Consider the following 41,051-nt stretch of genomic DNA (forward strand, 5'->3'; position numbering starts at 1 on the left):
ACCGGCTGCCAGCGTCCGACTGCAGCGGGAAGGGCGTCAACGGTGAGAGCGTGCGTGGCGCCGAATCCCGCGTCGAACAGGGTGACGTTCGCGGGCTGATCAATGGACTTGCTCATGCTTGCCGTCCTGGTCGAAGAGAGCGTCGTCGGTCAGGGGTAGCTCGCCGCGGCGGTCGGGGGTAGCGACGCGCACCCGCCAGTGGCCGTGTGCGCCGGTGGTGGTCCAGGCGGGCGGCCGGTCGCTGGTTCGGATGAGGATCCCGGCGGCGACGAGGCTTGCGAGGGCTTCCTGGGTCAGAGTCTGGAGCGCGGCGTTCGATCGGAAGGACTTGGCCCACTCGGGCTGGTCTGCCTTGGCCTCGGCGATGACTGCCTGGCAGGCATCCTCGGTCAGCGGCTGCGGCGCCCCGCCGGTGTTCAGCCACTGCACGATAAGCAGGGCGGCTTGGCCCGGGATGGAGTGGGGTTGAGGGAAGTCGAGGTCCGTGCTGCGGCGGCCGGAATCGGCGGTCAGCCACAGATCTCGGCGCACCACGCAGGTCAGCCCGGCGACCATCGCGGCTTGAACAGCCTGGCGGCGGCCACCCGGCGAGGCGAGATAGGTGGCCTCGATGCCGTCGCCCCCGAGAGGCACTACGGCATCGTCTATCACCGCGCGGAGCGCGCGGTGCCGCCGCTGCAGGTCACGCTGGTTCTCCGAGGCGTGGTCGGGAAGGGCGGCCTGGTCCTCGCACAGCTTGGCGACGTGTGTGTGCGGCTGGCTCAGGTCGATCTGCAGTTGGGAGATGGCTGGCGCTGCCAGTAAATCGTTGAGTCGTTCAGGGTTACAGGTGATCACGATGTCGTTGCCGGCATCTGTGCCGGCGGCCGTCAACGGGCCGTCGCTGGTGATGAAGCCCCACTCGCGCAGCAGCTCACACGCGTCGACGAACGCTCGCCGGTGTTGCTCGGCCTTGGCACGCGGCTCTCCGGCCTGTGTGACGACCTGGAACGCCGGTAGCCTGCCGGCGCCGGATTCTGCCGCGCACGTGCGGATCACTTCTCGCTGCAGATCGCCGAAGGTGATCTCGGGACGCCGCCAGAGCTGTTCAGCGATCAGGCACAGCAGAGTGAGGACCAGCACGGATATCTTGCCTGCGCCTTCGCGCGGCAGGCAGCTGCGGTCCTGCGGCGGTTGGTGACGCCGTTTGAAGAGCCGCACGTACCGCCCGAGGTTGGAAATCCTTACCCGCCATCCCAGGGTCGCGTGGAACCACTGCCGCAGGTCGTCCTCGCGGGCCCGGGCTGCTCGGAACAATTCCGGTTCCGTCTCCTCGGTCAGGAAGGGCTTTCGCAGAAGCGCCGGGATGACCGGCGCGAGGCTGGCCAGTCTGTCCTCACGGGGCTCAAGAAGGAACTCGTCGAGGGCGGTCATCGATGCAACCTGGTCGAATCGGCGACGACGGGAGAGATCTCGATCCAGACGTCGGGCGCGGTGAGGCTGCCCTCGGCGGTCTGGACGGTGGTCACCCTGCCGATACGGCCTGGTTTGAGTCGCATGCGGCACCGCAGGGTGAGCGCTTCCCCATACCCTAGGTCGGCGTCGTAGCTGTCCATGGCTTCCTCCAGCAAGTCGATCAGTACCTGCAAATGGGCGCTGTCGATGCCAGCGAAGTGGGTCAGGCCCACTTGGCCCGGCGTTAACAGGCCTTCGGACAGCTCGGCGAGCCTGGCCATCTCTGCCAGGGCAGCCTGCTCCTCCGCCTCGCGCGACAGCGCCAGGTTTTCCATCCGGTGGGCGGTCCGTGGCGTCGATGTGCTGGGGGCGCGACTGCGGAGGCTCACAGAAACGTTGACGCTGGGCCCGGCGGCGACGGTGACTGCCGGCAGGATGTCGTCGTCCTCATGAGAGACCTTTGGGTGTTGGGCTGCCCACATCCCGGTGGCGGCGGCGAAAACGGCGTAGGCGTCGGCGTCGGCGCCTTGGGCGTGGATCATCAGCGCCAGCTGCCGGAAGTCCGCCGCGAGATCGCTGGTGCGGTTGGAGGCATGGTAGCGGCGGGTGATGGCCGAGAGCAGGGCATCGATTGCATACATGGCCGAGTCGATGATCTTGTCGATGTTGCCGCCGGGCGTGAACCACGCGTCGAGGCTCTCCAAGTGCGTCACAGCGTCGTCGATCCACGCCGCCGTGTCGCCCATTTCGACGGCGCCCGCGCCGGATGCGCCTGTTTCAGCGATAACGGCGTAGCCTTCCACCCGGATAGCCTCGAGGCTGCGCCTCAACGGCGCGAGCGCTGTCTGAGTGTGCTGCACGAACTGCCGCAGCACCACCATGATGCGCGTCCGGCTCTCGCCGAAGACCTCATCGTCGGTGACGTCATGCTGATTCAGCATGCGCATCGCCTCGTAGTAGTCGCCGGCTGCGTTAAGCAGCTGACCGACCTGCGACCGCACGGCGGCGATGTCCAGGGCGACCCGCATGGGCTCCTTGTCGAGGTGAAGAAGGAGCTGACGTAGCGTGTCCTGGATTGAGTCGATTAGCCGCGGGGGCAGCGCAAGCACCCGATCGAGGTCGTTGATCGCGTCGCGGACCGACCGGACAATGATGCGGCCCTTCTTGCTCAACGCCCACGCCTCCTGACGGCGGTGGCCGTCGCGGAGGTCCTCTCGCGATGCCGTCGGGCTCAAGAACGGCAGTACCAGACGCATCTGGACCAGCTCATCGAGCCGGCTTCGGAGAAGGTCGGCGGGCATAGGCTCGCCGTAGCCATCCCGCGTCATCTGCTCCGCGATGTCGCGCATCGTTGACAGCGGCGCTGTGCCGCTCAATCGCAGCAAAGCGGAGAGAACAGCGGCGTAGTCCTCGCGGGCGTTACCCAGCGGTTCGCCGACGAACCGCCACATGTCCGGCTCGATAGCCCGCCACCAATCGGTTCGCATCATCCCCCCTTAGCGCGCGACCATCAATACAGTGGATGCTTACAGATGGGTGCGACAAAATCCGCCCTTCGTACATTTGTTCGGCAAGAGTGGATCACGCAGCCTGAATCGGCGACAATGTCGTAGCGCTCTGGCATCGCTCGACCTGGCAGGAATCGAGCAACTCGGCGAGAGCCTTGGTTAGGTCGTGCAGAGGGCTGGCGCCGTCGGTGATGACACTCGACCCTCTTCTTCCCTCCGGCGATGTAAACGGGAGAGCCGGGCAGCGCACGCCGTTTGGCTGGCCTGGGCGAATGGCGCGGGCGGTTGCGGTACTACGACTTGGAGGTCGAGGTCCGAGGCCGGGCCAGGCGCTCGACCTCGGCGGGCAACGGTCTACCTTCCCTGTGCGGCCGATCCCGACCCAGGTGTCCGTTGGCTGGCCGCAGGGCGGCGACGGGCAGGGCCAGCGGTGGGATCGCGCGGACGGCGGTTCGCGGAGATCGTCTTCGCTGTGGTGCTTCGGCCGCGATAGTTGATCGGTCTGCCCGACGGGGCGCGAAGGCAGGCTGACGGGGCCTCCGGTAGGGCCATCCACTCACGGCTGCGTTGAGGGGAGGGCGGCGCGGGTGCGCGGAGTCGTTACGGTGCCGGGTTGTTGAGCCTTTCGAGTAGGGCGAGTGTGTGCGGCTCGTGCGCGAAGCGGCTGGCCAGCGTCGCGGCGGTGGCTCTGGCTTGTGGCGTGTTGTCGAAGCGTAGGTGCAGGTCGACCCAGGCGGAGATGATGCCTGGATCGATGACGTCGGGTCGCAGGTGGCGGTATGACGTCCACGCCGCGTCCCATCGGTTCTGGTTGAGTTGGGAGATGATCAACGCCCATGCGTGATCATGGTTGGTGGGTTCGTCTTTGAGTGCTGCCCGGCAGCACGCTTCTACGCCAGCCCAGTCGTTTCGCGTGGCTCTGCGCTCTATGAGGCGGCGATGCAGGGCTTTGCGGTGCTCGGTTGCGAGTTCGCCGGTGGCGAGGAGATCCTTGGCGCATTCGTCGGCGGCGTCGAGGTCGCCTCGGATAGCCAGGATGTTGACTTTCTCCTGGGGCGCCTTGAGCGCCCCGTATCCTGTCCAGATTTCTTCGCACACGGCGAGGGCCTCGTCGTAGCGTCGCGCCTCACGAAGGATCTCGATCAGCAACTCTCCCGCAGCGGGTGACCAGGCAGACCGCAGCAGCGTGACAGCTCCGTCGTGGTCACCGCTACCAGCGGCGTTGCGTGCGGTGTAAGCGACACGATCGCCGTCGTCGAGATTCGCCAACACCGCCACGCGGTCGAGGTTCGTTGTATCGAGGGCGCCTCTGGAGGCGAGTTGGTTCAGGCAGATCCTGGCCGCGAGCGGGGTGTCCGCGTTGTCGAGCGCGATACGCCACATGGCGATCGTAGCCGTGGCGGGCTGGCGCGGGTCCGCAGCGAGCGCGCGGATCAGTGGCTCGGCGGGTGTGCCGCGCATGGCGTCGCCGAACCGGACGGCGCGAATGCGGTCGTCCAGGGCGATGCTGGCTTGGGCGCCTACTATCGCGACGACGGGGTCGCCCGCTTCGCGGTCGTTTGCTTGGCCGCCGAATGCGGTGGGCGTGGCCAGTTCGATGACCTCCGTGAACGCGCCGGCGAGCATGCGCTCCTGTACGAGGAGCCGATGTACGGTCTCGCTGGGTCCAGCCCATCGCCGTAGGTCGTCCCTGACGGACGTGGCGAGCGCTACCACCTCCTGCTGATCTTGAAACGGTAGCGCCGTGGCGCCGCGCAGCAGGCGCTCCATGAGCGCCCTGGCCCGGCCGAGCCTGCCACCGGTGCTGGTCGGTTGCCGTTCGCAGACGCGGTCATACAAGGCCAGCGCTTGGTCGAAGTTGCCCCGGCCGGCAGCGCGCTCCGCGAGGAACAACAGGCAGGTGGGCTCCGCATCGAGCTCACCGTCGGACCGATCGATAAGTAGTTTTTCCAGCAGGTCATCCCTGCCTGATTCATCGGCTTCGAGGGCGCAGACGGCGACCTCCATGAGCAAGTTTGTCCCTGCCCGTTGCAGACCCTGGACGGGACGGAGAAGGCCGGCGGCTTGGCTCCTGTCCCCGGCAGTGATGGCCATGATCGCCGCGATGCCACGCAGCCGCGGCTGGTTCTCCGGATCCCGTTCGGCCGCCAACGCGAACGCTTCCATCGCCAGGTCCTGGTGGCCGTGGTCGTTGGCATACGCCCCGACGGTCGCAAGCCGCGCCATTGTCGCGTGAACCCAGCCCCGGCTCATGGCAAGGAGCGGCTCCACGACCGCCCTCGGGTCGTCACGGCCTCCGCTGAGCATCCGCGCGAGGCGCCGCGCACCGTCAGGGTCGACCTGGCTAAGACCCGACAGCATCTCCACCGTGGAAGGTGGCAGCAGCGGCAGAACCTCCGCGACAGGATCCGGGTTGGCCGAAGGAGCGGCGAACGCGATGTCACGCAGGGTGTCACGCGATGACGCGTCGAGTACGTTCGCGGACGGCACCTCGATCGACCAGCCGCGGTCGGTCTCGCGCACCGCGTCGGCGGTGATCTGAACCCAGTAGCCGACTCGGGTCTCCGGGTCGACGATGACGAGCACCACGGGCATCAGGTTGGCCAGCCAGTACGTGAGGTGCCGAGGCTCTCCAGTAAAGCGCCAGCCGATCCGCGTCCTGCGTTTGAAGAACGTGGGCCCGCATTTGATCTGAACGGCTATGTACCGGCCGGTGGGGTTTGTGGTCAGACCATCGACCTCGACATGAGCATCGATACCCTGATCCGCCTCGCGCTGCTCCCGAAACGCCCAGGTCAGATTGGTGAACGCGAGTTGCACCTCGGCAACGCCGCGGCGCTCCATCCCCAACGACGACGTCTTCACCCTGCAACCCCATCCGCCACGTCGCCGGCCGTGCGCGCCTGGCCGGCTGTCACCGTTTGCCTCGTCGGCTTCACCGCCCCGTTCACACGGGCCGCCCCCGTCACCGTCTCGGTTACCAGGCCGAGGCCGACATCGCCGCCCGTTCTCGGAGCCCCTTCGACAGGCGACCCCGGCATTATCCCTATGCGACAGCCCGCCCCGACTCCGCGACACAGGCTCATGCGGACACGCCTGCCTCAACCTGGCTCGGTCACCAGATCCGTCCCGTGGACAGACCGCTTTCCGAGTTGCCCATGCGCCGGCCGGCTATCGTGCGGATGGAGGGCCACCACAGGAGGACGCGTGCGTCGGATGACCAAATTCCAGGAAGCGGTCGAGCGGCTGCGCGAGGAAGGCTGCCATCGCGGCCTGGACATCCCGGCGGTCACCGCGCAGGACATCCTCGCCGACCTTGTCACCACCACCGCCGCCACCCTCGGCATCCGCGAGGAGACCTACGTACGGTCCCATCTTGCGAACGTCGACCTCGCCGACCTCGTGACCCGCCTCAAGCAGGCGGACGACGCGCAGAAACGCGAAGTGGCCGACGCTTCCCCCGCAGTGATCAAGCTGGAGGACACCGGCCGGCTCATCGCGTCGCTCGCCCAAGCGGTGCGATGCGTCAGCCTCAACCACGACCGGCTAACGACAGGACGTCGCGACAAGTGGGAGGCCGTCGGTGTCCTCGACGACGCCAGCAACTGCCTGACCCTGCTCGGCGAAGCCGTGACCAACAGCCACACCACCGCACAGGGCACCGCCGTGCTCTGGAACGACGAAAGCGTCGTGTACGCACGACGCGCTCTTACTCAGACCATCACCAACATCCGCGACGGTGGCTGGACCTTCGCCCACGGGCCGCAACTCGACGCCGACGTCGCCACCCGCATGAACGCCGACCTGAAGATCCTCCCGCCGGAGTGACCATGCCGCCGGCTTTAGATAATGCGACGACCGACACTGCTCCCGACACATTCCGCGATACCGGACTGGCGTTCTTGCAAGACCTCGGTCGCCGCACCCGAACCATCCGGTCCACCAGGCGCTCGCCTGCACGCTGAACGCCGCCGGGCTGTTGACTTGTGACGGTGCTGGACGGCCAGTGCAGTGGAACACCCGGTCGGGATTGATCCGAATCGCACAGGCGCCGGCGTGGGGCCGACCTTGGGGTTGTCCTGCGCCAATGGCCAGGTCTACCGTGACGGCATCGTTGGGCAGGGCGGCTCCCCCCGTAGTCGCCCTGCCCAACGTAATCAAGCCGGGATGCGCCAGGCGCCGGCCACGTCTCGAAGACACACGCGAGACGCGCCCCGCGCACCCATTTAGCACATTCGTTCGAAGCTCGCGATATCGTCCTGGGGTGACCGCTCCTGACGTGCCGCCCGATCCGGTGTCGTTGACTGCCCGGCAACGGCAGATCCTCGACGTGATCCGTGGTTGGGTTCAGCGGCATGGCTACCCGCCGACGGTGCGGGAGATCGGTGCGGCCGTCGGGCTCGGTTCCCCCTCGTCGGTGGCGCATCACCTGAAGACCCTCACCCACCACGGCCTGATCCGACGGGCCCCTGGCGGGCCCCGAGCGGTCGACGCCCGCCCCCTGCTCGGCGACGACCCGCCGGTGAAGTCGGAAGCCCCGCGCGCAACCGCCGTGCCTCTGCTGGGAGCCATCGCCGCCGGAACGCCGATTCTCGCCGAGGAGCACGTCGAGGAAGTACTGGCCCTGCCCGCCGATCTGGTCGGCCGGGGCACGCTGTTCGCGCTGCGGGTACGAGGCGACTCCATGATCGAAGCGGCCATCGCCGACAACGACATCATCGTGGTACGCCAGCAAACGGTCGCCGACAACGGCGACATCGTCGCCGCCATGCTCGACGGGGAAGCCACCGTCAAGCAGTACCGAACCCGCGACGGTCGCATCGAACTCGTCCCCCACAACCCCCGCTACCTGGTACTGCCCGGCGATCACGCGACGATCCTCGGCAAGGTCATCTGCGTCCTGCACCGCCCATGATCCCGACGATCACCGCCACGACCTACCGTCGGCAGCACGGTGACTCGCCTGGGCTTACTGCTCAGCCAGGCCCGGGCGCCACATCGTGATCTCATCGTCGAGGTCGCCGCTGCGGATGTCGTTCAAGGCGGCCATGTATCCAACCTCGGTGGCGTCGATAAGCATTCTCAGGACCTCGGTCGGCGCGTCCTGGTAGCCGTAGGCCGACCACACGTTGGCCATCGCCTCGTAGGCCCGCCGCACGTCACCCTCGTCCTGCGCGGTACTGCCGTGCAAGTTCGCCACAGCCTCGGACCAGCCGGTCACATCACGCTCCGAATAGGACATCAAGAAAGTATGCCCGACGCGATCCCTGCTGCGGGGGCTCGCTGGCAGCAGCGGACAGCCCTACCGCCGTGGCCGAGCCGGGCTGTTGCCAGGTCTTGCCCGCCCTGGCCGCCCGGCACGAGGGATACCGGCCGGTGTCGAGCTGAGCGAGTTCGCCGTCGATGTCGACCGAGTAGATGACGTAAAAGTGCACGCACCTTCTCGTGGTGGATCGGCCAGCGGGTCCCGACGAGGGACCGGCCCCGGCAGTATTGTCCGCCATGAGGTTCTGCTAATCCCGCCGCACGGGGCGGGGGGCGGGGGACCCAACCCCGCAAGGCCAGGTCCCACCGCACAACTAACTCAGGGGATGCGGCTCATTGGTGAGAGCCGACAACGCTGCGGCAATCTCCTGCATAGTCGCCCGCACGTAGGAGGCTGTAGTGCCAGCATCACTACCGCCTTCCGAATGACCGGCGTAGGCTCGTGCGACGCCGTAGCCAAAGTTTCTTTCCACCCAGGTCAGCGTGGTGTGACGCAACCAGTGTGTGCTGATCTGTTGCGTGTAAACCCACGGCAGGTGCTCGCCGATCCGCACCCACAGATGGTCATAACGTCGGTATGTGATGGGCTGGCCACTCCGATAGCGCAGCAGTTGCCCCGTCTCCGGCGCGCCCCGCTCCTCAGCATGCCGCTGCAGGTACCGCATCAGCGTCGGAGACACCGGTTGCCACCGCCTAGAGTCCCCCTTCTCTCGCAGCAGGATCAAACATTGATCAGGATCCAGATCGGCCGGACGAAGAGCCAACGCGCCACCGCGTCGACACGCCGTCTCGGTGTGCAACCGCAGAAGCAAGGTGTCGAGCGCCGGATCATCGCCCGTGCTGGCTGCAACCTCATTGATCTCGGCCAGCCGGTTATCCGCCACCGCCCGCCGCGTGCTCGGCAGACGTCGCGGCTTCGCCACCTTCATCGCAGGGTTCTCCGACGCCATGATGAACCCATCAGCGACTGCCCTCTTGTAGAGACACCGCAAGGCGGCAATCAGATGCTCCGCCGCGCTTCGACCTCCACGGGCGTTCCGCCGAGCCACCACATGCGTCTTGACGTACTCCGCCAACTGCTCGATCTCCGATGGAGTGGGCTCGTCCAGTCTTCGCTTTCCCCATCTCTCCACCACCCGCTTCCAATAGGAGCCGTAGGCACGCCGCGTCCCCGCCGTGACCGCAGCCGCCACCACCGGGACGTACTCGGCGAAGGTCGGCGACGGAGGCCGAGCCACCGCAGCGTCCAACAGCTCAGCAGGCGAAATACCCATCCGAGCAAGTAGCAGCCGAGCCGCATCCAACTCAGCACGATTCGCCGACGCATCACCCATGCTCGCCGCCCCCGAACACCGCATCGTGAGCCTGGGTAATCAACTCGTCGAGCTTCGCCGGCGGGTGAACTACCAGCCGTCCGCTGGCCGGTTCAGCCACGATGAATACGCGGTCACCGGCGGCGAGGCCGCACCACTGGCGAACCACCGCCGGCAGCCGGACATGCCCTTCCTTGGCCACCTTGAAGACGCCTTGTGGATCCGCGGATACCACAATCAACCCGTGGCGCTCTCTGATGCTCAATCGCAGTCCGGGCACCCACTGGAGCACCTTCATCGCCGACCGATCAGCGATCCGGCCGTGCGCATTCAGCGTGACCAGCCCGTAGACAGCCAGGCGACTACGAGTGGCGGCGAGGGTTGGAAGCGGTAGCGGAGGTCGCCTCATCGCTGCGGCAGGAAGACCAGGAGCACCACGTGCGCTGGTCTGCTGACCAGGCAGGGCCACAGCGGGGATGACAGCCGAGCTGGCGTGTGTTGTCGCAGCTCTCGCTCCGGGAGGCCTGCCACGAGGGGCAGCGCCGGCGGCTGTGTCGTAGGAGCTTCGGCGGTGGTCAAGCATACTTGACCACCGCTACGTCATATTGTGCACAAATGAAAGATACTCGTGTCCGAGGGGGGACTTGAACCCCCACGCCCTATACGGGCACTAGCACCTCAAGCTAGCGCGTCTGCCATTCCGCCACCCGGACCTACTCGTCCAGCCTACCGTGTCGACCGACGTGACCTTTCACCCGTCGGCCGCCCTGGTGGGCCGCACGGGGAGTTACTGTACACGCCCCGGGTGGATCATGCACATCAGCTTCCAGCCGGTAGGTCGGCGCAGGTCGCAGGGGTGTCCAGACCCGCCTGAGCCGCGGCAAACCGGTGGGCCTGGGTAGCGTTCGACGGTCCTCACGCGGCAGCATGGCCACGTGTCCCATCCCTCTCCCCTGGCCGCCGTGCAGCACCGGGCCCTCGCCCTGCGCGCCGCGGGCGATCTCACCTCCGCCCGTCGACTGCTCACCGACGCCGTCGGCTCCGCCCGGCCGCCGTATGGCAAGGACCACCCGGATGTGCTGAGCACCGCGCACCTGCTGGCCCGCCTGCACCGGGAGGCGGACGACCCGGGTGCCGCCCGTCGGGTGCTGGAGGAGGCGTTCGCCGCCGGCGAGCGATCCTGGCCGCCCTCCGATCCACTGATGTTGGCGCTCTCCTTCGAGTTGGCCGCGGTGGCGGACGAGTTGGGCAACCGGCACGAGGCCCGCCGCAACTACACCCGCGTCGCCACCCTCGGGCCCGCCGTGCTCGGCGTCGACCATCCGGCGGTACGCACGGCCCGGCAGTATCTCGGCGACGCCGCTCCCGCTCCTGCGCCCGCTCCGCCCGTCGCGCGGCCCGACATGTCGGCGCTCTCCGAGCCGACGATGTCGCTGGCGGTGCTCTCCACCGCCTGGCGTCCGCACGAGCCGGCCGCGGTCGGTCCCCCGCAGCCACCGGCCGCGCAGCCGACGCCGCCGCACGTCGCCGGTGGCCCCCCGACGCCTCCACACACCCCGCCGATCCCGCCGCCTCCGCCCGTTTCGGGTGTACGCGGCGTGGGGCGAGCTGCTCCCGTTGCTCCGACGCCGCACGCTGCGGCGTCGGAGTACCCGCCCCGCCCGGCGGGCCACGCGCCGCAGGTGCCGCCCGCGCCGCCGCAGCCGTACCCGGCGCCGCCGCAGGCCGCCCAGGTTCCACCTCCGCCGGTGGTTCCCGCCCCGCCCCGCCAGGCGTGGGCGCCGCCGGCTCCACCCCATGTGCCGGCACCGCCCCAGGCCACCCAGACGCCGGCAGCACACGTCACGGGGCGGGGGCAGGCCACCCCGTACGCCGCTCCGCCGCAGCGGATCCCACCACCACCGACGATCCCGCCGCCGCCGATCGTGCCCCCGCCCCCGGGGACCGGCCGGGCCACCGTACCCCCGGCTCCGGTCGTGCCGCCGGTCCCGACTCAGCCGACACATGCTCCGGCGGTGCCCGTCCCGCCGCCCCCGGTCGTGCCTTCGGCGTCCACCGCCGCCCCGCCGTACCCCCAGGTGCCGCCAGCACCCGTGCCGCCGCCCCCGGTCGTCCCGTCGCAGCGTCCCGGGCAGGCGTCGCCGCAGTCCCCCTGGGCGCCCGCACCCGGTCCGGCCCAGCCGCCCGCGACGCCGGGTCCGTCCACGCCGGCACCGCAGAGCCCGCTGCGTCCCGCCCCGCCGGCAACCGCGGGAGTGGCTTCGGTCGCCCCGGCCCCGGCCCCGGCCCCGGCCCCGGCCCCGGCCCCGAGGACGATCCCGCCACCGCCGGCCCCGCCTGCGACGACGGCCCCGGTGTCGGCTCCGCCTGCCGTCGCGGCGGCTACCGCACCGCCCGTGTCACCCGCGCCACCGGCCCCGCGACAGGTGGCCGCAGCCGCCGCTCCCGTCGCCGCGCCGGAGCCGGTCGCCGCACCCACATCCGGCACGCCGAAGGCCCCCGAGCCAGCCGTCGAGGCCCCGCGCCCGTCCGGGCCCACCGTCGATGCCCCGCGCGGCGATGAGTCGACCGGCGACGCCGCCGCCGGACAACGGCCGGCGCAGTCGGAGGCACCGGCGAAGCCGGCACCCGGGTGGGCCAAGCCGACCATCATGGTCAAGCAGATCGAGCCGCTGCTCGCCGAGGAGATCGCCCGCGCGGCCGGTACTCCCGTCGGACCGGATGCGCCGGCCAACCCCGGGCGGTCGTCTGAGGCGCCACCGCCCGCCCTCTCGCCGGCGGCGGCGCACGCCGCCGTCGCGCCGGTCAGCGCGCCCCCGGTCAGCGCACCTCCCGCGCCCCCGGTCAGCGCCCGCCCCGACCAGCGGGCGAGTACCCCGCCCCCCGTCAGTACACCGCCGGCGAACCCGAGGAGCGCGCCGCCGGCAAACCCGACGAGCCCGCCGCCCATCAGCGCGCCGCCGGTGCCACCGGTCAGCGCACCGCCCGCGCACTGGACGAACCCGCCGGTCAGCGCGCCGCCGGCAAACCCGAGAAGCGCGCCGCCGACGCCACCGGTCAGCGCACCACCCGCGCACTGGACGAGCAGCCCGCCCGTCAGCGCACCGCCGCGGGGCGTCAGTTCTCCGCCGGCACCCTCGCTGTCGCCGATCCCGCCCCCACCATCGATCCCGCCCCCGCCGTCGGTGATGGCCCCGCCGGTCAGCGCGCCGCCCGGTCATCCGCAGCAGTTCGGCGCGGCACCGCAGCCGGTGAGCGCGCCCCCCGTGGTCCCGCCGGTGAGCGCGCCACCGTGGAGCATGTCCGCGCCGCCGTGGAGCAGTACGGCACCTCCGCAGGCGTTGACCGGCCCCACGGCCGACGACGCTGCCGCCGCTGACGTCGAGGACGAGCTGGAACGGGCGGAACGGGAACGGGAAGAGCTGGGCCAGGCGCATCTGGACCCGGTGGAACCCGAGCGGGAGAAGGTGGACGACCTTCCGCCGGCGTACCTCGACATCGACGAGACGTTCCCGATGAAGGCGCAGCCCCAGCGGGCCGGGGCATCTGCCGGCCGCCCTGCCCCGCAGCAGGTGCCGCCCATCCCGCCGCCTCCTGCGTACCCGATGATGGCGGAGCCCGAGGAGGGCGGCCGGAACCGGACGGCGATCATCGTCGCGGTCGTGGTCGCGGTCCTGGCCGTCGCGGCGATGGTCGGCGTGGGCGTGCTGGTGCTCAGCCGGGACGCGGCCCCGCCGGCGGGGCCCGCCTCACCGGCGGCTGCGACGGCCGCCGGCCCCCCGCCGGGCGGGCTGACGTTGAAGGACGACTCGGCGACGATCACCCTGAACTGGACGGACCCGGCGGGCGGCGGGGTGCCGTTCATGGTGGCCGGCGGCCGGGTCGGGCGGGCGCTGGGTGTGATGGCCACGGTGGACCCCGGCCAGACCAGTTACACGGTCAACGGGCTGAACTCGCGGGTGGACTACTGCTTCACGGTGCTGGCGGTCTACTCGACGGACTCGTTCGCCACGTCCGGTCAGGTCTGCACGCAGCGGGAGGGCGACACGCCGTCGAGCTGACCCGCCACGGCGGCGTGGCACGCACGCTCGGTGTCCACAGCGGGACGGTGCGGGTTCCCCCGCCTCCGACCGGGCCATATGATGGCACCCGGCTCAGGGGAGGGTCGCCGGACATGGCGTGCCACCTGCCAGGGACGACACGGGAGGCAGCCGGTAGTGGCCACCATCGATGACGCCGGGCCCGCCGGCACGGGCCCTGCGCATCCCCGGCCCCGCCGGATGCGCGGCGGGGTCGTCACCATCGCGACGGTGGCCGCGCTGCTGGCCGCCATGGGGCTCACCATCCACGGGCTGGGCGCGGCGGACAACGCGGTGGCGAGCCACGACGCGAGTTCCTGGCTGTGGAGCGCCGCGCGCAGCGAGATGGCCCGCGTCAACGGAATCACCGCCCGGGTCGACACCCGGGTCGGGATTCCGGCCGCCCGCCGGCATCCGATGCAGGTCACCCAGACCGACCGGCTGCTGATCCTGCGGGACCTGAACACCGGTCAGGTCAGCTCGCTGGACCTGGCCACCCTCCAGATCACCGCGACGACCCGGACGACGCCGGGGCTGGGCGTCAGCGTCGCCCTGCACAAGGACGCGGCGTTCGTCGTCGACGCCGTGCAGGGAGTCGTCCGGCAGCTCGACCCGCGGTCGCTGACCCCGGTCGGCGAGCCGTTGCGCTACCCGCCGGGCATCACCGGCGGCGCCTTCGACGGCGAGGGGCGGCTCTGGATCGCGGTGCCCAGCGAGGGCACCGTCTCGGCGGTCACCGCCGCCACGCTGCCCTCCGCGCCCGCGTCGGCGGCCCCCGCCGGGGCCGGCCTCAGCCCGAAGAAGGTCGAGACGTACGACGTCGCGGATGCCAGCCACGAGTTGGTCGTCTCCACCCTGGACGACGGCGTCGCGGTGCTCGACCGTACCGCCGGGGCGCTGGTCACCGTGCAGCGCGGCGAGGTCCGGACCACGTCGTTGACGATGACCGCGCCGGGTGCGCTGCCGGCGCGGACCAGCGGTCCGGACGTGCCCGTGACGGTGCCCGGCGAGCGGCGGGTGCACGTGGTCGACGACAGTGGCGCGGTGCGGGCGTTCACGGTGCCGGGCTCGGGCGACCAGCTGAGCCCGGCCGTGGCGTGGGCCGGGCGGTACTACTGCGCGGACGAGGCGTCCGGCACGGTCTACGCCTTCGACTCCGGCGGCCAGCTCGTCGACACCGTCCGGGGCCGGGGCACCGGGCCGCTGGAGCTGGAGGTGCGGGAGAACCACCTGTTCATCAACGCCCCCGAATCGGCGACCGCCCGGGTGGTGGACGACCGGCACCAGGTCCGCGAGGTCGACAAGTACGCCAACGACGTGCTCGGTGGCGACCCGCCGCCGGCTCCCCCGCCGCCGCCACCGCCGAAGAAGCCGAAGGTGGGCAAGCCGGGCGCGCCGCGCAGTGTCACCGCCGCCGCCGGCAACGCGCAGGCCCGGGTGAGCTGGCGGCCGGCCCCGGCCAACGGCGCGGAGATCGTCCGGTACGTGGTGCAGGGCGCCGGCCAGCGGGTGCAGGTGGGCGCCAACCAGCGGGCCGTGGAGATCCAGGGCCTGACCAACGGCGAGACGTACCGGTTCTCGGTGCACGCCGTCAACGCGAAGGGCGACGGTCCCGCGCGTACCAGCAACCCGGTGACGCCGACGGCTGCGGTGCCGGACCCGCCGGCCGGCGTCACCGCCCAGGAGCGCCCGGACGGCACGGTGCTGGTGAAGTGGCCGGCGGCGAACGGGCAGGGCAACACGATCGCGAAGTACGTGGTCACGGCCACGTCGGCAGGCACCAACGCGCCGGCCGGCGAGTCCCGCAGGACCGAGCTGGTGGTGCCGGCGGGTGAGCTGGAGTACGGCACGCAGTACGCGTTCACGGTGGTCGCGGTCAACGACAGGGGCGCCGGCTCGGCGGCCTCGCCGGTGAGCAACACCGTCGTGCCGTACGCGGCGCCGGAGCGCCCGGCCGGACTACGGGCGAGCACCGTGGCCGATCGGCCGGGCACCGTCGCGGTGCAGTGGTCCCCGGCGGCGGCGAACGGCCGGCCGGTGACGAAGTACCTCGTGGACGTGGGTGGGCGCAGCAGCGAGGTGACCGACACCCGCGCCACGGTGGAGGGGCTGGGCGACGGGCAGAACGTCACCGTGAAGGTGAAGGCGGTCAACGAGGCCGGTGCCGGTCCGGAGGCCACCACCACGGCGCGCACGGTGGCCGAGCCCCGCGTCACCGTGACCGGTTCCTCGGCGGGTGCCACGTCGGCGACGGTGACGTTCACCGTGGACGCCGGTGGTGGCAAGGCGACCTGCTCGCTGAGCACGGGCGGTGAGCCGGCGAAGCCGGGGAACTGCTCCAGCATCACGATGACGGGCCTGGCGCCGGGCAAGGCGTACACGTTCACCGTGACCGCGAGCAACGCCGCCGGCAAGGGCACCGCCACCCGCGCCCAGACCACCGCCGCCCTCTACGGGATCGCGACCTGCAACAACGGCCCCGACGACGATCAGCGGACGTACTGCGACAAGGAGATCGACGGCCGCAACGGTAACGAGATCTTCTCGGTGCCCCGGCAGGACAACGACCGGCAGGTCGGCTGGGCGAAGCCGGGCACCCGGTTGAAGGCACACTGCAAGAAGTCGGGCGAGCACGTCGACTCCTGGATCTACAACAACCAGAAGCAGAGCAGCCTGTGGGTGCAGGTCGACTACAAGGGGAAGAACTACATCCCCTGGGCCTGGCTCAACCTGGAGGGCGGCGACAACATCAACGTCCTGCCCACCTGCTGACCCGCCCAGGCAAGGAGCACCACCGCGTGAACACCCAGGAACCGCTCGCCCAGCAGGAGGTGCAGGGCTTCGCCGCCCTCGCCGCCCGGCTGGCCGAGAACGTCAACGCGGTGGTGCTGGGCAAGCCGCAGGTGGTCCGGCTGGCGTTGACCGCGCTCTTCGCCCAGGGGCACGTGCTGCTGGAGGACGTGCCGGGGGTCGGTAAGACCACCCTGGCCCGGGCCGTCGCGGCCACCGTGAAGGGGCAGTGGCGGCGCATCCAGTTCACTCCCGACCTGCTCCCCTCGGACGTGTCCGGGGTGACGATCTTCAACCAGGCCACCCGGGGCTTCGAGTTCCACCCGGGGCCGGTGTTCGCCAACATCGTCATCGCCGACGAGATCAACCGGGCGTCGCCGAAGACCCAGTCGGCGCTGCTGGAGGTGATGGAGGAGCGCACCGTCACCGTCGACGGGGTCCGGCACCCGGTGCCGCAGCCGTTCCTGGTGGTGGCCACCCAGAACCCGGTGGAGATGGACGGCACGTACCGGCTGCCCGAGGCGCAACTCGACCGGTTCCTGGTGAAGCTCTCCGTCGGCTACCCGGACGAGGCGGTCGAGGTGGAGGTGCTGCGCGGGGCCACGGTCCGCTCCCCCGAGGCGCTGACGGCGGTCACCGACACGGCCACCGTCGGGGAGATGGTCCGGATGGCCCGCCGGGTGCACATCGCCGAGCCGCTCTACGCGTACGCGGTACGGCTGGCCGCGGCGACCCGTAACCATCCGCAGGTGCGGGTCGGAGTCAGTCCCCGGGGCGTGATCGCGCTGACGAGGGCGGCCTGCGCGTACGCGTTGATCGACGGGCGGGGCTGGATCATGCCGGAGGACCTGAAGACCCTGACCGAGCCGGTCTTCGCGCACCGGCTGCTGCTCACCCCGGACGCGCAGGTGCGCGGGGTGACCGCCGCCGAGGTGCTGCGTCAGGCGGTCGCCTCGGTGCCGGTGCCCCTGCCCTCGGGCCAGTCGGCCCCGGTCCAGGGCTGACCGGCGACGCCGGTGTCCGCGCTCACCGCCCGGTGTGTCGGGCTGATCGTCGCCGCCGTCGTGCTGCTCGGTGTCGGCTTCCGCTTCGCGTACCCCGAGTTGACGCTGCTCGGGGCGGCGGCCGGGATCGCCGTCGGCTACGCCGTGCTGACCGCGGCCTGGCGGCCCCGCCTGGAGGTGACCCGCAGCGCCGACCCGGACCGGGTGGCGCGGGGAGAGCCGGCCGCGATGACCCTGACGGTGCGCAACGCCGGGCGGCTGCGGGCGGCGAGCCTGGTGGCCGAGGACCGGTGCGGGGACCGGGCGGTCCCGGTGCCGCTGCTGCGGCTGCGCCCGGGGCGGGACACGACGGTCCGCTACGACGTGCCGACCTCCCGCCGCGGGGTGGTGCCGGTGGGGCCGCTGCGGGTGACGCGGCGCGACCCGCTGGGCCTGGTGGCGTTGGCCCGCCCGTACGGGGGCACGGTGCCGGTCTGGGTGCACCCGCGCGTCCACCCGCTGAACGCGGTGCCCACCGGCGCGGGGCGCAGCCTCGACGGCCGGGTGGACAAGGTGCCGCACGGGTCGATCACGTTCGACTCGCTGCGGGAGTACGTGGTCGGTGACGAGCTGCGCCGGGTGCACTGGCGTACCAGCGCCCGGGTGGGCGAGCTGATGGTGCGGGAGAACGTCGACACCAGCCTGCCCCGGATCGTGGTGCTGCTGGACAACCGGGCGGTCGCGCACCCGGAGTGCCTCGACGGGGTGGCCGAGTCGTTCGAGTCGGCGTGTGAGGCCGCCGCCTCGGTGCTGGTCGCCGCGTACCGCGAGGGACTGCCGGTGGTGCTGTTGCTGGTCGCCCCGGAGCCGGACGGCACGGCGGCGGGTGGCGACGCGGCGGGGCACGGGCCGCTGGACCGGCTCGCGGCGGTGGGGCTCGCCGACGAGGGCGATCTTCAGTCCGCCACCACCCGGCTGCGGCGGGAGCGGCTCGGCGACACGCTGGTCTTCGTCACCGGGCCGGGTGGCCGGCACGACCTGGGGGTGGTGGGCGCGCTGCGTGCCGCGTACCCCTCGGTGGTGGTGGGGGTCTTCGGGGCGGCGGAGCCGACGCCTGCGGGGGCGGCCGGCCTGGTCGTGATCGACGCCGTGGACGGTGCCGCGTTCGCCGCCGAGTGGGACGGGGTGGGCAGGTGGTGAGGGCGACCGGCGGGGTCCGGGACGGCACGACGGAACGGCCCGCCGACAGCGGCGGCGGTCCGGCCGGGGGCGGCAACGGCGGCGGGGGCGCCGGGATGGGCCGGATCCTGCTGCGGGTGCTGCGGGCGGTCCCGGTGCCGCTGGCGCTGATCGCGATGATCGGCCTGGCGGGCGCGGTGCTCGGCCGGGTGTACGCCGGTCCGCTGCTGACCCGGCTGGTCCTCGGGGCGGCGGTGGGCTCGGTGCTGGTCGGCGTGGCCGCCCGCCGGCTGCCTTCGTGGCTGGTCGCGCCGGTCTCGGTGCTCGCGATGACCGGCTGGACGGCCTGGTCGCTGCGGCTCACCGCGACCCGGGCCGAGCTGCCCGGCGGCCTGGCCGAGGTGACCGTGGACGCCGCCGCGAACGGCATTCCCCGGCTGTTGACGGCGATGATCCCGGTGGAGCCGACACCCGACACGGTGCTGGTGCCGGTGGTCGCCGCGTGGCTGGCCGGTCTCGCCGGGGCGGAGGTGGCGCTGCGGGCGGGCCGGGTGCTGCTCGGCTTCCTGCCGCCCGTGCTGCTCTACGCCGCCGCGCTCTACGTGGTCGGCCCGAACGCCGATCCCGCGATCGGGCCGACGCTGGCCTTCGTGGCCGTGGCGGTGCTCGGCCTGGCGGTGCCGGCGGGCGGCGCGGCCACCGCCGGCGTCGACCCGGCCGCCGGGCTGGCGCCGGCGGTCCGCGCGGCCGTCCAGGCCCGGCTCGCCGCCGCCTCCGCCGCCGGTCTCGCGGTGGTGGTCGGGCTGGTCGCGCTGCTCGGTCCGCTGCTCGCCGGCCAGGTCGACGGGCGGCCGGTGGACCCCCGCCGGTACGTCGAGCCGCCGCAGGTGGAGACGCTGGACGAGAATCCGCTCATCCGGATCTCCGGCTGGGCACTGAACCCGGGGCAGCAACTGCTCGACGTGCGTACCGAGCGGTCGGCCCAGTCCGGGCCCACCCCCGGCCGGGAGGCCGAGCCCGGTTCGGGCCCCGAGGCCGGGCCGGACGCCGCCCGCCGCCCGGTGCCGATCCGGCTGGCCGTGCTCAGCGACTACGACGGGGTGACCTGGCGGGTCGGCGCGACGTACCGCAACGCGGGGCGGATCCTGCCCACGACGGCGCCGGCCCCGGACAGCACCGTGGAGACGGTACGGCAGGAGATCACCGTCGCGGGGTTGAGCGGGCGGCTGCTGCCCGCCGTCGCCACGCCGCGCGAGGTCACCGGTGCCCGGGTGGCGTACGACCCGACGACCGGGACGCTGATCCGGCCGGAGGGTCTGGCTCCGGGGCTGCGTTACACGGTGAACTCGGCCGTGGAGGTGCCGGACTTCAACCTGCTCAGCACGGCGGACGTGCCGGCCGGCGAGGACGTGGCCCGGGTGCTGCGGGTCGCCGACGGGGTGCCCGATCCGCTGCGCCGGCTCGCCGCCCAGCTCGCCGAGTCCAACGGCGCCCCGTACGCGCGGGCCGCCGCCGTGGAGCAGTTCCTCGCCGAGCACTACCGACTCGTCGCGGACGCGCCGAGCGGGCACGCGTACCCGAACCTGAACTTCTTCCTCTTCGGGCCGCGCAACGGGGGCGGCCAGCGGGGCACCTCGGAGCAGTTCGCGGCGGCGTTCGCCGTGCTGGGCCGGTTGACGGGGCTGCCGACCCGGGTGGTGGTGGGCTTCCGCGCCGCCGACGACGGTCCGGTCCGGGCCGGCGACGCGTACGCCTGGCCGGAGGTGCTCTTCGAGGGGCTCGGCTGGGTGCCGTTCGACCCGCTTCCCCGGCCCGACGAGGAGCCGCGCCCGGTGGAGGAGGACTTCCGCCCGACGCCGGAGGATCCGCCCCCGTCGGAGGTGCCGGAGCCGACGGCCGAGCCGACCGTGTCGCCGGAGCCGGTGGCCGCGCCGGGCGACCCGACCGGCTCCGGGTGGCCACCGGCGGTGCTGCTGGTCGGGGGCGGGGCGGGCGGCATCCTGCTGCTGGTCGTGGCCGCGCTGTCCACGCTGCTGATGCTGCGCCGGGCGCGGACCCGGGCACGGCTGGAGCGGGGTGACCCCGGCCAGCGGATCGTCGGCGCCTGGCGGGAGGTGACCGACGCGCTGCGACTGGCCGGCCGCCCGGTCGGCGGGGACCAGTCCGCCTCCGAGGTCGCCGCCCACGCCCGCCGGGTCTTCGCCGACGCCCGCGGCGGGTCGCCCGGGCCCCCGACCGACCCGGCTGCCACCGCCGGCTCCACCCCGGTGGGCACCGCCGCGCGGGACGTCGTGGCAGGCGCCGGGGACCTCGACGCGCGGCTGGCGGAACTGGCCGGTCTGCTCAACCAGATGGCCTTCGCCCCGGGTACGGCCACCGCCGAGCAGGCGGCCCGGGCCGTCAGGACCGCCGACGACTACGTCACGGCGTTGCGCGCCGCCCGCCCGTGGTGGCGTCGCGTGCTGTGGTCCGTCCGTCCCGGTCCCCTCCGCTGGCACCGCTGAGGACCGCCCCCGGCAGGGGCTGTCTCCCCCGAACCCGCTAGCGGAACTTCGAGATGTATCGGCGTTGCCAGGGGGTCTCCACGGCGTGCGGGGCGTAGTGCCGCCGGACATAGGCGACGGCCTGGTCGTTGGGTACCCCGTCGATCACCGCGAGGCAGGCGAGGGCGGTGCCGGTACGTCCCTTTCCACCACCGCAGGCGATCTCGACGCGTTCGTCCTCGGCGCGAGCCCATGCTTCGCGGAACATGTCGGCGGCTGCGGCGCGGTCGGTCGGTAGCCAGAAGTCGGGCCAGCGAAGCCACCTGTGCTCCCACGCCACCGGGGTCGGCTGGCGGCCGAGGAGGTAGAGCGCGAACGTGGGTTGCGCGCCCTGCGGTAGCGGGCGGCTGAGTGCCCGGCCGCGGATGAGCCGGCCCGAGGGCAACGGCAGTACACCCGTTGTCGTGGAATCCCATGCAGCGGTCATCGGTCGTCAGGGCCGCCGCGCCCCTCGCGGATGCGGGTGGCCCTCCCCCTTTCGTTCGGGTGCAGGTCGGACGTCGGCTGAAGGTCCTCGAAGGTCGGACGCCGCGGCGCGGGGGCAGACCGTCCAGTTGCGATCGGTGCTGCGGCGCGGGTTTCACGACAGGCTACTGGCAGAGGTGCCACTCGACTGGTACGTCACCGCCGGGGTCGCGGCGACACCGGCTCGGCCACACCGTTCCGAGGCTGGCCAGCGCTCCGGTCAGGAGCGAATCGGGGCCGCGGCTGACGAGGCGGTGGCGTGGTCACCCGGCCCGTCCGCGGGCGGGGCCGGTCGGCAGCCGAGGTAGGCGTCCAGCGCGGCGGCGCCGGTGAGCATGGCGCGGCTGCGGGCAGCGAGGCGGGCCTGCCAGTCGCGCAGCATCGACTCCACCGGTGCGACCCCTCCGGCGGAGCGGACCTGGGCGATCAGCGGGGCGATCTGCTCCAGCCGGTAGCCGCCCCGCCTGAGCTGGTGGACGAGCAGGGCGTCGCGCACGTCGGCCGCCCGGTAGACGCGGTAGTCGGTGTGCGGGTCGCGGCGAGGTTGGACCAGGCCGGCGCGTTCCCATTTGCGCAGGGTGGCGGGGCGGATGTCGAGCCTTCTCGCCAGGGGGCCGACGAACGTGTCGCCGCGTTCCCTCGGCACGGGATCGAGGTCGCGAAGCGCGGCTTCGACGGCCTGGAGGGTGCGGCGGTCGTCGAGCAGTTGGGCGTGGCTCTCGTCGACGAGCCGAAGCGCGTCCTCGGTGGCCCCCCGGTTGACCGCCTGCATGATCGACGTGGCCGCCTGGTGGCCGTGTCCGGGTATGAGGGCGAGGAACGCACGCAGCGCCTGCGCGTGCAGCGGCGTGTAGGTGCGGTAGCCATGCGCGGTGCGCTCGGCGCCCGGCAGGATGCCGGCCGCCTCGTAGTTCCTGATCGCCTGCGTGGACAGGCCGTGCGCACGCGCCAGGTCAACCGGCCTGAGCCGCTCACCGTCTTGAGGGTTTCGCTTCAATGGTCTGCCAATATCGCGGAGAAGTTTCAACCGTTGGTTCAACGATACCGTTGAGGGTATGAATCCTGCCGTCAGAGACGCCGCCCATGTCGTCGACGCTGCCAGCGTCATGGGGTTGCTCGCGACCAGGCCGCGGCTGCTCGCCCTGGGTGAGCCCACCCACGGCGAGGAGGTGTTGCTCGACCTGCGTAACGATCTCTTCCGGCAGCTCGTCGAGCAGGAGCACTACCGGACGATCACGATCGAGAGCGACTGCATGATGGGCCTGGTCGTGGACGACTACGTCACGTCGGGCACGGGCACCCTCGACGAGGTCATGGAGCGCGGCTTCAGCCACGGGTGGGGCGCGTACGCGGCCAACCGCGAGCTGGTGCGCTGGATGCGCGCGTACAACGACGGCCGGCCCGCGTCCGAGCCGCTGCGCTTCGCCGGTTTCGACGGCCCGCTGGAGATCACCGGCGCCGCGAGCCCCCGGCAGTCCCTCACCGCGCTCCACGCCTGTCTCACCGCCTGGGTCGACGCCGACCTGCTGCCCTGCGCCGCGGACACGCTCGACCGCCTGCTCGGCGCCGACGACCGGTGGACCGATCCCGCCGCGATGATGGACCCGTCCCGGTCCGTCGGGCAGACACCCGAGGCCAAACAGCTGCGGCTGCTCGCCGACGACCTGGCAGCCCTGCTCTACGCGCAGGCGCCACACCTGCTCGCGGCGTCCTCGCGGGACGACTGGGACCGGGCACGCATGTACGGGCGCACCGCCACCGGCCTGCTGCGCTACCACTTCTGGATGGCCGACACCTCACCGAGCCGCATGGCACGGCTGCTCGGCGTGCGGGATTCGATGATGGCCGCCAACCTGCTCGCCATCGCGGAGCGGGGGCCGGCGCTGGCGAACGCCCACAACGGCCACCTCCAGCGGAACAAGAGCCGGATGCGGATGGGTGGCCTGCCGGTGGAATGGTGGAGCGCCGGGGCGATCGTCAGCGCCCGGCTGGGAGAGGGATACGCCTTCCTGGCCACGGCCCTCGGCACGATCCGCCATCAGGGTGTGGAGGCCCCGCCCCCGGACACCGTCGAAGGGCTCCTGTACGCGCTCCCGGAGGACCGGTACGTCGTCGACGCCCGCCGACTGGCCGCTGTCGTCGACGACGTGACGCCCGCTCCCCGCGTGTCCCCCTGGTTCGGCTACTCCCCGCTGGACCCGGCCCACGTGGCCGGCCATGACGGGATCGTGTTCGTCAGGGACGCCCGGCCGAGCTAGCGCCGCGACCGCCCGGATCGGCCGGGTTCGATCATGCCGGGTGGCGTCACCCGGCCGGCCGGCGTTCCCGCTCGGAGCGCTGGGAGCGGAGGCGGCGGACGAGTTTGCGCAGGCCCGACTGCCAGCCGTCCGGGTCCTCCGCCCTGCGGAGGGCGTGGGCGGCGACCTCCGGGTGCGGGAGGATCAGGAAGCGCTCCTCGGCGAGACCCGCCACCACCGCGTCCGCGACCTGGTCCCCGGTGAGCACCGCGCCGGAGGCGGCCACGACGCGGGCGCCCAGGTGGCCGGCGGCCAGCCCGCCGGCCAGCATGGGCGTGTCCACGCCCTGCGGGCACAGCGCGCTGATCCGCACGCCCTGGTCGCGGTAGGTGACGGAGAGCCACTCGGCGAAGCCGACGGCGGCGTGCTTGGTCGTGGCGTACGGGGCGTCGCCGACCGAGGTCAGCACGCCCGCCGCCGAGCAGGTGTGCAGCAGGTAGCCGCTGCCCCGGGCCAGCATCGCCGGCAGCACCGCACGGGCCGCGTAGACGTGGGAGAGCACGTTCACCCGCCAGGCCCGGTCCCAGCCGGCGTCGGGGACCTCCATCCCACCGCCGGAGGTGACGCCCGCGTTGGCGCAGAACAGGTCGATCCGGCCGTACCGCCGCTCGGTGTCGGCCACCAGCACGCGGACCTGCTCCTCGTCGGTCACGTCCAGCGCGACGGCGTGGGCGACCGGGCCGATGCCGTCGGCCACCGCACGGGCCGCGTCGGCGTCGAGGTCGGCCAGCACCACGGTCGCCGCGCCCTCGGTGGCGAAGCGGCGGGCCAGGGCGGATCCGATGCCGCCGGCGCCACCGGTGATGATCACCACCCGGTCGGTGAGGTTCACCGTCGCTCACCCCCGCCCAGCCGCCCGATCAGCTCGCCCAGCGCCGCCGCGCCGCCGCCGGCCGCCTCGGGGGTCGGCAGCAGGGCCAGCACCGGGACGTCCACGCCAGCGTCGGCGTAGCGGCGGACCTGATCACGGCAGTGCTCCGGCGAGCCGTGCAGCACCAGCGCGTCGACCACCTCGTCGGGCACCGCCGCACCCGCGCCACGCCGGTCCCCCGCCGCCCAGGCCCGCCACATCGGCCCGAGCGCCTCCCCCCGGCCCAGCCAGCGGTGGAACTCGGCGTACGCGGGGACGGTGAGATAGCTGGTGATCAGCCGGCGGCCCAGGGCGCGGGCGTGCGCGGCGTCCTCGGTCGGGCAGACGAAGATCCGGGCGACCACGTCGAAGCCGGGGCGCCGCTCGCCCACCTCGGCCAGGGCCTGCGGCACGTCGTCGGCGGAGAGCCAGTTCAGGATCACGCCGTCGGCCTCGTCGCCGGCCAGCCGCAGCATCCCCGGGCGCAGCGCGGCGAGCAGCACCGGCGGCGGCACGGCCGGCTTCCGGTCCAGGGTGAACCGGCGCACGGCGAAGGTGTCGAAGTCGCCGTCGACGGTCTCGCCGGACAACGCGGCGCGCAGGAAGCGCAGCACGTCGCGGGCACGTCGGAACGGTTCGTCGAACGGCACCGCGTTCCAGTTGCGGACGACGACCGGTGAGGACGCGCCGATGCCGAGCGCGAACCGGCCCGGGGCGGCGTCGGCGAGCGCCGCCGCGCTCATCGCCAGCAGGCCCGGGCCCCGGGTGTAGACCGGCGTGATGGCGGTGCCCAGGCGCAGCCGGGGCTGCCAGGCGGCGGCGAGCGCCAGCGGGGTGAACGCGTCCGCCCCGTTGACCTCGGAGGACCAGACGTCGGTGAAGCCGGCCCGGTCGAGGGTCGCGTAGACCGCGGCGTGCTCGGCGAGCGGGATGCCGTCCAGCGGCACCGTCATGCCCCATCGCGTCGTCATCGGTCGATGGTGCCCGCTCGCCGCGCCGCAGAGCAAGATCCCGTCGGGGATCCCACTCGCACCGAGGCCAGCGGACGCGCGCGTGGCTGCGAAGCGGTGGCGCGAAGGTCGGCCCGGATGACCGGACGCAACGGCGGACGGGCCTCGGTCGGCTCTACCGCAGGACGCCCTCGTGTAGCGCCCGCAGCACCGCGTTGGTGCGGTCCCGGGCGCCGAGCTTGAGAAGGATCGCCGACACATGGTTCTTGACCGTCCCCTCCGCGAGGAAGAGCAGGCCGGCGATCTCCCGGTTGGTGTAGCCCTCGGCGACCAGCCGCAGCACATCCAGCTCCCGCTCGGTGAGTTCCTGCGACGGCGGAGCGCTCACCCCGATCGGGGACGGCGCCGAGCGGATGGCGCGCAGGAGCCGATCGGTGATCGACACGGCGATGAGCGTTCCGCCCGCGGCGAGGGTCTCGACCGCCCGGGTCAGCTGCTCCAGTGTGACGTCCTTGAGCAGGTAGCCCCGCGCTCCGGCGCGTAGGGCGTCGAGGACGAGGGTGTCGTCGTCGAAGGTGGTGAGCACCAGCACCGGTACGTCCGCCCCACGCTCACGTAGCCGTCGAAGGGCCCAGATGCCGTCCCGACGCGGCATGCGCAGGTCGAGCAGGACGACGTCGGGCCGGGTCGCGTCGATCACGTCCAGGGCCGCCTCGCCATCGTCCGCCTCGCCGACCACCTCGATGCCGGCCATGTCGAGCAGGGTGCGGATGCCCTGCCGGACCAGCGTCTGGTCGTCGACCACGACGACCCTGGTCACGCCGGCACTCCGGTCGTTTCGGCTGCACGGTCGTCTGGATGGACCATGCCGGTCACCGGGCCGGCATCCGGGCGGTCACCCGGAAGCCCGAGTTGCCGTCGTACGCGATCTCCCCGCCGAGTGCCGCGAGCCGCTCCGCGAGGCCCCGCAGCCCGTTGCCGGGGATCACATCTCGAGCGCCCTGCCCGTCGTCGACCGCGGTCAGTCGGATCGCGTCGTCGTGGCGGGCGATCGTAACTTTCAGCTCGCGCGCGCAGGCGTGCCGGAGAGTGTTGGTGATGATCTCCTGTACGGCCCGGACGAATGCCGCGGTCTGTTCCTCGTTCGCCTCGACGTCCTCCCCCACCTCGACCGTCACGTCGAGTCCGGGGATGTCGCGGCCGACGTCGCGCAGCGCCTCCGCGAGATCGGCGGCGGACCCGGCGCGCAGCGCGCTGACGGTGTCGCGGACGTCGGCGAGCACCTCACGGGCCACCCTGCCGGCCCGTTCGACATGCTCCCGTGCCGGGTCGCCCCCACGGTGTCGGGCCGCCTCCAGCTCAAGGGTGAGGACGGTGAGCTGGTGACCGAGCAGATCGTGCAGCTCGCGCGAGATGCGCAGTCGTTCCGCCGTGCGAGCGGACCCGGCCAGCAGCAGGCTGGCCGCCCGCAGCTCCACGTGTGCCCGGACAAGCTCCCGACGGTGCTGCTGCTCCCGTCGGACCGCGGTCACGCTGAACGCCGTCGCGATCTGGATCAGCCCGTAGAACACCCCGGCGGTGAGCGGCTCGACCGGGTCGTCGCGGACCCGGCTGACGGTCAGGGCGATCACGGCCGTGTTCAACGCGACCACCAGCAGGTTGACCGGCAGCCGGACGCCTTCCGGCCCGAGTGCGGCAATCACCACCAGCAGGATCGGCAGCATGCCGGCACGGGGGGCGGTCGCGACCACGCCCCAGCCGGCGACCACCGCCGTGCCGTAGACCGCCCACCTCAACACCCCGCCGCGGCGCCGGTCGAGGGCCCCCCACAGCGCTCCCCATTCGGCCACGGCGACGAGCGCCGCGACCAGGGTGACCACGAAGAGCCCTATCCACACCGGCGCCGGGATGTCGGGTTCGACCAGGCCGAGCATCACCGGCGACCCGACGCCCACGCACACGACGAGCATCACCAGGCCGGACCACTCATCGAGTCCGAGCCGCCGCATGCGGCCACCCTAGCCGCCGCGGCCGGCTTGCCACGGGTGCCGAAAGTCATGGCCCTCGAGGCTGACCTCCGGCACAGGCGGCGGGCGGGTGGTGTCGACCAGCATGGGGAGCATGACGCAACCCGCCATCGAGGTCGAGAACCTGCACAAACGGTACGGCGACATCGTCGCCGTCGACAACGTCAGCCTGACGGTGGCCTCCGGTGAGGTGCTGGGTGTCCTGGGCGTCAACGGGGCTGGCAAGACGACGATGATCGAGCTGATCGCCGGCCTGCGTGTCCCCGACCGGGGACGCGTCCGGGTGCTCGGCCGGGACCCGCGTCGGGATCGCGCCGCCGTACGCCAACTGCTCGGCGTGCAGTTGCAGAAGGCCGAGCTGCATGCGGCTCTGACCGTCGGTGAGCTGCTCGGCCTCTACCGCAGCTTCTACCCCGATCCGTGGCCCGCCGACGAACTGCTCGACCTGGTCGAGCTGCGGGGGCAGACCAGGACGCGATTCGAGAAGCTGTCCGGCGGCCAGCAGCAGCGCCTCTCCATAGCTCTCGCCCTGGTCGGCCGCCCGCGGGTGGTGATCCTCGACGAACTCACCACCGGGCTGGATCCCCGTGCCCGCAGGCGCATGTGGGCGGGTGTGGAGGGGCTGCGCGACGAGACCGTGTTGCTGGTCAGCCACGCGATGGACGAGGTCCAACGGCTCTGCGACCGGGTAGTGCTGCTCGACGCCGGCCGAATCGTCGCCCTGGACACACCGGCCGGACTGGTCGCCCGGGCCGGCGTCGCGAACCTGGAGGAGGCGTTCGTCCGCCTCACCGGCAAGGAACTCGTCACGGAGGAGGACGCATGAACGAGGTGACCACACGTCGGCCCGGGGCAGGATCGTGGCTGACCCTGATCGGGTGCGAGGCGAAGATGGTCGTCCGGGACACGGCCGGGCTGATCGTACCGATAGGGCTGCCACTGTTGATTCTGGTCATGAATGCCGCTACCGCCGGTGATCAGGAGGTTGCCGGCGGGCGCTCGGCGCTGGACCTTTTCGTCCTTCCGCTGGTCTTCACCATCGTCCTCGCCACGATCGGCATCGTGAACATGCCGAGTTTCCTGGCCTACTACCGCCGCAGCGGGGTGTTGCGCCGGCTCGCGGTCACCCCGGCGTCGCCGGCGATGGTGCTCGTCGCTCAGATGGTGGTGAGCCTGGCGCAGGTGGTGGTGGGGATCGGGCTCGCGTACGCCGTCGCTGTCGTCGGCTTCGACGCACGTCCGCCGGTCGACGTCGGCATCGCGCTCGCCGTGGTCGGGCTCTCGGTGGCCGCGATGTACGGGCTGGGCATGATCGTCGCCTCGGTGGCACCCACCCCGAATTCGGCGGTCGCCATCGGCCTGATCGCCTTCTTCGCCCTCGGGGCCGTCGGCGGGTTGTTCGGCGGCACCGCTTCCCTACCGGAACCGGTGGCCCGGGCCGCCTCGTGGCTGCCGTTCGGCGCGACTGTCGAGGCGCTCTCCAGCGCCTGGGCGGGGGGCCCGGTCGACGCATCGAACCTGGCAGGTCTGGCGATCACCGCAGTCGTCGGTACGACCGTCGCCGCGTTCCTGTTCCGCTGGAACTAGTCTTCAGACGTGACCTTCTCGCTCGTCGCCCGCTCCGATGACGGTCGGCACCACGGCGTCGTCGTGGCCAGCAGGTTCCTGGCCGCCGGTGCCCTGGTGCCGGCCGCCGAGGCCGAGATCGGGGCGCTCGCCACCCAGGCCCACCTCAACCTCGCCTACCGGCCGCAGGGGTTGGCGCTGCTGCGCACCGGGGTGGCCGCGACCGACGTGGTGGCCGGGCTGGTCGCCGCCGACCCGGACCGGGACCATCGCCAGCTCGGCGTGGTCGCCGCCACCGGCACGGGCGCCACCTGGACGGGCCCGAGCTGCCATCCCTGGGCCGGGGGCCAGGCCGGGGACGGCTGGGCGGCACAGGGCAACATCCTGGCCGGCCCGCAGGTGATCGAGGCGATGCGGGACGCCTGGCTGGGCGAGGGCGCGCTGCCCTTCCCCGACCGGCTGCTCGCCGCGCTGCGCGCCGGGGACCAGGCCGGCGGCGACCGGCGCGGCCGGCAGAGCGCCGGGCTGCTGGTGGTCGAGCGCGGCGGCGGGTACGACGGCGGCGGTGACGTCCTGGTCGACCTGCGGGTCGACGACCACCCCGACCCGGTGACCGAGCTGGGTCGGCTGCTCGCGGTGCACACCCTGCTCTTCGGCCGGCCCGACCCGGCCACCCTGCTCGACCTGACAGGCGCGGTCGCCGCCGAGGTCGGCGCGCTGCTGGCCGCACTCGGCCACCCGGTCGACCCGGCAGAGCCGGAGGAGGCGCTCTTCTCCTGGGCCGGCCTGGAGAACCTGGAGGAGCGCCTGGTGCCCGGCCGGATCGACCCGGTCGTGCTGGACCACCTGCGCAGGGCCGCCCCGCACGTGCCCGCCCCGCGCCCGGCGACGGACCCGCTCACCGCCGACGCCTGATCCGCCCGCCGGGGCCGGGCACGGGCCCCGCACGGCGACAGGCACGGACCGCACAGCGGGCACGGGCCATACGCGGCTGCGGCCTGTGCAACAGGCCCGGGCCCGCCCCACGCCTCAGCTCAGCGCCCTGCCCGATCAGCCGCCGAAGGAGAGCCAGCGGAAGCCGGCGTCGTCGACGACCGCCCGCTCGCGGTCGGTGAGGCCGACCCGGCCGGTGGCCTTGCGGATCAGCATGAGCCGGTCCCAGCCCAGGGCGGACGGGACGGCCCGCCCGCCGGTGAGCAGGTCGGCGACGACCGCCGCCGCGGTGGGCGTCAGCCACGGCCGCCGGTCCAGCGCCGCCGCCAGGTCCAGGCCGTGCACGCCGGCCTCCACCACGCGGGTACGCAGGAACTCGCCGAGCGCCATCGCGTCGCCGTGCCGGGTGCGCACCACCCGATCCTGCGGCGCGGCGTCGACGGCGTCGAGGGCGGCCCGCCAGGCCCGGTCGAAGTCCGCCACCAGGGCCGGCCCGTCGAGTTCCCGGGCCTCCCGCCGGCCGCTGTCGATCCGGGCGGCGTCCACGGTCGGGGCGAACTTGGCGGCCCCGAAGTAGCCGGCGGCGTCGACCTGCGCGCGGGGCGGGCCCGGGGCGGCGAGCATGTCGACCAGCCGCCCCGCGCCGGTGCGCACGTGGGCCAGCAACTCGCGTACGGTCCACGGCCGGCAGTCGGTCGGCCGGTCCAGATCCGCCTCGTCGACGCCGCGCAGCACCTCGCCGAGGCGCTCGCACTCGTCCCGGAACGCCGTCCGTACGCTCTCCACGGTTCTCCCTCCCCCGTTCCCAGACCCTCTCACGCCGGTGACCGCATCCCCGCGCGGCCGTTTCGGCGCCCGGCGGGCGGGTACGCGCGGCCGAGTTGACGAGAGGAGCGCCAGGGATGGCCGGAATCATGCTGCGCAGCACCGCGTTCAACGACCACGACATGCTGCCGAGCCGCTTCTCCAGGGACGGCGGCAACATGTCGCCGCCACTGGAGTGGGCGCAGGTGCCGGAGTCTGCGGCCGAACTGGTCCTCTTCGTCGAGGACCCGGACGCCGGGAAGACCCCGTTCCTGCACTGGCTGGTGACCGGGATCGCACCGAGCGCGGCCGGGGCGCCCGAGGGCGGCGTGCCGCTGGGTGGCCGCGAGTGGCCCAACGACTTCGGCACCACCGGGTGGGGCGGTCCGCACCCGCCCCAGGGTGACGACCCGCACCGGTACTTCTTCCGGCTCTACGCGCTGGACCGGCCGTTGGAGCTGCCCGACACGCCACGGGCGGACGAGGTGCACCGCCTGCTCGCCGAGCGGGACATCGCGAGCGGGACGATGGTGGGCACCTACTCGCGTTGAGCGGGTCAGCCCTTGACCCGCGGCACCAGCCGGTGCACGGCGGCGAGCACCAGCGCCATCACCACGCCCATGGTGCCGACGATCCCTGCGGCGCTGCCGGCGTACCCGACGAACAGCGGCCGGCGGGCCAGCTCGCCGGGCGGGGTGCCACGCAGCTCGACCAGCCAGGCGAGGGCGAACCCGCAGGCCACCAGCGCCAGCACGCCGCCGACGCTGAGCACCGTGGCGGCGACGCGGTGGGCGTCGGCCGACTCCACCTGCGCCTGTTCCCGCTGGGTGATCAGCAGCACCAGACCGGCCAGCGCCGCCCAGACCCCGACCACCAGGAACGCGGCCACCGCGTCGCTGGGCCGGTGCCACCCGGCGGAGAGGGTGGCCACCCCGGCGACCGCGGCGTAGCCCGCGCCGACGAACGCGCCGAACACCCGCACCTTGCGCGGCAGGACGAGCACCAGGGCCACCGCGACCGACGCGGCGACCGTGGCGTGCCCGCTGGGCAGGCTGTTGCCGGCGTAGATCCGTTCGGGGTCGATGCCGAAGTCGGGCCGGGTCAGGCCGTACTTGAGCAGCTGGGTGGTGGCGTTGGCGCCACCGATCAGCAGGGTGGCCGTGACGGCCAGGGCGATCCGGCCCCGGATCAGGGCGATGAAGCCGATCACCGCGGTCGCCGCCAGCAGCGAGACGACCGACATGGCGTTGAGGATCCGGTCCACCGGTTCGTCGATGCGGTCCTGCCCGATCCGGTTGCCGGTCAGGGCCACGGTGTCGACCCACTGGCCGACCTCGACGTGCACGGCGACCCGCCACACCGCGAGGAAGGCTGCCGCCTGAACGATCGCCAGGACGACCAACCAGACCGCGGTCCAACCCCTCGCCGTCGCTCGCACCCGCACACGGTAGCGGCAGGCACCCCCCGGTCGGCGGGTGGCCTGCCGTTCGGGGGCGGCTAGGTTGGTGGCGGACGTGAGGAGGGTGCGGTGACGCGTACACCGGAGCGTGGGACGGCCCCGGCGGGTCAGCCGGAGACGCTCGCGGATCTGCTCGGCGGGCGCCGGGGCGCCGTCGACGCCAGTCTGCCGCCGGTGGCGTTCGCGCTCGGTTGGCTACTCGGCGGGCACTCGCTGTGGGGCGGGGTGGGCGCCGCGGTGCTCACCGGCGCCGCGCTGGCCGGCTGGCGGCTGCGTCGGGGCGACCGGCCGCGCTCGGTGCTGGTCGGGCTGCTGGCCGTCTGCGTGGCCGCGCTGATCGCGTTGCGTACCGGTCGCGCCGAGGACTTCTTCCTCGTCCAACTGCTGTCCAACGCGGCGAGCACGCTGGCCTGGGTGGTCAGCATCGTGGTGCGCTGGCCGCTGCTCGGCGTGGTGGTGGGTGCCGTGCTCGGCCAGCGCACCCGGTGGCGGCGGGATCCGGCGCTGCTGCGCGCGTACGGCCGGGGCAGTTGGGTCTGGGCGGTGAGCTACGTGCTGCGGCTGGCGGTGTTCCTGCCGCTGTGGCTCGGCGGCCAGGTGCTCGCGCTGACGGTGGCCCGGGTCGCGCTGTCCTGGCCGCTGGTGGCGGCGGTGCTCGCCGTGAGCTGGGTGGTGGTGCGCCGGTCGCTGCCGGCGGGGCATCCGGGGCTGCGTCACCCGGTCGTGCCGGCTCCGGTCCCGGCGGAGCCGGCCGGAAAGTAAGGGAGAGGCCGCCACGGGGGGAGCGGCCTCTCCGGTGACGTACGTTACTCCGTTCCGGCCCCGCGCGTGATCCCGTGGTGGCCGGTTTTTCGGGCGTTTTCGCGGCGGGTGCGTATCCGGGTGGCGGGACGGGCCGGTGGGCCTCCGGGTGGACGGCCGCGCCGCCCACCCGGAGGAGTCGGTTCAGCCGTTGGGGAACAGCTTGCCGTAGTCGGCGTACGCCATGGCGACGTCCGCCTGCGCCCAGAACCGGTGGTACCTGAACTCCGGCTCGGGGCCGCCGTCCAGGTACGCCTGGACCTTCGGCCAGGCCGGGTCGTTCTTGTAGAAGGAGCGGATGTCCACGAAGCTCTTGCCGGCGGCGATGGCGTCACCGTTGGGCATCGTCCCCGTCCAGCCCGGCGGCACGTAGAGGCCCTGGCCGGTGCCGGCGTCGTAGACGTCGTCGAAGCGGCGGTAGTCGCCGCGCTTCTCCACGGTGGAGACACCCTGGGCGTCGCTGGCCGCGTGCAGGGCCTCCAGCAGCCCCTTGGCGGTGTTCTTCGCCGCCGCGTTGCCCGACCTGGCCGCGTACGCGATCAGGGTGCGGGCGTAGGCGGCGGCGATGCCGACGTCCTGGCCCTTCACCGTGACCTCGACGTGCAGGTTGGTGTTGGGCTGCGGGTTGGCCGGGTTCCAGGTGGTCGGCTGGCCGGTCCACCTCATGTCCGACGGGATCGACCAGTTGGCGCCCAGCGTGGTGTTGGCGATCGCCCACGGCACCCACTTGTCGAGCAGCGCCTTGGCCTTGGCGTTGCCGGTCTCCAGGTAGAGCTCGGCGATGCGCTGCATCGACCACGCCTGCATGCCGAACCACTGGTTCGACGGCGGGTCGTTGTAGACCGGGTCGACGTCGTAGTACATGCCGTAGAACGTCGACGTGCCGGCTGGCGGCTGGCCGTAGTGGCCGCCCCAGCTGTTGGTCGCGCCGCCGGCGATGCCGCCCTCGGCGGACTGGAGCCAGGTGTAGAACTCCAGTTGCCGCTCCAGGCTCTTGGTCCAGTCGGTGACCGCGGTCGGCGACTTCGGCTTGAGTTCGTTGACGTTGGTCAGCGCCCAGGCCGCGAACGGGTTCTGGTAGCCGAAGTGGTTGTGGCTGGAGCCGATGCGCCACGACCAGTTCTGGTTCGGCTCGTACGCGCCGCCCCAGGCGTAGTACCAGGACATCAGGTAGTGCGCCGAGTCCTTGCCCGTGCCGGCCGGGCAGGTGGCGGCGCCGACGCAGTTGCCGATCTTCTTGAAGTACTTGTCGAACATGGCGTACCGCAGGTAGTCACCCATCTTCGCGGCCTTGGCCACGGTGGCCGCCACGTCGGCCTCCCTGCCCTGCGCCTTGGCCCAGGTCAGGGCCCAGTACGCGGCCTGCACGGCGCGGGCGTCGGCGTCGGGGGCGTTGGTGTACTTCCACTGCTTCGCCGGCGCGTTCGCCTCCTTGACGAACAGGTCCAGGTAGCCGTTGCGGCCACCGTGGGCGAAGGTGTCGCAGGACGGCTGCGGCACGGTCTCCCACACCGACTCCTGGGTGCCCCGCTGGAAGGTGTTGATGTACGCCGGCCGGCTGGTGCCGTCGCCGCAGCGGCCGTAGCCGTAGGTGTTGTCGACGTCGAGCAGCCAGTGCATGCCGTAGATGTCACCGGTGCCGTAGGTGTTCTGGAGCTCCGCACGCAGCGGGTCCTGGCCGACCGGCACGGACGGCTCCAGTTGCGACGGGTACTGGCTGGGCAGGTCGTGCTCGGCGGCGTACTGCGCGGTGCCGGCCGAGCCGGCCGTCGGCTGGTCTGAATGATTCGGAATTATATATTTCTCCATCACCGTCCAGGAGTTGTTGAACGGCGCCCAGTTCTGGGTCACCCGCCCGTACTGGGCCTCCAGCCACAGCCAGAAGCTGAACGCCTCGGAGGTCGTCTCGTGCCCGTGGTCGGGCGCCTCGACGATCAGCGTCTCGATGGAGTGGTACGGCACGCCCTCGGGGCTGAAGTAGCCGGAGTTCTTGATCTTGCCGTACTGGTCGAGGAAGCGCTTGACGTAGGTGTCGTCCCCGCCGCCGGTGTCGTTGTCGATCTCGGTGGCGGTGATCGCCAGCGGCGCGTAGCCGGTGGCCGAGGCGGTGACGGTGGCGGTGCCGCCGAGCGTGTCGGCGTCCTCGGCCGCCGCGACGGTCACGTTCACCCCGGTGTTCCAGTTGCTCGGGGTCAGCGTCACCGAGGCCGGCGAGACGGTGATGTCGGTGTCGCCGGTGCGGGCGAGGGACACCGGCACGTTGGCCGTCGGCGCGGCGCTGAGCTTCAGGTTGACCGTCGAGCTGCCACCCTCGGTCACGCTCACCGCCGACGGGGTGGCCACCAGCACCGGCCCGGACGCCGCCGTGACGGTGAACGACCTCTCCGCGGTGGCGGTCAGGTTCGCGTTGTCGTACGCCTTGGCCTGCACGGTGTACGCGCCGGCGGGCAGATCCTCCAGCGTGTAGCCGTACGGGGCGGTGGTGTCGGTGTTGACCAGCAGGCCGTTGCGGTAGAACTCGACCTTGCTGATGGTCCCGTCCGGGTCGCTGGCCGTGGCGCTGAGCGGCACGTCCGCGGGGGCCTCGAACGGGCCGGCCGGCACGCTCAGCCCGACCGTCGGCGGCTGCTGCGGCGCGCCGCCGCAGGTGACGCCGTTGACCGAGAAGGACGTCGGCTTCGGGTTGGTGCCGCCGTGCGTGCCGTTGAAGCCGATGCTGGTCGAGGCGCCCGTACCGAGGCCGCCGTTCCAGGACTCGTTGGTGGCCGTGACCTCGTTGCCGGTCTGGCTCCACCTGGCCGACCAGCCCTGGGTCACCCGCTGGTCGCCGGGGAAGGCGAACTTCAACGTCCAGCCGTTGATCGGGTCACCGAGGTTCTTGATGGTGATGTTGGCGGTGAAGCCGTTGTTCCAGTCGCTGGTCGCGTAGACCACGTCGCAGGCGGGGGCGGCCTGCGCGGCGCCGGCCGGCAGGGTCACCCCGCCGACGGCGAGCACGGTGGCGGCGACCATCGCCAGGCGGCGACGTCTTGCCAGATCTCTCATGTGCGCGGTGTCTCCTCGGACCTGGCCGGGGACGGAAGGCCCCGGCGGGGCGCCCTCCCGCGAACGGGGATTCGAAGGCGCCCGGGGATGGTGGTCGCCCCGGCCCGGGGCCGGGGTGCGGCGGGCGCCCACCCCTGCGGGGCGGCAACTCCACCGACTGCGTCGGATGCCGTACCGGAGACACCGGCTGCCCTCGGCGACCCACGCTTGCGCGATCTGGCTCCGCGTCGCGGTGGCGACAGTGTGCCACGCATGGAAACGCTCCCACAATGGTCGGCAGCGCGCCGGATCAGCAACATGTTTCGATCTCGTTTTGGGGCTTTCACAAAGCCGTGACGGGCGTTACAGTCGCAGCATCGGTCGATGGGAGCGCTTCCATCGACAGAGATGCAACTGGAAGATCACCCGGGATTTCGTCGACGACGGAACCCGGGGAGTCAGCCCGAAGGGCTGACGACGGGCCAGCCCGGACACCGCCGTCAGCCATCCCACCCACATTGGAGGGAGGTGGATCCGCCAGCCACTCGCGTGGCCCGGCTCCCGCGCGACACGCACGACAGGACGCCAATTCCGCCCGTGCGTGTGCAGCACCGGTGGGGACGGGGGTTGCCCTCCCCCGTCCCCACACTAAACCCCCGTCCACGACGGGAAAAGAGGCCGACGGAACTGGCCGTGTCGCCGTTCCGACCGGCCTCGTCCGCTGTCCGCCCGCACCGCCCGGTCGACGCCCCGCGCCCCCGGCGCCCCGGCGTCCCGCGGCCGGCCACCCGAGCGAGCTGCCACCGCGCACCCCGCTCCCGGGCCACCGTCACGGGCACCCAGGACACACCTTTTCGCCATCCCGCTCGCCCCCGCCCGGCCCGACTCGGGCGGAGGCGACCGATCGACGGCTCCTACCCTATGCTGGGAGCGCTCCCGGCCCGGCGGCGGCCACGCACACCATGAGGAGAACCGATGTCGATGCCCACCCCGCGCCCGCCCCACGGCACCGCGCCCTCCGCCACCACCGGCACCACACCGGGGGCCGTCGCGGGCGGCGGGAACCGGTCCGCCGGCCCGCGAGCCGACGGGACACCGGCGGACGGGCTGCCCTTCCCCCCGGGCTTCGTCTGGGGAGCGGCCACCTCGGCGTACCAGATCGAGGGTGCGGCCAAGGAGGACGGTCGGGGCGAGTCGATCTGGGACACCTTCAGCCACACGCCGGGACGCACCCGCAACGGCGACACCGGCGACGTCGCCGCCGACCACTACCACCGGTACGCCGAGGACCTGGACCTGATGCGCGACCTCGGGCTGCACAGCTACCGGTTCTCCATCTCCTGGCCCCGGGTGCAGGCCGACGGCACCGGCGCGCCCAACCAGCGGGGGCTCGACTTCTACCGCCGACTCGTCGACGGGCTGCGCGAGCGGGGCATCGCGCCGATGGCGACCCTGTACCACTGGGACCTGCCACAGGCCCTTCAGGACGGGGGCGGCTGGGAGTCGCGCGACGTCGCCCAGCGCTTCGCCGACTACGCCGAGATCGTCTTCCGCGCACTCGGCGACCGGGTGCCGGTCTGGCTGACCGTCAACGAACCGAAGACGGTGGTGCAGAACGGCTATCTCGAAGGACACCACGCTCCGGGCCGGCAGGACCCGGACGCCGCGTACCTGGTCGCCCACCACCTGCACCTGGCCCACGGGCTCGCCGTCGCGGCGCACCGCGCCACCGGCACCGGCCGGATCGGCCCGGCGCTCAACCTGCACCCCTGCTACCCGGCCGACGACTCGCCCGAGGCGGCCCGGGCGGCCCGGCTCTACGACGGGTACGAGAACCGCCTCTACCTCGACCCGATCCTGACCGGCCGCTATCCCCAGGACGTGCTCGACGACCTCGGCCCGGGCAGCCGGCTGGCCCGCGGCATCCGCGACGGGGACCTGGCGACCATCTCCGCGCCGGTGGACCTGCTCGCCGTGCAGTACTACACGCCGTACTACGTCACCGCCGACGGCACGACGACCCCGCGTTGGCCCACCTCCCAGGCCCCCTGGCAGCAGATTTACCCCGACGGGATGTACGACATCCTGACCCGGGTGAGCCGCGACTACGGCCCGATCCCGCTGACCGTCACCGAGAACGGGCTGCCCAGCCCGGACACGCTCGGCGCCGACGGCACGGTCGACGACACCGGGCGGATCACCTTCCTGCGCGACCACCTCGCCGCCGTCCACCGCGCCGTGGCCGCCGGCGTGCCGCTGGAGAGCTACCACGTCTGGTCCCTGCTCGACAACTTCGAGTGGGACGCGGGATACGACGAGCGCTGGGGGCTGGTCTACGTGGACTACCAGACGCAGCGGCGCGTACTCAAGCGCAGCGCCCACTGGTACCGCCAGGTCATCGCCGCCAACGGCATCTGAGCGCCGGACCCGGCCAGGCGCCGGCGCGCGTCGATCAGCTCGCCGGCGCCACCCGCCACTGCGATCCGACGACGGTCAGTAGCCGCAGCGCCTCGGCCGACCGGCTGCCCGGTGTGGTGGTGTGCAGCACGAGCCGCTGCCCGCTCCCGGCCAGCTCCAGCACCTCGCGGTCCATCGTCAGCTCGCCCACCGCCCGGTGGGCCACGCGAATCCGGTCCGGTCCGTCGCGTACGCAGACCCCGTGGTCCCGCCAGCGGCGGTCGAACTCGGGGCTGTCGGCGCGCAGCCCGGCCAGCAGCCGCTTCAGGGCCGCATCGTCCGGGTAGCGGCCGGCCGCCGCGCGCAGGTCCGCCACGCACCGAGCGGCGACGGCCCACGCGCCGGCCTCGTCGACCTCCGGGGCCGGCCGGCCCCGGAACATCCGCCAGGCAAGGTTGCGCTCGCCCGGCGCCCAGTCGTCCGGGTCGCCCAGCACGACCACCGCCAGCGAATTCCAGGCGAGCAGGTCGTACCGGGCGTCGATGACGTAGGCGGGGGTGTCGGTGAGCCGGTCGAGCAGATGCCGGAGCCCGTGCGGCACGACGTCGTCCGGACGGGCCGGTGGATCGGGCACCTCGCCGGCCAGGCGGAACAGGTGCGACCGCTCGGTCGGGTAGAGCAACAGGGCGCGCCCCAACGCGGCGAGCACCTGCCGGGACGGCCGGGGCGCGCGAGCCTGCTCCAGCCGGTTGTAGTAGTCGACCGAGATCCCGGCGAGCTGGGCGACCTCCTCCCGGCGCAGTCCCGGAGTACGCCGGCGCACGCCGGGAGGCAGCCCGACATCCTCCGGGCCCAACCGGGCGCGACGGCTGCGCAGGAACTCGGCGAGCAGGGGGCGGTCCATCCACCCATGGTGGCTCGACCGGTCCGGGTCAACCAGGGACCGGTGATCCCTGGTTCGACGAAGCCTTCCGGGCCCGGACCCCGGCGCGCAGGGTTGGCCACATGAGTGCACAGGTCGCCCTCGTCACGGGGGCCAACAGGGGAATCGGCTACGAGATCGCGCGGGGGCTCGCCGCGGCAGGATTCCGGTTGCTGATCGGCTCCCGGTCGGCACAGCGCGGCCGGGAGGCGGCCGAAAAGCTCACCGTCGCCGGGTACGACGTGTCGACGGTGCCCCTCGACGTCACCGACGCGGAGTCGGTCGCCGCCGCAGCCCGGACCGTCGAGCGGGCGTACGGCCGGCTCGACGTGCTGGTCAACAACGCCGCGGTGCTGCTCGACTTCGGGATCGCGCCGAGCGCCGCCCCGATCGAGGCGGTGCGGCGCACCTTCGAGACGAACGTGTTCGGGATGGTGGCGGTGACCAACGCGCTGCTGCCGCTGCTGCGCGGGGCGCCGGCCGGACGGATCGTCAACCTGTCCAGCGAACTGGGCTCGCTGGCGCTCACCACCGATCCGACGTCGCCGTACTCCCGGATGCCGATGGTGGCCTACAACGCCTCGAAGAGCGCGGTGAACGCCGTGACCGTCTCCTACGCAAACGAGCTACGCGGGACACCGATCAAGGTCAACGCGGCCGATCCCGGCTACTGCGCCACGGACATGAACGACGGCGAGGGTGATCGCACCCCGCAGCAGGGGGCGTCGGTCGCCATCCGGCTGGCGACCCTGCCGGCCAGCGGGCCGAGCGGGGGCTACTTCGACGAGAACGGGCCGCTGCCCTGGTGAGCGGTTGGCGACGCACCGGCCGTCCTGTACGGACTCCGGTGCGTCGCCGACCGCGGGACGCCGGCGGCCCAGCGGTCCCGGCGTCAACACCGCACGTCCTCCGTCAGCGGGGCAGGGCCTGCTGGAGTTCCGCCCGCAGCGCCGGGGTGAGCATCTCCCCCGTCTGCTTGGCCAGCCGCGCCATCTCGTAGCCGACCACGCCGATGTCGGCGTCCGCCCCGGCCAGCGTGGCCAGGATGGAGCCGTCTCGCACCTGCATGACCAGGAAGTAGCCACGCCCCATCTCGACGACCGTCTGCTTGACCACGTCCCCGTCGAACATCTGGGCCGCTCCCGCGGTGATGCTCATCAGTCCCGAGGTCACCGCGGCGAGCTTGTCGGCGTTGTCCCGGGGCAGGTGGTCGGATATCGCGACCAGCAGGCCGTCGGAGGAGACCACGATGGCGTGCACCACCCCCGGCACCCGCTCCGCGAACCCGCTGACCAACCAGCTCAGGTCAAGAGCCTCCCGGCTCAACGTCGTCATCGCTGTCCCCCTTCGCTGAGTATGCCGCCCGGCGGCATGAAAATCTCGGTGGTCTCCTCGGCCTCTGCCCGCCGTACCCCGCTGTAGAACCGGGACAGCATCCCCCCGACCGCCTCCGGGTCCGGGT

33 protein-coding genes and 1 tRNA gene (1 of these 34 cut by a window edge) are annotated in these 41,051 nt (G+C 72.4%); 15 read left to right on the forward strand and 19 right to left on the reverse strand.

Going from position 1 to position 41,051, the window contains the following annotated elements:
* The 4 genes from AB0D32_RS16335 to AB0D32_RS16350 all read right to left on the reverse strand — a co-directional run.
* Window positions 1-116, reverse strand: the start of a protein-coding gene (locus tag AB0D32_RS16335) for an SbcC/MukB-like Walker B domain-containing protein (RefSeq protein WP_357090317.1). It extends 5,128 nt beyond the left edge of the window; the window shows 116 of its 5,244 coding nt (coding positions 1-116); it begins with the start codon at window positions 114-116; its stop codon lies beyond the left edge, outside the window.
* On the reverse strand, window positions 100-1,413 hold the full coding sequence (locus AB0D32_RS16340) for a DUF2398 family protein (RefSeq protein WP_357090319.1): 1,314 nt from the start codon (window positions 1,411-1,413) through the stop codon (window positions 100-102). The genes AB0D32_RS16335 and AB0D32_RS16340 overlap by 17 nt, the downstream gene beginning before the upstream one ends.
* Window positions 1,410-2,921: a DUF2397 family protein gene (locus tag AB0D32_RS16345; RefSeq protein WP_357090321.1), complete on the reverse strand. Its 1,512-nt coding sequence runs from the start codon at window positions 2,919-2,921 to the stop codon at window positions 1,410-1,412. Before AB0D32_RS16345 ends, AB0D32_RS16340 begins: the two co-directional genes overlap by 4 nt.
* 621 nt (window positions 2,922-3,542) lie before the next feature.
* Complete coding sequence (locus AB0D32_RS16350) at window positions 3,543-5,807, reverse strand: DUF4365 domain-containing protein (protein WP_357090323.1); 2,265 nt, start codon at window positions 5,805-5,807, stop codon at window positions 3,543-3,545.
* Window positions 5,808-6,149: 342 nt separating this feature from the next.
* Between AB0D32_RS16350 and AB0D32_RS16355 the strand changes: the two genes are divergently transcribed.
* On the forward strand, window positions 6,150-6,770 hold the full coding sequence (locus AB0D32_RS16355; protein ID WP_357090325.1) for a hypothetical protein: 621 nt from the start codon (window positions 6,150-6,152) through the stop codon (window positions 6,768-6,770).
* Between the two features lie 436 nt (window positions 6,771-7,206).
* The gene (lexA, locus tag AB0D32_RS16360; RefSeq protein WP_357090327.1) at window positions 7,207-7,857 is read left to right on the forward strand and encodes a transcriptional repressor LexA; all 651 of its coding nucleotides are present in this window, start codon (window positions 7,207-7,209) and stop codon (window positions 7,855-7,857) included.
* Window positions 7,858-7,911: 54 nt separating this feature from the next.
* Here lexA and AB0D32_RS16365 read toward each other — a convergent pair whose 3' ends face one another.
* The 4 genes from AB0D32_RS16365 to AB0D32_RS16380 all read right to left on the reverse strand — a co-directional run bounded on the left by AB0D32_RS16365 (window position 7,912) and on the right by AB0D32_RS16380 (window position 10,233).
* On the reverse strand, window positions 7,912-8,184 hold the full coding sequence (locus tag AB0D32_RS16365) for a hypothetical protein (RefSeq protein WP_357090329.1): 273 nt from the start codon (window positions 8,182-8,184) through the stop codon (window positions 7,912-7,914).
* A 337-nt stretch (window positions 8,185-8,521) separates the two neighbouring features.
* Window positions 8,522-9,541, reverse strand: coding sequence for a site-specific integrase (locus AB0D32_RS16370; protein WP_357090331.1), 1,020 nt, complete (start codon window positions 9,539-9,541; stop codon window positions 8,522-8,524).
* Complete coding sequence (locus AB0D32_RS16375) at window positions 9,534-9,818, reverse strand: AbrB/MazE/SpoVT family DNA-binding domain-containing protein (protein ID WP_357090333.1); 285 nt, start codon at window positions 9,816-9,818, stop codon at window positions 9,534-9,536. Before AB0D32_RS16375 ends, AB0D32_RS16370 begins: the two co-directional genes overlap by 8 nt.
* Window positions 9,819-10,149: 331 nt before the next feature.
* Window positions 10,150-10,233, reverse strand: a tRNA-Leu gene (locus AB0D32_RS16380).
* A 222-nt stretch (window positions 10,234-10,455) separates the two neighbouring features.
* Here AB0D32_RS16380 and AB0D32_RS16385 point away from each other — a divergent pair.
* From AB0D32_RS16385 to AB0D32_RS16405, 5 genes are all read left to right on the forward strand, one after another.
* Complete coding sequence (locus AB0D32_RS16385; RefSeq protein ID WP_357090335.1) at window positions 10,456-13,581, forward strand: tetratricopeptide repeat protein; 3,126 nt, start codon at window positions 10,456-10,458, stop codon at window positions 13,579-13,581.
* 219 nt (window positions 13,582-13,800) lie between these two features.
* Window positions 13,801-16,371 (forward strand): fibronectin type III domain-containing protein, encoded by a 2,571-nt coding sequence (locus AB0D32_RS16390; protein WP_357090385.1) that lies wholly within the window; start codon window positions 13,801-13,803, stop codon window positions 16,369-16,371.
* 26 nt (window positions 16,372-16,397) lie between these two features.
* Entirely contained in the window at window positions 16,398-17,393 is a 996-nt protein-coding gene (locus AB0D32_RS16395) for a MoxR family ATPase (RefSeq protein ID WP_357090337.1), read from the forward strand.
* Between the two features lie 12 nt (window positions 17,394-17,405).
* Entirely contained in the window at window positions 17,406-18,572 is a 1,167-nt protein-coding gene (locus tag AB0D32_RS16400) for a DUF58 domain-containing protein (protein ID WP_357090339.1), read from the forward strand.
* A 95-nt stretch (window positions 18,573-18,667) separates the two neighbouring features.
* Window positions 18,668-21,055: a transglutaminaseTgpA domain-containing protein gene (locus tag AB0D32_RS16405; protein ID WP_357090387.1), complete on the forward strand. Its 2,388-nt coding sequence runs from the start codon at window positions 18,668-18,670 to the stop codon at window positions 21,053-21,055.
* Window positions 21,056-21,092: 37 nt separating this feature from the next.
* Here the strand turns inward: AB0D32_RS16405 and AB0D32_RS16410 are convergent, their stop codons facing one another.
* On the reverse strand, window positions 21,093-21,521 hold the full coding sequence (locus AB0D32_RS16410; RefSeq protein WP_357090341.1) for a protein-tyrosine phosphatase family protein: 429 nt from the start codon (window positions 21,519-21,521) through the stop codon (window positions 21,093-21,095).
* A gap of 258 nt (window positions 21,522-21,779) precedes the next feature.
* A complete protein-coding gene (locus AB0D32_RS16415) occupies window positions 21,780-22,556 on the reverse strand; it encodes a TioE family transcriptional regulator (RefSeq protein ID WP_357090343.1) in 777 nt (258 codons plus the stop codon).
* 58 nt (window positions 22,557-22,614) lie between these two features.
* Between AB0D32_RS16415 and AB0D32_RS16420 the strand changes: the two genes are divergently transcribed.
* On the forward strand, window positions 22,615-23,817 hold the full coding sequence (locus AB0D32_RS16420) for an erythromycin esterase family protein (protein WP_357090345.1): 1,203 nt from the start codon (window positions 22,615-22,617) through the stop codon (window positions 23,815-23,817).
* 46 nt (window positions 23,818-23,863) lie between these two features.
* On the opposite strand, the gene AB0D32_RS16425 is transcribed toward AB0D32_RS16420, so the two are convergent.
* The 4 genes from AB0D32_RS16425 to AB0D32_RS16440 all read right to left on the reverse strand — a co-directional run bounded on the left by AB0D32_RS16425 (window position 23,864) and on the right by AB0D32_RS16440 (window position 27,665).
* Window positions 23,864-24,688, reverse strand: a complete 825-nt coding sequence (locus AB0D32_RS16425) for an SDR family oxidoreductase (protein ID WP_357090347.1) — start codon at window positions 24,686-24,688, stop codon at window positions 23,864-23,866.
* Window positions 24,685-25,659 (reverse strand): LLM class F420-dependent oxidoreductase, encoded by a 975-nt coding sequence (locus AB0D32_RS16430; RefSeq protein WP_357090389.1) that lies wholly within the window; start codon window positions 25,657-25,659, stop codon window positions 24,685-24,687. Before AB0D32_RS16430 ends, AB0D32_RS16425 begins: the two co-directional genes overlap by 4 nt.
* A 172-nt stretch (window positions 25,660-25,831) precedes the next feature.
* Complete coding sequence (locus tag AB0D32_RS16435) at window positions 25,832-26,476, reverse strand: response regulator transcription factor (protein ID WP_357090349.1); 645 nt, start codon at window positions 26,474-26,476, stop codon at window positions 25,832-25,834.
* Window positions 26,477-26,528: 52 nt separating this feature from the next.
* Window positions 26,529-27,665, reverse strand: coding sequence for a sensor histidine kinase (locus tag AB0D32_RS16440; protein WP_357090351.1), 1,137 nt, complete (start codon window positions 27,663-27,665; stop codon window positions 26,529-26,531).
* A 112-nt stretch (window positions 27,666-27,777) separates the two neighbouring features.
* Here AB0D32_RS16440 and AB0D32_RS16445 point away from each other — a divergent pair, with 112 nt between their 5' ends.
* Genes AB0D32_RS16445 through AB0D32_RS16455 form a run of 3 tightly spaced genes read left to right on the forward strand, consistent with a single transcriptional unit; the run spans window position 27,778 to window position 30,164 of the window.
* Window positions 27,778-28,509: an ABC transporter ATP-binding protein gene (locus tag AB0D32_RS16445; RefSeq protein ID WP_357090353.1), complete on the forward strand. Its 732-nt coding sequence runs from the start codon at window positions 27,778-27,780 to the stop codon at window positions 28,507-28,509.
* Window positions 28,506-29,270, forward strand: a complete 765-nt coding sequence (locus AB0D32_RS16450; protein ID WP_357090355.1) for an ABC transporter permease — start codon at window positions 28,506-28,508, stop codon at window positions 29,268-29,270. Before AB0D32_RS16445 ends, AB0D32_RS16450 begins: the two co-directional genes overlap by 4 nt.
* Before the next feature lie 9 nt (window positions 29,271-29,279).
* Window positions 29,280-30,164 carry a DUF1028 domain-containing protein gene (locus AB0D32_RS16455; protein ID WP_357090358.1) on the forward strand — a complete coding sequence of 295 codons (885 nt, stop codon included), beginning with the start codon at window positions 29,280-29,282 and terminating at the stop codon, window positions 30,162-30,164.
* Window positions 30,165-30,299: 135 nt separating this feature from the next.
* On the opposite strand, the gene AB0D32_RS16460 is transcribed toward AB0D32_RS16455, so the two are convergent.
* The gene (locus tag AB0D32_RS16460; protein ID WP_357090360.1) at window positions 30,300-31,001 is read right to left on the reverse strand and encodes a maleylpyruvate isomerase N-terminal domain-containing protein; all 702 of its coding nucleotides are present in this window, start codon (window positions 30,999-31,001) and stop codon (window positions 30,300-30,302) included.
* 83 nt (window positions 31,002-31,084) lie between these two features.
* Between AB0D32_RS16460 and AB0D32_RS16465 the strand changes: the two genes are divergently transcribed.
* The gene (locus AB0D32_RS16465; protein ID WP_357090362.1) at window positions 31,085-31,537 is read left to right on the forward strand and encodes a YbhB/YbcL family Raf kinase inhibitor-like protein; all 453 of its coding nucleotides are present in this window, start codon (window positions 31,085-31,087) and stop codon (window positions 31,535-31,537) included.
* A gap of 5 nt (window positions 31,538-31,542) precedes the next feature.
* Here the strand turns inward: AB0D32_RS16465 and AB0D32_RS16470 are convergent, their stop codons facing one another.
* The gene (locus tag AB0D32_RS16470) at window positions 31,543-32,430 is read right to left on the reverse strand and encodes a phosphatase PAP2 family protein (protein WP_357090365.1); all 888 of its coding nucleotides are present in this window, start codon (window positions 32,428-32,430) and stop codon (window positions 31,543-31,545) included.
* Between the two features lie 84 nt (window positions 32,431-32,514).
* Between AB0D32_RS16470 and AB0D32_RS16475 the strand changes: the two genes are divergently transcribed.
* Entirely contained in the window at window positions 32,515-33,207 is a 693-nt protein-coding gene (locus tag AB0D32_RS16475; RefSeq protein ID WP_357090367.1) for a DUF3159 domain-containing protein, read from the forward strand.
* Window positions 33,208-33,390: 183 nt separating this feature from the next.
* On the opposite strand, the gene AB0D32_RS16480 is transcribed toward AB0D32_RS16475, so the two are convergent.
* On the reverse strand, window positions 33,391-36,282 hold the full coding sequence (locus tag AB0D32_RS16480) for a glycoside hydrolase family 48 protein (RefSeq protein WP_357090391.1): 2,892 nt from the start codon (window positions 36,280-36,282) through the stop codon (window positions 33,391-33,393).
* A gap of 963 nt (window positions 36,283-37,245) precedes the next feature.
* Between AB0D32_RS16480 and AB0D32_RS16485 the strand changes: the two genes are divergently transcribed.
* Window positions 37,246-38,688 carry a GH1 family beta-glucosidase gene (locus AB0D32_RS16485; RefSeq protein WP_357090369.1) on the forward strand — a complete coding sequence of 481 codons (1,443 nt, stop codon included), beginning with the start codon at window positions 37,246-37,248 and terminating at the stop codon, window positions 38,686-38,688.
* A 34-nt stretch (window positions 38,689-38,722) separates the two neighbouring features.
* Here AB0D32_RS16485 and AB0D32_RS16490 read toward each other — a convergent pair whose 3' ends face one another.
* Window positions 38,723-39,571, reverse strand: a complete 849-nt coding sequence (locus AB0D32_RS16490; RefSeq protein WP_357090371.1) for a helix-turn-helix transcriptional regulator — start codon at window positions 39,569-39,571, stop codon at window positions 38,723-38,725.
* 101 nt (window positions 39,572-39,672) lie between these two features.
* Between AB0D32_RS16490 and AB0D32_RS16495 the strand changes: the two genes are divergently transcribed.
* Window positions 39,673-40,398 carry an SDR family oxidoreductase gene (locus AB0D32_RS16495; RefSeq protein ID WP_357090373.1) on the forward strand — a complete coding sequence of 242 codons (726 nt, stop codon included), beginning with the start codon at window positions 39,673-39,675 and terminating at the stop codon, window positions 40,396-40,398.
* A 103-nt stretch (window positions 40,399-40,501) separates the two neighbouring features.
* Here AB0D32_RS16495 and AB0D32_RS16500 read toward each other — a convergent pair whose 3' ends face one another.
* Entirely contained in the window at window positions 40,502-40,915 is a 414-nt protein-coding gene (locus AB0D32_RS16500; RefSeq protein WP_357090393.1) for a roadblock/LC7 domain-containing protein, read from the reverse strand.
* Window positions 40,916-41,051: the final 136 nt, after the last annotated feature.

The organism is Micromonospora sp. NPDC048170 (genome assembly GCF_040652795.1).
Classification (GTDB): Bacteria; Actinomycetota; Actinomycetes; order Mycobacteriales; family Micromonosporaceae; genus Micromonospora.

What these genes read in the sequence shown, in the direction of transcription:
- AB0D32_RS16370 (WP_357090331.1), bottom strand. Translation starts at nt 9,541, where the DNA reads ATGGGTGATGCGTCGGCGAATCGTGCTGAGTTGGATGCGGCTCGGCTG.
- AB0D32_RS16465 (WP_357090362.1), top strand. Translation starts at nt 31,085, where the DNA reads ATGGCCGGAATCATGCTGCGCAGCACCGCGTTCAACGACCACGACATG.
- AB0D32_RS16405 (WP_357090387.1), top strand. Translation starts at nt 18,668, where the DNA reads ATGGGCCGGATCCTGCTGCGGGTGCTGCGGGCGGTCCCGGTGCCGCTG.
- AB0D32_RS16375 (WP_357090333.1), bottom strand. Translation starts at nt 9,818, where the DNA reads ATGAAGGTGCTCCAGTGGGTGCCCGGACTGCGATTGAGCATCAGAGAG.
- AB0D32_RS16430 (WP_357090389.1), bottom strand. Translation starts at nt 25,659, where the DNA reads ATGACGGTGCCGCTGGACGGCATCCCGCTCGCCGAGCACGCCGCGGTC.
- AB0D32_RS16440 (WP_357090351.1), bottom strand. Translation starts at nt 27,665, where the DNA reads ATGCGGCGGCTCGGACTCGATGAGTGGTCCGGCCTGGTGATGCTCGTC.
- AB0D32_RS16345 (WP_357090321.1), bottom strand. Translation starts at nt 2,921, where the DNA reads ATGCGAACCGATTGGTGGCGGGCTATCGAGCCGGACATGTGGCGGTTC.
- AB0D32_RS16495 (WP_357090373.1), top strand. Translation starts at nt 39,673, where the DNA reads ATGAGTGCACAGGTCGCCCTCGTCACGGGGGCCAACAGGGGAATCGGC.
- AB0D32_RS16485 (WP_357090369.1), top strand. Translation starts at nt 37,246, where the DNA reads ATGTCGATGCCCACCCCGCGCCCGCCCCACGGCACCGCGCCCTCCGCC.
- AB0D32_RS16365 (WP_357090329.1), bottom strand. Translation starts at nt 8,184, where the DNA reads ATGTCCTATTCGGAGCGTGATGTGACCGGCTGGTCCGAGGCTGTGGCG.
- AB0D32_RS16490 (WP_357090371.1), bottom strand. Translation starts at nt 39,571, where the DNA reads ATGGACCGCCCCCTGCTCGCCGAGTTCCTGCGCAGCCGTCGCGCCCGG.
- AB0D32_RS16410 (WP_357090341.1), bottom strand. Translation starts at nt 21,521, where the DNA reads ATGACCGCTGCATGGGATTCCACGACAACGGGTGTACTGCCGTTGCCC.
- AB0D32_RS16450 (WP_357090355.1), top strand. Translation starts at nt 28,506, where the DNA reads ATGAACGAGGTGACCACACGTCGGCCCGGGGCAGGATCGTGGCTGACC.
- AB0D32_RS16420 (WP_357090345.1), top strand. Translation starts at nt 22,615, where the DNA reads ATGAATCCTGCCGTCAGAGACGCCGCCCATGTCGTCGACGCTGCCAGC.
- AB0D32_RS16340 (WP_357090319.1), bottom strand. Translation starts at nt 1,413, where the DNA reads ATGACCGCCCTCGACGAGTTCCTTCTTGAGCCCCGTGAGGACAGACTG.
- AB0D32_RS16390 (WP_357090385.1), top strand. Translation starts at nt 13,801, where the DNA reads ATGCGCGGCGGGGTCGTCACCATCGCGACGGTGGCCGCGCTGCTGGCC.
- AB0D32_RS16445 (WP_357090353.1), top strand. Translation starts at nt 27,778, where the DNA reads ATGACGCAACCCGCCATCGAGGTCGAGAACCTGCACAAACGGTACGGC.